The sequence below is a fragment of the Rhizobacter terrae genome, from assembly GCF_003852895.1.
GTDB lineage: Bacteria > Pseudomonadota > Gammaproteobacteria > Burkholderiales > Burkholderiaceae_C > Albitalea > Albitalea terrae.
In genome coordinates this window covers 1-56625 of sequence record NZ_QUSW01000001.1, presented here as the reverse complement: position 1 = coordinate 56625, position 56625 = coordinate 1, and the positions used below count along the sequence as shown (strand labels likewise).

Here is a 56625-nt window from a genome sequence, read left to right as displayed (position 1 = left end):
AGCCTCTTCGACGCCGAGCTGGCCCAGCTGGACTCGCGCCGCTTCGTCGGACTGGACAACTACATCGGCCCCGACGGGCTGCTGTGGTCCGGCGACTGGTGGCATTCGGTGGGCAACACCGTGGTGTTCGCGCTGCTGTCGGTGGTGCTGGAAACGCTGCTGGGCCTGGGCGTGGCGCTGCTGCTCAACCAGCCCTCGCGCATCCGCACGCTGCTGCGCGCTGCGATGCTGGTGCCCTGGGCGATTCCCACCGTGGTGTCGGCCAAGATGTGGAGCTGGATGCTGCACGACCAGTTCGGCATCGTGAACCACTACCTGCTGGCGCTTGGCGTGCTGAGCACGCCGCTGGCGTGGACGGCCGATCCCTCGCTGTCGCTCTTCACCATCGTGCTGGTGGACGTGTGGAAGGCCACGCCCTACATGGCGCTGCTCATCCTCGCGGCTTTGCAGATGGTGCCGGTGGATTGCTACGAAGCCGCGAAGGTGGACGGCGTGCCGGCGTGGACGGTGTTCAGCCGGGTCACGCTGCCGCTGATCATGCCCGGCGTGCTGGTGGCCATGGTGTTCCGCATGCTCGACGCGCTGCGCGTGTTCGACGTGATCTACGTGATGACCTCCAACAGCCGTGCCACCAAGAGCATGTCGGTCTTCGTGCGCGAGCAGCTCATCGATTTCGGCATGGTGGGGTATGGATCAGCGGCGGCCACCATGCTCTTCTTCTTGATCGCGCTCATCACCATCATGTGCATGGGACTGATGCGTCGCAGCAGCGACAAGGTGGCGGCATGAAGCGCATCGGCTACTACTTCGCCTCGCTGCTGTTCATCGCGGTGTCGGTGTTCCCGCTGCTGTATGCGGTGTCCAGCTCGTTCAAGCAGCGCACGGGGCTGTTCTCTCCGGAGATGCTGCCGCGCCACCCGACGATCTCCAACTACGTGGGCGTGTTCTCCGAGCAGCCCTTCGCCACCAACCTGATGAACTCGGTCATCGTGGCAGGCACGGTCGTCGCGCTGTCTCTGGCCCTGAGCCTGATGGCGGCGTGGGCCCTGGGCCGGGTGGAGTTCCGCGGGCGCGGGCTGTTGCTGCTGGTCATCCTCTCGGCCTCGATGTTCCCGCAGGTGGCGGTGCTGTCGGGCATGTTCGAGCTGGTGCGCTTCTTCGGCCTGTACGACAGCCTGGGCGCGCTGATGATCGCCGACCTGATGCTCACGCTCCCCTTCACCGTGTGGGTGCTGGTGACCTTCATGAAGCAGTTGCCCAAGGAGCTGGAAGAGGCCGCGGCCATGGATGGCGTGGGCGTGTTCACGCTGATCTTCCGCATCCTCATGCCGCTGCTGTGGCCGGCGGTGGTGGCCACGGGCTTGCTGGCGTTCATCGCGGCGTGGAATGAATTCCTCTTCGCGCTGACCTTCACCTTGTCGACGGAAGAACGCACCGTGCCGGTGGCCATTGCGCTCATCAGCACGCCCAGCGGCTTCGAGCTGCCCTGGGGAAAGATCATGGCGGCGTCGGTCATCGTCACGCTGCCGCTGGTGGCGCTGGTGGTGTACTTCCAGCGTCTCATCGTGTCGGGGTTGTCGGCGGGGGCCGTCAAGGGTTAGAGAAACCACATGCAAACCGAAAGCACAAAGAACAACGATTGGTGGGTCGGGGCTTCCATCTATCAGATCTACCCCAGGAGTTTCCAGGACAGCAACGGCGATGGCGTGGGTGACCTGCGCGGCATCACCATGCGGCTGCCCTACATCGCCGAACTGGGCGTGGACGCCATCTGGATCTCGCCCTTCTTCAAGTCGCCCATGCACGACTTCGGGTACGACATCAGCGACTACTGCGACGTCGACCCGCGCTTCGGCACGCTGGACGACTTCGATGCGCTCGTGGCCGAGGCGCACCGCCTGAAGCTGAAGGTGCTCATCGACCTCGTGCTCAGCCACACGGCGTCGGAACACCCGTGGTTCGTCGAAAGCCGCCAGGACAAGACCAACCCCAAGGCCGACTGGTACGTGTGGGCCGATGCGAAGAAGGACGGCTCGCCGCCCAACAACTGGTTGTCGCTCTTCGGCGGCAGCGCCTGGCAGTGGGACACGCGGCGCGGCCAGTACTACCTGCGCAACTTCCTCAGCAGCCAGCCCGACCTGAACTACCACTGCCCGCAGGTGCAGGACGCCGTGCTCGACGTGGTGCGCTTCTGGCTGGACCGCGGCTGCGATGGTTTCCGATTCGACGTGGTGAACTTCTACTTCCACGACAAGGAACTGCGCTCCAACCCGCCGCAGCCTGAAGGCCGCTTCGCTGCCGCCGTGCCGCGCAGCAACCCCTACGCCTTCCAGCGCCACCTCTACGACAAGACACAGCCGGAGAACCTCGTGTTCCTGCAGAGGCTGCGCGCCTTGCTGGACAGCCGCCCGGGCATCACCAGCATCGGCGAGATCGGCGACGACGAACAGTACGCGACGCTGAACCACTACACCACCGACGGCCGGCTGCACATGGCCTACACCTTCAACCTGATGGAGCGCGACTGCTCGGCCCGCTTCATCCACGGGGTGCTGGAGGAATTCCTGCGCGAAGCCGGCAGCGCCTGGGTGTGCTGGGCCTTGAACAACCACGACGTGACGCGCGTGGTGACCCGCTGGCAGTCGCTGATGGGCGAGGGCCCGCGCGTGGCGCCGCTGCTGCTGGCGCTCTTGGGCTCGCTGCGTGGCTCCATCTGCCTGTACCAGGGCGAGGAGCTGGGACTCACGGAAGCGGTCGTGCCCTACGAACTGCTGCAGGACCCGTACGGCAAGAGCATGTGGCCGGCTTTCGCCGGTCGCGACGGCTGCCGCACGCCCATGCCCTGGGAGGCGGCCCGCTCGCACGGCGGCTTCAGCGAGGTGCAGCCCTGGCTGCCGGTGCCGTCGGAGCATCTGCAGTCCGCGGTGGACATCCAGCTCGGCATGCCCGACAGCGTGTTGCGCCGCTACCAGTCCTTCCTGCGCTGGCGCAACGGCATCGCGGCCCTGAAGTCGGGCTCGATGACGCTGCTGCCGGCCCACGAGCAGGTGGTGGCCTTCGAGCGCCAGCTGGGCGACGAGCGCGTGCTGTGCGTGTTCAACCTCTCGAACACCGAGGCCCGCTACGAGGCGGAGTTCGACGTGGATGTGCGCCCCATCGACGGCCATGGCTTCACCGGCACGTGGGACCAGGCCGAAGTCGTCCTGCAACCGCACCAGGCCTTCTTCGGCCGGCTGGTGCCCCTGACGCTGAGCAAACCCTGAGGAGACCGCGATGAGCCGCATCGACCTGCGCAACGTCAACAAGCAATTCGGCAACGCCACCATTCTTCGCGACATCTCGCTCACCATCGACCCGGGCGAGTTCTGCGTGTTCATCGGGCCCTCGGGCTGCGGCAAGTCGACCTTGCTGCGGCTCATCGCCGGCCTGGACGATGCAAGCTCGGGTGACATCGAGATCGAAGGCAAGCGTGTCAACGACCTGCCGCCCGCGCAGCGCAACGTGGCCATGGTGTTCCAGAGCTACGCGTTGTACCCGCACATGACGGTCAAGGAGAACATGGCCTTCGGCCTGCGCCACCAGAAGCTGCCGGCCGCCGAGATCGAACAGCGCGTGGCGGAGGCTTCGCGCATCCTGCGGCTGGACGGCTTGCTGGACCGGCGCCCGCGTGAACTCTCGGGCGGCCAGCGCCAGCGCGTGGCCATCGGCCGCGCCATCGTTCGCAAGCCGCGGGTGTTCCTGTTCGACGAGCCCTTGTCCAATCTCGATGCGGCCCTGCGTGTGCAGACCCGCGTGGAGATCGCCAAGCTGCACCGCGGCCTGGGTTCGGCCAGCATGATCTACGTGACGCACGACCAGGTGGAGGCCATGACGCTGGCCGACAAGATCGTTCTGCTGCAGCCGCTGGCCGGCCGCGATGACATGCTCAGCGTGGCGCAGGTGGGGCATCCGCTGGAGCTGTACCACCACCCGGCCAACCGCTTCGTGGCGGGCTTCATCGGGTCACCGGCAATGAACTTCATCGACGCGCGGGTCACCGGCACTGCCGAAGGGCGCGTGTCGGCGAAGGTGAACCAGCTGGCCTGCGATGCGCGCCTGTCCGCATCGGGGCTGGTGGAGGGCGAACCCGTCACCCTGGGCATCCGGCCCGAGCACGTGGTGGTGGGGCAGGGCCCGCAGCATGCACGCGTGAGCCATGTGGAGCACCTGGGCGAGCAGAGCTACGTCTACCTCGACGTGCAGGGGGTGGCCATGCCCTTGCTGGCCAAGACGCACCGCGACGACATCGCGATCGATGACGACCTGCCGTTCATGCTGCCGCCCGAAGCCATGCATGTGTTCCGCGCCGACGGCATGGCGCAGGCGCGGCCCCGCTGAGTAGCTGCCGCCGGCGCTTCGCCTGGCCGGCCATGCCTTCGTTTTGACATCCGCATCTGGGTTGGGCCGGTCCTAGATTGGTACTCCGAAAGACAAGGAGACCAGGATGTCTGACATGAAGATCGCAGCAGGCTTTCTGCAACCGAGCCAGATGGCCGCCGAACTCAACGTGTTGAAGAACGCGTTGGATTTCGTGGCGAAGCTGCTGCAGGGCGACCTCCAAGGCGCCCTCAAGGATTTCGCCAAGACGTGTGACGCGCTGCAGCAAGCCGCCCAGGGCGGCCAGCAACCCGCGCCGGGCCAGGGGATGGACCTGTACGCCTTGCTGCGCGAGATCCTCGAACAGGGCAAGAAGGCCTCGCAGGGCGGACCGTCCGGCCAGGGCAGCGATGCCACCCAGGGTGCGCAGGATTGCCAGCAGACGCCTGCGGCCGGCAACGTCGTCGGGCCGGTGCTGGAGAAGCTGCAGATCGACGATCCGCAGCAGCAGCAACCGCAGAAGCAGGCCGACGCGCCCGAGCAGCGCAACAGCCCGGTGCAAGGCAAGTCATCGTCTGCCGACGCCGGCAATGCGCCCGCCGGTGTGCCGAAAGACATGTGGAACGACGACGTGGAGGTCGGCAAGAAGACCGGCGTCGACCCCTACGTGCTGGCCGCGCAGGAGGAAAAGGAAAGCCAGTTTGGCAAGGCCCTGGCCGGCAGCCCCAGCGGAGGCGACGGCATCCTGCAGGTCGAGCCCAGCACGCGCCAGGCCTATGCGGCGAAGTTCGAGGCCAAGATGGGCCACGCCTACGACCACAGCAGCCAGAAGGACCAGATCGCCATGGCCGCGGTCATCGAGGCGGACAAGGGCGGCAGCACCACCAACATGCTGGAGAAGTACAACGGCGGCGACAACTGGGCGCCGGGGGCCACCGACTCGTATGGGCGGCAGATCAAGGCCGATGAGTACGCCGCGTCGGTGACGGCGCGGGCGGAGCAGATGAGGAACGGCGGCTGACGCCCTGACCGACCGGTCAGCGCGCAGGTCCTGCGTCGCGTAGGTTTGTTGCATCCGGCACTTGCTTGCCGGATGCTTGCTTTTGTGGCGCGCTGAGCCATGAAAGCTTATTTCGCAATTCGTGTCATTGAGCTGAAAAGTCGAAAGGACATTTCGGCGCCCTCCCGATAGACTTTTTCACATTCGGGATGCAGTCCAAGAGAACTGCAGTCCCGATCGCCTCGCCTACGTCCATCGACGCCTGCTGCGATTGCGCGAACCCACGCGGTGCCTTCATCGACGGCATCGCGACGTCTTCCAATCAAATCCGAGGGTGTCTATGACCATGCTTCATCGCCTGGCGATGTGTTTCGTCTCGTCCGTGCTTGCCTGCATTTCACTCGTCCATGGAGATGCGGCGCACGCCCGCCCGTTCGACGACATCAAGAAGGATGGCCGCATCATTGTTGCGACCGAAGGGCAGTTCGCGCCGTTCAACTACTTCCAGGGCTCCCGGCTCACGGGTTTCGAAGTCGACATCGCCGAGGCGATGGCGCAGCGCATGGGCGTGAAGATCGAGTGGAAGGCACTGAGCTTCGATGCCTTGCTGGCGGGCCTGCGCCAGGACCGCTGGGACATGGTGATCGCCTCCCACGGCATCACCGAGGAGCGCTCGCGCGCCGTCACCTTCAGCAATCCGCACTACTGCTCGGGCGGCATCATCGTCTCCAAGGGCGAGGGTGTGCGCACCGTGAAGGACTTGTCGGGCAAGGTCGTTGCCGTGCAGATCGGCAGCACCTACTTCGACAACGTCAAGAAGACCACCGAAGCCCGCGAGGTGAAGACCTTTCCGCAGGATTCCGATGCACGCGCTGCGCTCATCACCGGCCGAGTGGATGCCTGGGTGACCGATCGTTTCGTGGCCAAGGCCGCACTCGAAGCCAACCGTGCCAGCGGCATGCAGCTGGGCGACATGGTGTTCGTGGAGCGCATCGCATCGGCCGTGGCCAAGGGCAACGGCAGCGTGGCGAGCGAGATCAACAAGGCGCTGGCGGCCATCCAGGCGGACGGCACCTACGACGCCATCTCCAGGAAGTGGTTCGGCGAAGACATCCGCTGCAAGTGACGCCCAAGGAAGCACACCATGAATACCTTGTCGCTTTGGCCGGCCTTCTGGACCCGGCAGCAGCGCAGCACCGCCACCATCGTGATCGTCGTTGCCCTCATGCTGGCGCTGCTGTGGACCATGGCCGGGCCGTTGTCCATCGCGCCTGAACCCATCGGCAACAACGCGCAGTCATTTGCCGAAGGCACGCGCATCACCTTGCAGCTCACCGTCGCCGCGGGCGCGGCAGGGCTGCTGCTGGGCATCATTGCCGCGCTGGGCCGGGTGTCGGCGTTTGCGCCGGCGCGCTGGCTGGCGGGCCTCTACATCTGGATCATGCGCGGCACGCCCTTGCTGCTGCAGGTGCTCTTCGCATTCTTCGCGCTGCCGGAACTGCTGCCGGTGCTGAAGCTGGATGAATTCTCCGCGGCCTGCCTGGCGCTGGCCTTCAACGTTGGCGCCTACAACGCGGAGGCCATCCGGGCGGGGCTGCTGGCCGTGCCCCGGGGGCAGATCGAGGCCGCTCGCTCGCTGGGCATGTCGCGCTGGTTCACCTTCATCGATGTGACCTTCCCGCAGGCCTTCAAGATCGCCTTGCCGCCGCTCGTGAACAACCTGGTGGCCTTGCTCAAGGACTCGTCCCTGGCGTACGTCATCGGTGTGGTGGAGGTGTCGCTGGTGAGCACGCGCATCCAGGCGGCCACCTTTCAGCCGGTGCCGTGCTACGTCACCACGGCCTGCATCTACCTGGCTTTCACCACGCTGATGACGCAGGTGTCCGATGCGATCGAACGCCGCTTCGATGTCGAAGGGAAGCTCTCATGATGAAGCTCGTGTCCGTGGCGCGGTCGCGCCAGCGCGCAGGCCTGCCGCTCATCACCGTCGACAAGGTCAACAAGGCGTTTGGATCGGCACACATCCTCAAGGACGTCTCGACCTGCTTCCACGAAGGCCAGGTCACCGTCATCCTCGGCCCGTCCGGCTCGGGCAAGAGCACGCTGCTGCGCATGCTCAACCGCCTGGAGACGCACGACAGCGGGCGCATCGTGGTGGATGGCATCGAGGTCTGCGACAAGCTCAAGGAGCTCGATGCCCTGCGCAGCGAAGTGGGCATGGTGTTCCAGCAGTTCAACCTGTTTCCGCACCTCACGGTGCTGCAGAACGTGTGCCTGGCCCCGATGCGCGTGCGCAAGACCAGCCGGGCCGAGGCCCAGGCCGGGGCGATGGACCTGCTGGATCGCGTGGGCCTCAGGGACCACGCGCACAAGTACCCATTCGCGCTCTCCGGCGGCCAGCAGCAGCGCGTTGCCATCGCCCGGGCCTTGGCCATGACGCCGCGGGTGATGCTCTTTGACGAACCCACTTCGGCGCTCGACCCGGAGATGGTCAAGGAGGTGCTGGACGTGATGAAGAAACTCGCGGCCAGCGGCATGACCATGATCGTCGTCACCCACGAGATGGACTTTGCGCGTGAGGTGGGAGACCGCATCCTGTTTCTCGACAAGGGCAGCGTCGCCCAGGACGCCACGCCCCAGCAGTTCTTCGGATCGCAGCAAAGCGATCGCATCCGGGCCTTTCTAGGACAAGTCGCCAGGTAGGCCCCACCACTCTTTCCCAACCCCAGGAGGGATTCATGTCATTCAAGCACAGCGCACTGGCGTGCGCGGTGGGCGCGTTCGCGTCTGCATTTTGCGCATCGGCGGCCCAGGCACAGTCGGCGGCCGATTTTGAACAGCTTCGGCAGGAGTTGAAGCGATTGAAGGAAGAGATGCAAAACTTAAAGGTGCAGAAGGCACCTGCTCCTGCGGTCGACGCGGCAGCGATCAACGATCGGGTCGAGCAGTTGGAGATCAAGTCCAAGGACGCCGTGGTGGCGGGGGACATCGGCGGGGGATTGCGCATCCCCGGCTCGGAGACCTCGGTGCATCTGTACGGCTATGCGGAAGCCCACCTCGTCCATGACCTGAAGGCGCCCGGCCCGAGCGACCTCTTCACCGACTTGAGTTTCCAGCCGCTGGACAGCGCGGACGTTCCGCATGGCCGGACCCGGTTGACGGCGTCGACGTCGCGCCTGGGCCTGGAGACATCGACACCCACCAGCACCGGCACGTTCAACACCCGGCTGGAGATGGACTTCTACAGCTACGGCGACGGCAACCGGAACCGCCTGCGGCTGCGCCATGCTTATGGCGAATACCACGGCTTCCTGGTGGGCCAGACCTGGTCCACCTTCATGGACCTGGACGACCTGCCCGAAACGGTGGACTTCAACGGGCCCATCGGTGCGCCGTTCTCACGCCGCACCATGATCCGCTACACCTACGGTGACCCCAGGGCCGGCTACAAGCTGACGGTGGCGCTGGAAGACCCGCAGGACCAGTTTGGCGGCGGCAGCCAGGCCGAGCGCCTGCCGCAGTTCGTGGCCAGGTTCGACAAGAGCTTCGATTGGGGCGCCATCAACATGCGGGGGCTGGTGCATGAGAAGCGTTCGGCCACCGAGACCCGGCGCGGGTACGGCGTGGGCATCGGCGGCAGCTACAAGCTGAGCGACAAGGACCTGCTGATGGCGCAGTACACCCGTGTGGATGGCGACATCGACCAGCTCTACGGTTCCAACGGCTATGCCATCGACGGCACGACAGGCACCATCAGCTTCGACCGCAACCGCGGCTTCGTGGCCGGCTACAACCGCAACTTCAGCGACAGCCTGCGCGGCACCGTCGCCTTCGGGATGAACAAGGGGAAGACGGCGGCGGCAATCGACAACCGCAGCCTGAGGCAGCTGTTCGTCAACCTGATCTACTCGCCGATCAAGAACGTGGAACTGGGTGGCGAGTATGTCCACGGACGGCGCGAAACCTTCACGGGGGAGGTGGGCACGATGTCGCGGATCGACTTGATGGGGCGGTACAGCTTCTGATTCGGCACTTCGAAAGACAAGGGCGGCAGCACCGCCAACAAGCTGGAGAAATACAACGGCGGCGTCGGTGATGGCTCGGGCGGAGCAGATGAAGGCAGGCGCCTGATTTCAGATGGCTTGCTTTCGGTCCATTCGGGCCGGTCGCCTGGTCACACTCTCATACAATCTTCCGCCATAGGGAGGGTGAGGCGTGTGACTACAACAAGATTGCCAGGGCGCAACAAGCGGCGCCCTGAAGCAGGACCGTGGCAATGCATCCGCTGGTTTTTCCATGCTGCCTTGGCCGCCTGGGTGTTGGCAATGTCGGGTTGCGGCGGTGGCGGGGATTCGCAGGCGACGGCTACGGTGTCCATCGCGAATGTCCTGACCGAGCCGATCGGAGGTTCGTACCTCAGCGACGACGATGCATCAGCGCAAACGTTTTTCCAGTACGACGTCGTTGGCGACAAGGGCCTGCTCAAGGCAAACGGAGTCTTCGTGCGCGTCGACGATCCCGCAGGGCTCTTCAATGCTCATTGGGCGACCTTTGACTGGCAGGCCGGCCGAGGCTTGTTCTACATCTCCGCCTATGTTCCGTTTTTGCCCGTAGGCTCGAGTCAGGGTGCGGTCAAAGTTTGGTTGTGCGCGGATGAGCAGTGCAAGATGCCCCTGGCAGGTTCGCCGGTCACCGTGCCCTATTCGATCCACGTATCTCCTGGATTGGCGTTCAACCAGCTTAGTCCGCCATACGACGAGATCACGATCGAGTCGTCCTTTGGCGAGGTGACGGATCTGGCTGCCATCCCACTCACCGTGCCGGACGGCACAACGAGCATCAGTGTTTCGCCCGAGCTCGGGGGCCGGCGGGGTCAGTCCGTCTTTGTCGAGTACCCGTTTCTCGAGGACAAGACCGCGGTGGCTGCTCGCGCAGAACTCCTGCCGACGCCCAAGTTGATTCTCACCGGGCAGCTTCGGCCTGTCGGCACGTACTACACGATAGTCACGGTCACAGCGAACTACGCGTACAGCACTGGCGAGCAGGCCCAGACCACCAAAAAACTCGTCGTCACCTACAAGGTCAACGATGCTGGGGGGACCAAGTATCTGCTAGACCCAGCGCGTCTATCATTCGAAGTCAGCCCACAAATCGATTCAACTTCAAGCCCCATCAAGATATTGGGCTCCGGCGGAGGCATCGCGTCTTATTCGGTCGAATACCTGCCACCTGATGGCTCCGGCAACCTGGATGCGGGGCCGCAAGCGTGGCTTGAACTGAATGACCAAAGCGTCATGCAGACGTTGCCATGGCATTGGACCAACGCCATCGCTATTCGTTGCAACGTTTTTGTCGGCGAGAAGGTGGAGTGCCTTGCGCCAGGCCGCTACGAAGCGATCTTGCACCTGAAGGTTTGGCAGGCCGACGGCAGCACCTTGGATGTTCCGATGCCGATGTCCCTGTCCGTCAAACCCTGACCAAGAAAGACGGATACCGAAACAGCAATGACGAGGGTAGGCGCGAACCGCTCAGACCATCAAATCCCAAGGCTTCGACAACCTTACCGCCCCGTTGATGATCCCCACCATCGAATAGGTCTGCGGGAAGTTCCCCCACAGCTCCCCCGTCTCCGGCTTCAAATCCTCCGACAGCAGCCCCACATGGTTGCGGTTGGCCAGCAGCGACTCGAAGATCTCGCGCGCCTGCTGCGTGCGCCCGATGCGCGCCAGCGCATCGATGCGCCAGAACGAGCACACGTTGAACGCCGTCTCCGGCTTGCCGAAGTCGTCGGGTGCTTCGTAGCGCCGCATGAAGGGGCCATCGCACAAGGTGGCCTCCAGCGCCTCCACCGTGCTCACGAAGCGCGGGTCTTTCGGGTCGATGAAGCCCACCTCGGCCATCAGCAGGATGCTCGCGTCCAGGTCCTTGCCGCCGAAGCTCTCGGCGAAGGCCTTGCGCTTGTCGTTCCACGACTGCGTGAGGATCTTCTCGCGGATGATGTTGGCCCGCTCGCGCCAGTACACATGCCGCTGCACCAGGCCGCGCACGCTCGCGATCTTGGCCAGCCGGTCGCATGCGGCCCAGCACATCAGCGACGATGAGGTGTGCACCCGGGCGCGCGTGCGTAGCTCCCACATGCCGGCGTCGGGCTGGTCGTGGAAGCGCCAGGCCTGCTCGCCCATGCCTTCCAGCGCCACGAAATCCGCATCGTCGGGCCGCTTGAACAGGCGGTGGTCGTGGAAGCTCTGGGCCGCGCCCAGCACGATGTTGCCGTACACGTCGTACTGGAAGTGCTCGTAGGCCTGGTTGCCCACGCGCACCGGGCCCATGCCGCGGTAGCCTGAGATGTCGGGCACGAAGCCCTCGGTGAGCTGCTTCTCCAGGCCGATGCCGTACAGCGGCTGCACGTGGCCGCCGGCCGCGCCGCGCACCACGTCATTGAGCCAGCGAAGGTAGTCCTCCATCGTGCCGACTTCCGACAGGCTGTTCAGCGCGCGCACCACGAAGAAGGCATCGCGCAGCCAGCAGAAGCGGTAGTCCCAGTTGCGTTGCGTGTTCGGCGCTTCGGGCACGCTCGTGGTCATCGCTGCGACGATGGCGCCCGTCTCTTCGAACTGGCACAGCTTGAGCGTGATGGCCGATCGGATGACGGCGTCCTGCCATTCCAGCGGCAGGGCCAGGCGGCGCGTCCAGTGGTGCCAGTACCAGGCGGTCTGTTCCTCGAATTCGCGTGCGGTGTCCTCGATGCCCGCGGGCAGCGTCTCGTCGGGCCCCAGCAGGAAGCTCACCGGCGTGCGTAGCGAGAAGGGCGTCTCGTCAAGCACGTAGGTCAGCGGCGCATTGGTGTACAGGCGCAAGGTGGTGCCCGGCATCACGAAGCGCAGGTGGTTGCTGCCGCGCGTGATGGACGGCTTGATCGAGCCCCAGTCGCCGCGCGGCCGGATGATGAAGCGCACGCGAGGGTGTCCGTTCAGCGGCTTCACGCGGCGGATGATCTGAGCTGGCCGGAAGGGACGGTCGCGCGTGAAGAAGCGCGGCGCGAAGTCCACGATCTCGATGCCTTCGCCCTGCGAGTTCCAAAGCCGCGTGCGCAGGATGGCGGTGCCGGGGTCGTAGGCCTGCTCGGACTTGGCGAAGCCTTCGAGCTCGATGCCGAAGCTGCCGTCGTCGGGCAGGCCGTCCTTGCTGTCGAGCAATGCGTGGAACACCGGGTCGCCGTCGAAACGCGGCATGCAGCACCACACCACGGTGCCCCGGCTGTTGATCAGCGCACTGATGGCGCAGTTGCCGATCATTGCAACATCGAGTCCGGCGGGTTGCGCGGCGCGGACGGTGGTGGTCGGACCGGTCATGCGGAAGACTCCTTCTTTGCTGACGAATATACAAACCTGGCAGCAAGAAACCCGCCCGATACCAATGAAGCGGTGCAGGCGCGCCGATTGCCCTTCACGATACGGCCGTCCAGGGCCTGAACGATTTCAATTGTCACAGCCGTCCCGTGAAAACACTTCGCTTACAACTTCGCTTCCTCATTCCGCTGCTGCTCACGCTCGTCGCGGCGGCCTATCTTGCGCTGCCGCTGATGGACCAGCTCACGCTGCGCTGGTTCGCGCGTGACCTGAACGCACGCGGCGAGCTGGTGGCCAACACGCTGTCCGATCCGGTCGGCGAGTCGCTGTTGCAGGACAACAAGCGGCGGCTGCAATCGCTCATCGACCGCGCCATCCAGGATGAACGCATGGTGGCCATCGGCTTGTGCACGCCAGACGGCACGATGCTCGTGCGCACCGCGCAATTCCCGAAGAGCCTGAGCTGCGCCAATGCCAGCGTGATCTCGCAGCAGCCCGAGCCGCGCCTGCGCATCGACGGCGGTCCGGTGCACGTGGGCGTGCATCCGGTGAACAACGAGACCGGTCGCGTGGCCGACCTCGTGCTGCTGCACGACCTGAGCTTCGTCGATCGGCGCAGCCTGGACACGCGGCGCTACCTCATCGTGCTCATCTCCTGCCTGGGCCTGGTGATGGCGCTCATCACCATGGTGGTGGCACAGCTGAGCTGGCGCGGCTGGGTGTCGGGCGTGCGGGCCATCATGCGCGGCGAAGGTCTGCTCAGCCCGATGCTGGCTCCGTCGGGCGGCAACAGCGCACCGCCGCCCGAGCTGGAACCCTTCGCTGCCGACTTGCGCGCACGGCTGCGCGACCTCGAAGACGAGTACCGCCGCGCGCAAGGCCCCGAGGCCGAGTGGAACCCCGAGCGATTGCGACAGCTGCTGCACACGCGCATGCGCGGCGACCAGGTCATCGTGGTGTCCAACCGCGAGCCCTACATCCACGAGAAGGAAGGCGAGCACGTGGTCGTCAAGCGCCCGGCCAGCGGCCTGGTGACGGCCGTGGAGCCGGTGATGCGCGCCTGCTCGGGCACCTGGATCGCGCACGGCAGCGGCAGCGGCGACAAGCTGGTGGTGGACTCGCGCGACCGCGTGCGCGTGCCCCCGGGCAAGGAGGAATACACCTTGCGCCGCCTGTGGCTCACGCCCGAGGAAGAGCAGGGCTACTACTACGGCTTCGCCAACGAAGGCCTGTGGCCGCTGTGCCACGTGGCCCACGTGCGGCCGGTGTTCCGAGAGAGCGACTGGGAGGCCTACAAGCACGTGAACCAGCGCTTCGCCGATGCCGTGGTGGCCGAGGCCCGCAGCGAAGACCCGATCGTGCTGGTGCAGGACTACCACTTCGCCCTGCTGCCCGCGATGATCCGCAAGCGGCTGCCGCGCGCCACCATCCTCACCTTCTGGCACATCCCCTGGCCCAACCCGGAGAGCTTCGGCATCTGCCCGTGGCGGCGCGAGATCCTGCAAGGCATGCTGGGCAGCACCATCCTCGGCTTCCACACGCGCTACCACTGCAAGAACTTCCTGGAGACGGTGGACCGCTACCTGGAGGCGCGCATCGAGCACGAGCATTCCACCATCTCGTTCCAGCAGGACACGACGCTCATCGAGGCCTACCCCATCTCCATCGAGTGGCCCACCGACACGATGGTGTCGCGCTGGCCCAGCGTGTCAGCCTGCCGAGCCAAGCTGATGGAGCGGCTGGACCTGCCGCACGATCACAAGGTGGCCGTGGGCGTGGACCGCTTCGACTACACCAAGGGCATCCTCGAACGGCTGCATGCGGTGGAGCGCATGCTGGAGAAGTACCCTGAGTGGATCGGCCGCTTCAGTTTCGTGCAGGTGGCCGCGCCGTCACGCAGTTCGCTGGAGGAATACAAGTCCTTCCAGGATCGCATCCATCGCGTCACTGCGCGCATCAACGAGCGCTTCGGCCACGCGGGCTATGCGCCGGTGCACCTGCTGGCCCAGCACTTCGGCCATGAGGCGGTGAACGAGCTGTACCGGGCTGCTGACGTATGCTTGGTGACCAGCCTGCATGACGGCATGAACCTCGTGTGCAAGGAGTTCGTGGCAGCGCGCGACGACGAACAGGGCGTGCTCATCCTCAGCCGCTTCGCAGGCGCCGCGCGCGAGATGCCCGAGGCGCTGATCGTCAATCCGTACCACGTGGAGGAGCTGGCCGATGCGCTGCTGCGCTCCATCACCATGCCGCCGGCCGAGCAGCGCGAGCGCATGGCCAGCCTGCGCATGACGGTGCGCGAGTTCAATGTCTACCGATGGGCGGGCCGCATGCTGGCCGATGCCGGTCGCACGCGGCTGCGCGAGCGCATCGAGGCCCGTGTTCAACGCCACCAGGACCACCACGCTGATGCGGCACCTCTTCTGCACTGAAGGCGAGGACGCGCTGCAGGCCGTGATGCGGCTCAAGCCGCTGCTGGCTTTCGACTTCGACGGGACGCTCGCGCCCATCGTCGAGCGGCCGGACGATGCACACGTGCCGGAAGCGGTGTCGTCGTCGCTCATGCGCCTGAGCGAGCTGCTGCCGGTGGCGGTCATCACCGGGCGCAGCGTGGCCGACGTGAAGCCGCGGCTGGGTTTTCATCCGCGCTACATCGTGGGCAACCATGGCGCGGAAGATCCGACGCTCGGTCCGCCATCGTCGGCCTCGCAGGCGCTGGATGCGATCCGCCAGCGCATCGAGCTGCGTGCGGATGGCCTCGGCCGTTGCGGCATCGAGGTGGAGGACAAGCAGTTCTCGATCGCGCTGCACTACCGCCGCGCACCCGACGCGGGCGCGGCGCTCGTGTGCATCGAAGACCTGCTGCAGGGCACGGAGCCCGTCAAGCGCTTCGGCGGCAAGTTCGTGGTCAACGTGATGGCGGTGGGCCTGCCCGACAAGGGGGATGCCCTCGCCACGCTGGTGCGGCGCGAGGGGGCGGGCGGCGCGGTCTTCGTGGGCGACGACGTCAACGACGAGGCGGTGTTCATGCGCGCCACGCCGCACTGGCTCACTGTGCGGGTGGGGCGCGACGACCCCTTGTCGCGGGCCATGTTCTTCCTGGACAGCGACAAGGAGCTGGTGCAGGTGCTGGAGCGGATGCTGAGCCTGGCCGTTGCCTCGTAGGCAGTGGCGTGCGCCAGGCGGCTACAGTGGCCGCCTGGCGACACAGGGAGGTGCCCGCATGAAGAACAAGGACGGCGTCGGCGCGGCGCTGGCGGCGGCAGCGGTGGTGTTGATGCTTGGGGGCTGGCTCCTGGCGCGTCCGGAAAAGAAGGCGCCGCCGGGAGCCGTTGCGCCGGCCGATCCTGCCAGCGCGGCGGTGCTGGCCAACCGCGTCGCCATGCACAGCTCCACCACCGCAGGCAAGGGGACACCGGCGGAGCTGGCGCTGTCGCTCGGCAATGCCTGCATGGAACGCGGCGACCCGGTGGCCGCGGAAGAGTTGTACCGGGCCGCGTTGGTCCAGGACCCCGGCCTGTCCATTCTGCATTCCGCGTTGGGTGCCAGCCTGCACCTGCAGAAGAAGTTCAGCGAGGCGGGCGCCAGCTACCGTCGAGCCCTCGAGCTCGATGCCACCAATCTCTCGGCACAGGTCGGCGTGGCAGGCATCGCCTCAGAGACCGGCCACCACGATGAAGCCGTGACCTTGTTCCAGAAGGCGCTGCAGCAGGCCCCGGACGAGCCGGTGGCGCTGTGGGGCCTGGCCGTGAACTACCAGTTGCTGCACGACCCCAGGGCGGCCGAGACTTTTCGGCGGTACCTGGTGGTGGCGCCGCCGTCCGACAAGACGGAGTACGCCAAGCGGCAGCTGGCGGTGCGGTAGCCCTGCCTCAGCCGCCCGTGGCCTCGGCGATGCCCTCGCACAGCGTGTTGAGCAGCGCTGCCTCGTCGTCGGCCAGCTGGCCCGCGCACAGCAGCGCCGCGCGCTGGATGGACCGCAGGCGGAACAGCAGTTCGTCCTCGATGGCCTGGACCTCGGCGGCATCCTGCGACGACACCGCCTCGGGGCTCCACAGACCGCTGGCGTTCCAGCCCAGGCGCAGCCGAGCGAGCAGGTGCTGCGCCAGCATCACCGCGGACTTGAACTTCTCTGACCGCGCCATCGGGATCAGGGCATTCGCGTTGCTTTGCGCGGACCGCAGCGCCTCGCCGATGGTCTCCAGCCGATTGCTCACCTCTTCGACGCTCATGGACGCCTGCAGCACCGGTTGAACGCGCGCCGCATGGGCGATGGGGCCGATCCACGCGAGGTCGTATTCGCCCGGCACGGCGCGCAGCGCCACGCTGGCATGCGACAGGTGGGCCTGCGGCTTGCGCAATGCCGCCAGCGTGCCTTCGGTGGCTGCCAGCATGCGGCCCAGCGGCGACACCTGGTCGCCCGCCAGGCAGTGCGGGTAGCCGGTGCCATCCAGCTTCTCATGGTGCTCGGCGATGGCGCGCGCCACGTCCGGCGGGTAGTTGGTGAGCTGCTCGATCAGCAGCTTGCCCACGTGCGGATGCACCACCAGCTGCTGGTAGCTGCGGACGTCCAGCGTGCGGTCGGCATCGGCCTCGCCGAAGTGCGGGTCGATGTACATCTCGCCCAGGTCGTGCAGCAGGCCGCACAGCATGGCCACGCGCAGGTCGCGCGTGCCGCCGCCATGGGCCAGCGTCAACGCGCCGCACAGCGCCATGGCCTGGATGGCGTGGTCGAAGGAGTCGGGCCGTGAGGCCTGGCCGGCCGTCAGCAGCAGTTGTGCGACGGGGTGCAGCGGCAGGTGCACCGCAGCATGCACGATGTCATCGGCATGCGGGGCGAGCAGCGGCTTGAGCGGCGTGTCCTGCTCCAGCAGCTGTTCCACGGCCACGAGCAGCTGGCGGGAGTTCACGCCATCTTCGGCGATCAGGCAGGCTTCCAGCGGCTGGCGCAGCTGCCGGTCCAGCAGCTTGCGCTGCAGCGCCTGCGACACCGGCTGGTCGCGCGCCCACAGCTTGATGCCGGAGACGTCGAAGATGTCGCGCGAGGCGATGATGGACTTGGTCTGGCTCGCGTCGAGGATGGTGGCCAACGCATGCGGGTTGGCGGTGAGGAAGCCGGCGCGTGGAGCGGGGGAGTTCATGGCAGTCTCCTGGGGGGCCAGGGCCCAACGACAGACCCTTGTTCTCGGGTTTTCGACGGGCCGCCAGGAGACTCAAGCGCGGAAGTGTGTCCAGGTGTGAGTGGGGAATCAATCGAAGCTGTCGCTACCCCCGCCGCCGGTGTCCGAACTGCCGCTGTCCCACCCACCGCCATCGCCCGACCCGCCGACGTCGATGCTGGGCGAGGAATCGCCGCGGTCGAAGTCCTCGATGGGCGTGTAGCCGCCGCTGCCACCACCGCCGCCACCGCTGTCACGGCGCTCATGCGCCTGCGCGCCGCCGCTCATCATGCTGCCCAGCACCACGCCGGCCGCCAGGCCGCCGAGTGCCGCGCCGGCGCCGCCGAATCCGCTGCCGCCCTGGTTGGGCACGCCCATGCCCATGTTCTGGTTGGCCATCTGCGCACTGCGCATGCGCTGCAGCTCCATCTCGCGCTCGGCCTCGATCTCGCTCGGCCGGCGTTCGCCGCGGGTCTCGGCGGCGATGTCGCGCACGCGGCGCCACAGGTCGATCGAGGGCTGCAGGTCATCGCGGGTGGCGAGCGTGGCCAGGTGGGCCTGCACGTCGCCCTGCGCGCGCATCACGCGGTCGGACATGGCGAGCTTTTGCTCCATCGTCAAGTCGCTGCGGGTGTCGATGAACTTGCCGGCGTCGCGCAGGTCGTTGAGCGCTTCCTCCAGCTTGCCCTTGATGGCCGCCTTGTCGCCGCTCATGCCTCGCGACTTGGCCGAGCGCACGGCCCAGAAGATGAACACGACCAGCACGATCAGGCCGATCCACAGCCAGCCGCTGCCGCCGGAGGACTTGGGTTCCTTGTACGGCGTGACCGGCGAGCGTTCCACCGTCGCGGGCATTGTCTGCTTGGGCGTCGGGTTGTCGATGCGGGGCGTGGGGGCTGGCGCCGGCTTGTCGAGTGCCGCTTCGAGCTTGGACAGCGAGGCCTTGTCGGAGGCGAACTTGAACTGCGGGTCCAGCTCCTTGGCGGCCGAGAGGTGCTTGCGCGCCTCGTCGAGCTGGTTCTCGCGGAACTTGACCTGCGCCTGCCAGTAGTGCGCGAGCGCGTTGTCGGGGTGCTTGGCCAGCACGTCGGTCAGGCGAGTGTCAGCCTGCGACCAGCGGCCGGCCTTCATGTCGGCCTGGATGTCTTCCTTGCTGCCTGCAAAAGCCGACATGGCCGCCACTGCGATGACCACGCTGACGATGATTCGGGACACGGACGATGTTTTCATGGCGCCTCCTATCTGGCGGTGACCTGTTCGATTGCAAGCGTACCCCAAGCCCGTGAAGGCAGAATCCGCGCCGAGGAGATGGAAGACCGATGGTCGTGAAACGGCGATTGCGCAATGCGCCTGCCTGGCATGTGGAACCGGAGGCGCCGGGCACCTGCCCCTTGTGCGGGCGTGAGCTGGTGCTGGGCGAGAGCGTGGACGAGCACCACCTGGTGCCCAAGAGCCAGGGCGGCACGGTGAAGGAGCAGATGCATCGCATCTGCCACCGGAAGATCCACGCCACCTTCACCGAGAAGGAACTGGCACGCAGCTACCACACCTGGCAGTCGCTGCGCGAGCATCCGGTGATGGTGGATTTCATCGAGTGGGTGAAGGACAAGCCGCCGGAGTTCTACCGGCGCAACGCGAGGTCGTCGGCGAAGCGGTAGGAACGCCGTCATGCATCCCGCGCGGCGGACGCCAGGCATTCCAGCACGCGGTTGGCGGTGAGGCCGATGGCATCGGGTCGAATCAGCGCGCCCACGGGGGGCATCGGCGCACGCAAGGGCAGCTTCAGTTCGACGAAGTGCTGCGCGCGGATGCCGTCCAGCACCGCGCTGCGCGGTGCCGGAAGCACGACATCGCCGGCTTCCAGCAGCGCCACGACCAGGGTGTTCACCACGGTCTGGATCTCGTGCTCGCGAGGCACCATGCGCGCGCGGCGGAAGGCGTCGTCGATGAGCGTGCGCACCGCGAAGCCGCGCGGCGGAAGAATCCATCGACTGTCCGCCAACTGCTTCAGGCTGACGCGGGGCAGGCCGGCCGCCGGATGCCGACGACCGGCCACCACCACCGCCTGGTCCTTCAGCAGGGGCACGAAGCGGTGGCCGAGAGGCACGCCCGCGGGCTTGCGCAGCAAGGCGATGTCCAGCGCGCCGTTGGCCAGGAGCTCCATCTGCCGCTCGATGGACTCATCCACGATCTCCACGCGAAGCCCTTGCTGCCGCAACGCAGGCAGGGCGAGCGACACGATGCCCGGCACCGCCGCGGCGATGACGCCGATGCGCACCGGCCGCTCGCCCGCCGCCGCGTTGGCCGCCAGCCCATCGGCTGCGACGCGCATCGATTCCATCACCGACCACGCATGCCCGATGAGCAAACCGCCGGCCGGCGTGGGCCGCATGCCTCGGGCGTGGCGCTCGAACAGGCGCGCATCGAGCAGGGATTCGATCTCGCGCAGCATCTGCGTGGCCGCCGGCTGACTGATGTGCACCTCCTCGGCTGCCAGGCGCAAGGTGGTGTGCACCGACAGCGACACCAGCAAGCGCAGGTGCTTCAATCGCAGGCGCGACAGCATGCGCTCGTGGATGACCGTCGAGCTCAGGGCAGTGGAAGCCATGGCATAAGCCCAGCTTATTGCCAGGCGCAAATTCGATTGGATTCGGATCATGCACCTTTCTAAGCTGTGCCGGGTTGCCACTTATTAATCCTTCCCATGCGAGTTGCCTTCCGTTGCCTCCCGACCCTGGCCGCCTTGGCTGCCGCGGCTTGTCCGGTCCTGGCGCAGACCGCAGCGCCCTCGGGTGCCGAATCCCTCTACCCGCTCATCGAGCAGCGCAGCAAGGCCATCGAGCCCCGGCTGATCGCCTGGCGGCGCGACATCCACCAGCACCCGGAGCTTGGCAACCAGGAGAAGCGCACTTCCGCGCTGGTGGCCAGGCATCTGCGATCGCTGGGCTACGAGGTGAAGGAAAACGTCGCGGTGACTGGCCTGGTGGCCGTGCTGCACGGCGGCAGGCCCGGCCCGGTCGTGGCGCTGCGTGCCGACATGGACGCGCTGCCGGTCAAGGAGCAGGTTGACGTGCCCTTCGCCTCCAGGTCCCGTGCGGTGTGGGACGGCAAGGAGGTGGACGTGATGCACGCCTGCGGCCACGATGGCCACGTCGCCATCCTCATGGCCGCGGCCGAACTCTTCGCGCAGATGAAGCCACAGTTGCAAGGCACCGTGAAGCTGCTGTTCCAGCCGGCCGAAGAGAAGCTGCCCAAGGCTGAAATCGGCGGCGCGCGGCGCATGCTGGCTGAAGGTGCCTTCGACGGTGACAAGCCCGACGTGGTGTTCGGGCTTCACCTCAGTTCGGGCCTGAACACCGGCGTCATCGGCTACAAGGCCGGGCCCATCACCGCCAGCTCGGACAACTTCCAGGTGAGCGTGAAGGGCCGGCAGACGCACGGCTCCATGCCCTGGGCCGGCGTCGATCCCATCGTGATCGGTTCGGAGATCGTGATGGGTTTCCAGACCATTGCGAGCCGCCAGGTGAATGTGACCAAGGAGCCGTCGGTGCTGACCGTGGGCACCTTCAACGCCGGCAGCCGCAGCAACATCATTCCCGACGGCGCCGAGATGAGCGGCACGCTGCGCACCTATGACGACCAGATGCGCACCTTCATCATGAAGCGCATGGACGAGACGGCTCAGCACATCGCACTGAGCGGTGGCGGCCAGGCGCATGTGCACTTCGATGAAGACGGTTATGCCGCCACGGTGAACGACCCTGCGCTGACGGCGCGCATGGCGCCCAGCTTGCAGCGCGTGCCCGGCGCGAAGGCGGTGGTGGTGCCCAAGGCCACGGCAGGCGAGGACTTCTCCTTCTTTGCGCAAAAGGTGCCAGGCCTGTTCGTGTTCATCGGCGCCACGCCGCCGGGGCAGGACGCAGACAAGGCCGAGCCCAACCACTCGCCGCGCTTCAACCCCGACGAGGCCAGCCTGCTGGTGGGCGTGAGGACGCTGGCGCACCTCACGGTGGACTACATGGCCAGCGCCCAGGCAAGGTAGGCGCATTCCTTCTCCCTAGATCGACGCCTGCTCCTTCCTTGCATGCGCACTGCACGGCGCCTAAGGTTGCTGGGACGCCGCTGCTTGCCTGCGTCGGCTGTCACCGTGCAATGTCATCAACAGGGAGAGAAGCCATGGCTGACGCATCTTCGGAACTGGAACGCATGCTGGAGTTGTGGAAGGCGATTCACGGCGGTTGCTGGCCCGGACCGCCGCCGGACAGGAAGCTGAACGCACTCGTCAATGAAGTGGTGAGCGGGTTCGCGCTGTTGAACATGGCCCATGCCTTCAACGATGCCGCGGTCGCCAAGCAGGTCCAGTCCATCGCAGTGGAGAGCCTGAACAAGTCCTTGCCCGCGGTGCAGCACGCGATTGCCCGCTAGCCTTCGCTTCTTGCTGCGCTTGGGTGGGCCTACTCGTCCAGGTAAGTCCAGGTGTCCGCGCCGTCGAATCGGCGGATGCGGACATCGCCGATGTCCTTCGGATCGAAGTTGCGGATGTTCACCGCCATGCGCGGATGCTCATTCGGGTCCAGCGGCTCCCAGTGCGTGACGCAACCGCAGGTCTTGCAGCGGCAGGTGCGCAGCGTCTTGTCGCCCCAGACGTAGCCCTCGGTGTTCTCCGGGTGGCCGCCGATGCGCACGGTGCCGTACGCGTAGTAACCCCACAACCCGCCCACGCGGCGGCACAGAGAGCAGTTGCAGTTGGTGACGGCCTTGGGGGCTTCGGGAATCTCGATGGTGACGGCGCCGCAGTGGCAGGTGGTGGTGAGCATGTGCGTGTCGTGGTCAGTGTGAAAGATGAGCCTTGGCACGCGCTTCGTACCAGGGCAGGCATTGCGGGTTCGCCATGGCGTCGCGGTTCACGACCTTGTCCATGGGCTGGCCGAGGAAGGCCTTCTTGATCGGCACCTCCTGCTTCTTGCCTGACAGCGTGCGTGGAATCTCCGGCGCCTGCACGATCTCGTCGGGCACGAATCGCGGTGACACCGCGGTGCGGATCGCATCGCGGATGCGGCCGAGCAGCGCGTCGTCCAGCGACAGGCCTTCGCGCAGTGCGACGAAGAGCGACATCCAGCTGTCGCGGCCGAGGTATTCGAGGTCGATGACCAGCGAATCGAGCACCTCGGGCAGCGCCTCCACGGCAGAGTAGATCTCGCTCGTGCCCAGCCGCAGTCCGTGGCGGTTGATGGTCGCGTCGCTGCGGCCGTAGATGGTGCAGCCGCCGTCCTCGTCGATCTTCAGCCAGTCGCCGTGGCGCCACACACCGGGGTACACATCGAAGTAGCTCGACAGGTAGCGGGCATGGCCTTCGTCGCCCCAGAAGTACAGCGGCATGGACGGCAGGGGCTGGGTGCAGACCAGTTCGCCCACTTCGCCAATGACGGGCTGGCCCTGTTCGTTCCAGGCTTCCACGGCGCAGCCGAGTTCGCGGCACTGCATGCGCCCGACGGTGTGCGGCAGTTCGCGGTGGCCGCCGATGAACGCGCCGCAGAAATCGGTGCCGCCGGAGATGTTGTTCCACCAGATGTCCGGTGTGCCGATGCGCTCGAACTGCGCCGTGCCCCAGCGCTGCACCTCCTCCGACAGCGGCGAGCCGGTGGAGCCCAGTGCGCGGATGCGCGAGAGGTCGCCGCAGGACGCGAGGTCCACGCCGGCCTTCATGCAGTTGGCATAGAAGGCCGCGCCGCTGCCCAGCACGGTGACGCGGTGCCGCGCGGCGAAGCGCCACAGCACGGTCCAGTCGGGCTGGTCTTTCGAGCCGCCGGGGCTGCCGTCGAAGATGCAGATGGTGCTGCCCGAGGCCAGCCCGCCCACCTGCGCGTTCCACATCACCCAGCCGGTGGAGCTGTACCAGTGGTAGCGCTCGCCGAAATTGTTGGCGCTGTAGCTCGCGCCCAGGTCGTTGTGCTTGCCCAGCGCCGCCATGGCCATGAGGATGCCGCCGTGCCCGTGCACGAGGGCCTTGGGCAGCCCGGTGGTGCCGCTGGAATAGACGATCCACAACGGGTGGTCGAAGGGCAGCCATTCGGGCTCGAAGGCATCGGTGGCTGCGTCATGGCGGGCCATCGCATCGGCCAGGCTGAGCGCCCCGTCGATGCTGCGGCTGACATGGGGCGACTCCATCACCAGCAGGTGCCTGACGCTGGGCAGGGCATCGCGCAGCGCTTCGACTGCGGCGGTGCGGTCGATCGTCCGGCCCGCGTAGAACACGCCGTCGGCCGCGATCAGCACGCGCGGCTCGATCTGCCGGAAGCGGTCCACCACCGCCGCCGCGCCCATGTCCGGTGCGGTCACGCTCCAGACGGCGCCGATGGACGCGCAGGCGAGGAAGGCGACGATGGTCTCGGGCACGTTGGGCATGCATGCGGCCACGCGGTCGCCGCGCTGCACGCCCAGCGCCTTCAACTCCAAGGCCAGCGAGGCGACCTGCCGCTTCAGCTCGGGCCAGCTCGTTTCACGCACGCGGCCGAGCTCGTTGTCACTGACGATGGCGGGCATGCCCGCCGCATGCGCCGGTGCCACATGCCGCAACACCCGCTGCGCGAAGTTCACCTGGGCCCCGGGGAACCACACCGCGCCCGGCATGTGGCGCTCGGCGAGCACGGCGGTGTACGGCGTGGGCGATTGCATCTGCTCCGAATCCCAGATGCTCTGCCAGAAGGCGTCCAGCTCGGTCACCGACCATCGCCACAGCGCGTCGTAGCTGTCGAACTGCAGGCCGCGCTGCTCGCGCAGCCAGTCCTGGTACAGGCGGATCTGGGGAACGAAAGGTGCCTTCATGGACCGCAAGCTTCGGCGCAGACGCCCGTGCGGTCAATGCCTTGCGGGACACCGAGTCTTCCCAATCGGCCCCCAATCGGCGACCATGGCCCTTTCGATACGGGCGAGACCGATGGGACGACTGGATTCATGACCCGCGCCGCTGACGCGTTCAAGGATCGCACGGCGATCGTGACCGGCGCGGCGTCGGGCATCGGCCTGGCGCTGACCCGGGCCTTGCTGAAGGCCGGCGCCCGGGTGCTGATGGCCGACATCAATGCGCCTGCCCTGACCCGCGCGGTCGAGAGCCTGTCGGTGCATGCGCCGCAGCTGCAGCATGCGGCGGTGGACGTGACCGATGCCGAGGCGGTGCAACTGCTCATCGACTTCGGCGTCGCCCGCATGGGCCGCATCGACTACATGTTCAACAACGCCGGCATCAGCGGCATGCCGCCGGTGGCGCAGGCGACGCTGGGCGACTGGCAGCGCATCGTGGACGTGAACCTGGGCGGCGTCATCAACGGCGTGCACGCGGTGCTGCCGGTGATGCGAAGGCAGCGCGGCGGGCACATCGTGAACACCGCCTCCATCGCCGGCATCATGCCGGTGCCGGGCATGGTGCTGTACGCCACCACCAAGCACGCGGTGGTCGGGCTGTCCGAAAGCCTCAGGCTGGAGATGCTGCCCGAGAACATCTTCGTGAGCGTGGCCTGCCCGGGCGCGGTGGCCACCGGCATCTGGGGCAAGCAGGATGTGCCCAGGAGTGCCTTGCCTGCCGACGTGGCTGCCGATGAAATCCTGCGCGGCGTCGTGAAGCGCGACGGCATCATCGTCTTTCCCGGGCGGCTGCGGCGCGGCTGGAAGTTGTACCGCTGGTTCCCGAGGAAGATGGACAAGGTGCTGATGAAGATGGCGCGGTGAAGCGGTGAAGCGGTGAATGCATGTTGACGCAATTCCGGAATGCCCGCGCGGTCCTGGCCGGCCTCGCGCTTGTGGGGGCGCTGGCGCTGCCGGCCCAGGCCGTTCCGCGCAACCAGCACCGGATCGTCGCTGGTTCCATCGTGAACCTGCGATCGTCGGCCGATGACAAGTCCGAGGTGCTGGCCCGCGTGCCCATCGCCACCCGGGTCGAGCTGCTCTCCACCGAGGGCACCTGGTGCCGTGTCCGGGTGCCGCGAAGCGCACTGACCACCGGCGAGGCCACCGGCTTCATGGCCTGCGACCTGCTGCGGATCCATGGCTATTCGGCCGACGAGATTCTCGGGATGACGGCCTCAACGTCGGGCCGGGTGCACCGCGACCGCAGCTGGGGACCGGTCACCAGTGAAGACTACGCGGCCTGGGCGATGGCCAACGAGCGCGCCTTCTGGTTCTCGCCGTCGCTGCGCTGGCTGTTCAACGTCGATGCTGCCTACCGTTCCCGGGCGCAATTGGCCGGGCAGGACATGCGGGAGGCGTCGCACTGGGCGACCCTGCCGATGCGGCGATTGTTCGAACGCGGCTTCTCGACCTCCGGTTTCACGCCCACGCGCTTGACCGTCATGTCCGAGCCCGAGCCCTGGGGCTTGGGGTCCGACGGCGCGGCGCTGGTGCGAGCGCTGATCGCGGAAGTGGTTCGCGACCATCCGCGGACGGCGACCGAATCCTCGTTCTTCCACGAGAGAAACGAACTCGCGGCCGTCGTGGGGGGCGTCTTCATGGCGCGAAGCGAGGATGATCGCCAACTCCTGGCTCGCAGCCAGGCAGCGGATGACCTCGCGGATTGGGCGCTCACCAATCTGTCGGTCACCGTGCGTGGAAGCTTCGCTGCGCCCATCGGCCTGCGGCCTGGCGCGCAAGCCGCGGCCGACACCTTCGGCCGGATCGAGCTCGACTTCCAGGACCTGCAGGCCAATGCCATCACTGAATCCGGAACAGTGCAAATGCGGGTCGACAAGATGTCCTTCGGGTCAGTGGATGCCTGCGCCTCACCGGGCTTCAACGTGGTCCTGTCGGGCAAGCGCACGGGGGCGATGCCGCAGATGCTGGTGCTGACGCGCGAGCCGGTATCGCCTGGTGTGCGTGCCGTGCGCAGAAGCTCCGCCGTTTCCAGGATTGGGAGCCTCACGCTGACGGAGGTCTGGACGGCGGACCTCGACGCGGACGGCATTCCGGACCTGATGACGGTCGTTGCGACTTTGCCGGTGGGCGAGTTGCCCACGGCCGGTCCCGGGCCGCGCATGCACAAGCGCGGGTACCGTGCCTGGATGCTGGCCAACATTGACCACCAGTGGGTGAAGGTCGCCGAGTCCGTCCAGTGGCAGTGCGATGGCGAAACCCAGGTTCTCAGCGGATGACGGACAAGCCAGCAAAGCCGACGCTGGTGTTGTTGCCCGGAATGGACGGTACCGGTGAACTGTTCCAGCCGTTGCTGGCGGCGATCAAGGACGACTGGCCCGTTTGTGTCGTCCGCTATCCGTGCGAAGAACCGAAGACCTTCGACGAACTCGTCGAATACACACGATCGTTGCTGCCCGATGGGCCACTGGTCCTTCTCGGGGAGTCGTTCTCGGGGCCGGTCGCCGCATCCCTTGCCGCCGGATTGGGCCGTCGCTTGAAGGCGCTCATCTTCGTTGCAAGCTTCATCCGATGTCCACGGCCGAAGCTGTCTTCATTGGCCTTTCTGGTGAGCCTCGTGAATGTGAAGCTGGCTGCCCGGATGGCGCCGCTGCTTCTGCTCGGCCGGAATACCGCGCCCGAACTGCGCCAGGCGGTCCGCATGGCCGTGGGGCGGATCACCTCTCGGGTCTTGCAGTCGCGGCTGAGGCAGGTGGCGATCGTCGACGCCACACCGAGTTGCACAAGCATCGAGTGTCCGACGCTGTACCTGCAGGCAGCAAATGACAGGCTGGTGCCGGCTTCCGCAGGCCTTGCCGTCCAAATGGTCATTCCAGGTGCTCGGATTGTCCGGTTGAAAGCACCGCACGGGCTGCTCCAGACCCGACCGGAAGAGGCTTGGCGCGAGATGCATGGGTTCATCGCTTCACCTTGCGCCTAGCAGGGTCTCACGATCCCGTCATCACCGCCCGGCATCGTGCACGTGACCCAGCGAGCCATTTCATTGGCTTTGCGCGCCATCACGCCATGCGGCGAGGGATTCCCCCCAATGCACGCGTGAGGTGCGCCTCTAGCCTTCACCGGCTCTGCCCCCGCACTCCGGCAACACCGTGCGGCCTGGCGTTTCTGTTTTCCCACCGCAAACCACAAGGCCAAGGAGACACAGATGAGGAGTTGGATTCCCGCATTCGCGCACAAGGCGCATCACATCACGGGAGGCACCAGCTCCCGATTCCGCACGGCGCTGCGCACCCTGCTGCCCACGCTGGCTCTGGCGGCTCTCGGCTCGCAGGCCGTGGCCAACACGCTGACCCAGAACGTGTCGTGGACCATCGACCGCGCAGGCACGTCGACGAAGTACCGCATCGTGGCCTACGGCGACTCGATCTACGCCGGCTACAACGGCTCCATCCTCAACGCGGCGAAGTACTCCGCGCCCACGGTGGATGGCGAATACCTCTCGGCGCTCTGGAATGCCGACATCGAGAGCGTGCGCCGCGCCAAGTCCGGCGCGGTGGCTTCGGATGTCTACAACAACAAGATCGTGGCCGAGAAGTCGTACATGCAGGCGAGCTCCACCCGCGTGGTGACCTTCGAGATGTGCGGCAACGACGGCCTGCAGGCACGTTCGGCCTTCAAGAGCCAGACCGGCACCTGCGACTACTCCGGCATGAACACGGCCGTGAGCAACTGCAAGACCTACGTCGCCGCGGCGATGGACTTCATCAACGCCAATGCCTACGCCGGCACCAAGGTGAAGATCATCTCGAACCTGCACTACCCCGGCTACGCGGCCGACAACGTGCAGAGCTCGTGCAAGGACGCGTCCACCGGCGCCACCGTGAACCTGCAGGAGAAATTCCTGCCCAAGCTCGCCACCATCAACTACTGGATGTGCGAGTACGCGCGGCAGAAAGGCTTCCAGTGCACCGACAACTTCGCGCAGTACATGGGCGCGGACTACGACAGCAACGGTGACGGGCAGGTCGACTCGGAGGCTTTGCGCTACGTCGCCGGTGAAAGCGAGTCGAGCTACGTGACGCGCATCACCTCGACGCTGCGCTCGACCATCCGTGACGCCAACACGCACTTCGTGTCGGCGGGCACCAGCTACGACTACATCCAGTCGGACGACACGCACCCGACCTACACGGGCGGCACCGTCACCGCGGGATTGTTCGGCGGCACCACCGGCTCGGGCGCACCGCGCTACACCTCGTTCACCGGCGGCAAGAGTCCGATCTGGAACCAGTACGGGCACGAACGCATGGGCTGGGCGGTGTCCACGTCCAACCCGCCGTCGCCCTGAGTGGCTCAGCGCTGTACCGTGGACGGACCGCGCCGTTCCAGTCCTGCGCCGGCTGATGAAGCGGGCGCAGGACGGCCATGGGCGCCGTCTTTCGGGTACCTGGCCATCGCGGCGGTGATCGTCGCGAGCGGCCTGGTGTGGTGGGCGATGTCGTCCACCTCGTCGCCTGCAGCGGCTGCAGACGATGCTTCCGCGCAGCTTCCGTCGCCCGCGGCATCCGGCAGCACGGCCCCCACTGCACCGGTGCTGGCGTTCGCTGCATCGAGCGTGGTGCAGCCTGCCCCCATGCGTCCCACGCCCGCGGCCAGCGAGAGCGAGCCCCGCACGGTGCAGCAGGTGACGCCCCAGCGCGACCCCTACGGCGACCAGACGCCGGACATCTCCGACTACATCAACAAGGGCGAGAAACCGACCATGGGCGAGGTGATCGACCGGCTGCACCGCGCAGGTGTCTACACCGGGCTCGGCGCGTTCTCTCCACCGGGCACGCGACCGCCGCTGATGGGCATCGCGGTGCCCGAAGGCTTCGTGCTTCCCGAAGGCTACGTGCGCCACTACCAGGCGACCGACGACGGGCAACGCATTGAACCCATCCTCATGTTCGCGCCCGGCTTCCAGCTCCATGACGCAGCGAACCGGCCCATTGCGATGCCCAAGGACCGCGTGGTGCCGCCGGAGCTGGCGCCGCCGGGCATGCCCATTCGGCGCATCGCGATTCCAGCGCCGATCGAATCCGGAGGGCCTGGGCGTTGAATGCTTCCACCTTCTTCGCCAAGCCTGGCGTTCGGATGATGTCGGGCGTGCTCGCCAGTGCATTGGTGGCGAGCCTGTATGCACGTGGTGGAGTCGCCTGGGTGCTCGGTTTCGTGGCGCTCGTGCCCTGGCTTCGAACGCTGGACGCGACGCGGACGATGGCCGGCGCATTGCTCAGCGGCTATGCGATGTCGGTGGCTTTCACGCTGGCCGTGTTCGGCTGGTTCGGCAGCGCGATCGGGAACTACACGCAGCTCGGATCGGCCACGGGCCTGGTGGTGCTGCTCGTCGCCGCGCCGCTGTTCCAACCCCAGTTCATCGTCTTCGCGTTCGTGCGGCAGTGGGCTGCGCGCTGGCATGGTGCTGCGGTTTGCGCCTTGGCCGGCGCGGCGGCGTGGGTCGCGGCCGAGTGGTGCATGCCGAAGATGCTCGGCGACACCCTGGCCTACGGGCTGTATCCATCGAAGCTGCTGCGCCAGGCGGCGGACGTGGGCGGCGCGGCAGGGCTCACGTTCGCGATGTTGCTGGCCAATGAAAGTGTGCGTGCTGCGTTGGCTCACCGAGGCGATGGCCTGCGAGCCATGGCTCGGCCGCTCGCATTGGCAGCGCTGGTGCCCGCGTTGCTGGCGGGCTATGGCTTGGCGACGCTGTCGTCTGCCCCCGCCGCATCGGGCAAGCCGCTGCGCATGGGGCTCGTGCAATCGAACATCGTCGACTACGAACGCCTGCGCCGCGAGAAGGGCGCGGGTGCCGTGGTGCGCGAGGTGCTGGACACGCACTACGCCATGAGCCACGACGCCGTCGAGCGCCAGCACGCGGATGCGGTGCTGTGGTCCGAGACGGTGTACCCGACGACCTTCGGCCATCCCAAGAGCGAGGCGGGTGCTGAGCTGGACCGCGAGATCCTGGGCATCGTCAATGCGGCCAATGTGCCGTTCGTGTTCGGCACCTACGACCGCGACGATGCGGGCGAGTACAACGCCGCCGCCTTCGTCGTGCCGGGCTCCGGCCTGCTGGGTTTCTATCGCAAGACGCGCCTGTTCCCGCTCACCGAATACGTGCCTGCGTGGCTCGACGGGCCGGTCTTCCGGCGCTGGTTCCCCTGGACCGGTTCGTGGCAGCCCGGCACGGGCGCGCGCGTGTTCCCGCTGCGCCTGCGCGACGGGCGCGAGATCCCGGTGCTGCCGCTGATCTGCCTGGATGACATGGATGCCGCCCTCGCCATCGATGGTGCACGGCTGGGCGGGCAGGCCATCCTCACGCTGTCGAACGATTCGTGGTTCAGCGACGATCCGCTGGGCGCCGAGCTGCACCAGGCGGCTGCAGCGTTCCGCAGCATCGAGACGCGATTGCCGCAGTTCCGCGTCACGTCGAACGGCTACAGCGGCGTGATCGACGCGACGGGCACCGTGATCGCCGCGACGCGCATGGGCGAGCGCACGCTGGTGATCGGCGACGTGCCGGTGCGCGAAGCGCCCCGCACCTTGATGCTGATGTGGGGCGATTGGGTTGGAAAGGCCAGCGCAGTCTTCCTTCTGCTGCTGGCCCTGACGACGCTCCTGCGGTGCTGGCACGAGCGCGTCGCGCAGGAAGCGCCTGGGCTGGCCGCGCAGGCGCTTCCTGCCAGCGTGGCCATTTTGCCGGCTGCGGCCCGCATCACCACGGCTGTGCTGCGTGTCTTCTCCCGAGGCAGCTTGCTGTGGATGGTCGCGGCGGTGCTCCTCGGCGATGGCGTGCTGCAGGCGAACCCGCTGGCGCAGATCCGCATGTTTGCGGCCTTGTTCCTCGCCCCCGAAGCCGCCGCATGGTTCGTGCTGCTGGCGTTCTCCGCGCGAGCGTCCATCGATGGCGGCGCACTGGTGTTGGCGCGCGGCTCGCGCAGGCTGGAACTGCCCATTGGCGACATCGCCTCCGCCGACGCGTGGCGCCTGCCCATTCCGGGGCCGGGTGTTTCGCTGAGATTGAACGACGGTCGGCGCTGGCGTTACGGGCTGGCACACCATGACCCGCTGGCGCTGGCACAAGCCTTGGCTGACGCCGTTGGTGCCCCATCGCCTCAGGCCAGGCCGTCCCGCGCGAGCGCCTACGCGCAGGCACGCGAGGCCGTCCACCGGGGCTTGCTCGACCGGCCGTTGGCGAAGTTCATCGTGCTGCCGCTGATGCTCACCATCCCGGCCTTTCGCCTGCACCAGCACATCGCCTACGGCGGCAGCTTCGGCGAATACCAGGCCTTCGGGCTGAGTGCCTACCTGACCACTTTCGCGCTGTGGTGGGCCGGCTGGGTGATCGGCGTGGTGCTGTGCGCCGCAGCACTGCGCGCGGCCATCGAAGCGGGGACGATGGCGGCCGTGATGTTGCGGCCAGCCCAGGTCATCGGCATGCGGCGGTGGCTGGAACGGCTCGGTACCGTGGCGCTCTACCTGGGCCTGCCGTCGTGGCTGCTGATGCGCATCGTGGCGAGCTGAAGCCCGCCGACCTCATTCCTTGGACAGTTGCGGGGCCGGCGGGTTCTGGTCCGCGGACTTCGGGTGCACCCACACCAGCCGCACTTTCGTGCGAGGGTCCGCCGGATTCGGGCACTTCATGTCGCCCCCACCATGGAAGCCGCCGGTCGGGGCGCAGATCCGCTGGCCCTTTGCATCGAACAACGGGTTGTACTGGTCGCAGCACGGGGCGATCTCGAGGTAGGCGGGCTGCCCCTCGCGGGTGATCTGCCAGATGCCCAGCGGCGCCTGTTCTTCGGGCAGGCCGTCATAGCGCTTCATCTTCGAGACCAGCCAGGACGGCAGGCCGTCGCGGGGCACGCGGTCTTGAGCGAAGGCACTGGCGGACATCAGCAGTGCCAGGGCGACGATCTGGGATCGGATCGGCAGGTTCATGGTGGACGGTGAGCAGTCGTGGTGACGGTACCCAGTCTTACGTCGATGCGGCCGTTTCGGGGTGAGTCTTGAAGCGCTGCGCATACAACTGGCTCAGCCAATCGACGAAGACCCGCACGCGCGGCGAAAGCTGCCTGCGATAGGGATACAGCGCCGACAAGGGCATGTCGGGGCTGGGCCATGGCGCCATCACTTCCACGAGCCGCCCGGCGGCCAGATCGTCTTCGACGTGGAAGCGCGGCAACTGGATCAGCCCGCAGCCGCGCAGCGCGCACAGCACGTAGTTCTCGGCATCGTTGACGCTGATCCATCCGCCCGGAGAGAAGTCCTTCGAGACGCCATCGACGACGAGGGTGAGTGGGTAGTCGATGCCGCCGCTGCTGGAGAAGAACTTGACCATCTGGTGATTGGCAAGGTCATCAGGGTGGCTCGGCGTGCCGACGCGGGTGAGGTAGTCGGGGCTGGCGCACAGCACTTGCGGCATCACCGCGAGGCGGCGCGCCACCAGGGCCGAGTCCCGCAGCGCTCCGGCACGGATCACGCAGTCCACGCCCTCGCGCACGAGGTCGACCAGGCGGTCGCCGCTGCTGATGACGAGGTCGATGTTCGGGTAGCGCTGGTGGAAGCCGGCGATGCTGGGCAGCACGATCTTGGTGGCATGGGTGCCGTGCATGTCCACCCGCAGCGTGCCGCGCGGGTTGGCCGCAACGTGCCGCAGTGAAGACTCCGCATCGTCGAGTTCGCTGAGCACGTGCACGCAGCGCTCGTAGTAGGCCATGCCGTCGTGCGTGGGCCGAACCTGCCGCGTCGTGCGCTCCAGCAGGCGCACGCCCAGGCGGGCTTCGAGCTCCTTGATTGCATTCGTGGCCGTCGGCCGCGGAATGTCCAGCATCTCGGCCGCCCGGCTGAAGCTGCCGGTCTCCACGATGCGGGTGAAGAGGCTGATGGTTTGGAGGCGATCCATGGATGAATTGTTAATTCAAACGGAATTCTAATGAAAGGATGGTGGCATTTATCCTGAATTGGATAACAAAAAGAATCTACCTCATGGACATCGACATCAACACACAGGAGCGAACCATGAGCCAGCAAATCCAGAAGGCAGCCATCGTCACGGGGGCATCCCGCGGCATCGGACAGGCCATCGCCCAGCGCCTCGCGGCAGACGGCTACGCGGTCGTCGTGAACTACAGCGGCAACGAAGCCGCAGCCCACGGCGTCGTCGCTGCGATTCGTGCGGCTGGTGGCCAAGCGGTGGCCATCCAGGGCGACGTCAGCGACCCCGGGTCGGTGCAGGCCTTGTTCGCCAAGACCAAGGAGGCATTCGGCCGCGTCGATGCGGTGGTGACCAACGCTGGCGTGATGAAGAACGGCCTGATCTCCTCGATGTCGCTGGCCGACTTCGACCAGATGCTCGCCATCAACCTGCGCGGCACCTTCCTCATGATGGCCGAGGCTGCTCGGCAGTTGGAGAGCGGCGGCCGCTTCATCGCGCTGTCGTCCAGCGTCATCGCCAAGAGCCTGCCCACCTACGGGCCGTACATCGCGTCCAAGGCCGGCGTCGAAGGCCTGGTGAAGGTGTTCGCCAATGAATTGCGGGGCCGGAACATCACGGTCAATGCCGTGGCGCCAGGGCCCGTGGCCACCGAGCTTTTCCTGCAGGGCAAGAGCGAGGAACTGGTGGGGCAGATCGTCAAGCAGTCTCCGCTGGAGCGCATCGGGCAGCCGCAGGACATTGCCGACGTCATCTCCTTCCTGGCCGGACCGCAGGGTGGCTGGATCAACGGCCAGGTCGTTCGTTCCAACGGCGGCTTCGCCTGAGTCAACCCAGAGGAGAACACCATGAGCCAGGTCATTCTCGTCACCGGCGCTTCGAGCGGATTCGGAGCGATGACGGCCCGGGCGCTGGCCCGAGCCGGCCATGTGGTCTATGCCAGCATGAGGCAGACCACCGGGCGCAACGCAGCGCAGGTGGCCGCGGTCCAGGCCTTCGCGCAGGAGCACGGTGTGCGGCTCCTGCCCCTGGAGCTTGACGTGCAGTCGCAGGCCTCGTGTGATGCCGCCGTGGCGCAGGTCATTGCCGAGCAGGGGCGGCTGGATGTCGTCGTGCACAACGCGGGCCACATGGCCTTCGGGCCGGCCGAGGCCTTCCTGCCCGAGCAACTGGCCGAGCTGTACGACGTGAACGTGCTGGGCACGCAGCGGGTCAACCGTGCGGCGCTGCCCTCGCTGCGCCAGCAGGGAAAGGGGCTGTTGCTCTGGGTGGGCAGCAGCAGCCATCGCGGCGGTACGCCCCCGTACCTCGCACCGTATTTCGCAGCGAAGGCGGCGATGGATGCGATGGCCGTGAGCTACGCCGGTGAACTGGCGCGATGGGGCATCGAGACCAGCATCGTCGTGCCCGGGGCCTTCACCAAGGGCACCAACCACTTCCAGCATTCGGGCTCGCCCAAGGATGCCGCACGGCTCGACGAGTACGAGCGTGGGCCGACGCATGGGCTGGGCGAGCTGATCATCAAGAACCTTGCAGCTTGCGAGCCACCGGACGCGGACCCGTCCAGCGTGGCGCAGGCGATGGTCGCCATCGTCGACACGCCGCATGGCCACCGGCCCTTCCGCGTGCACGTCGATCCGTCGGATGACGGCTGCGAGGTCGTCAATGCGGTGGCCGATCGCATCCGTTGCGAATTCATGCGTCGCGTGGGACTTGGCGAATTGCTGTCGCCTCGGGCCGCGCACTGAGCCAAACCTTCTTCACCACGGCAACACAGGAGATTCCCATGCCATTTGCAAACTTCAAGTTCCCCGAGGGCGTCGTCGACGCGGCCCGCAAGGAAGAGATCATTCACCGCACCACGGCGATGTTCGTCGAGTACTTCGGCGAAGCTGCGAGGCCGTATTCGATGGTGCTCGTCGAGGAAGTCATCGACGGTGGCTGGGGTCGTGCGGATGAGACGCTGACGCTGGCGAAGATGGGGTTGCCGGCGAAGTCGGCATAGCGAAGACGTCGGCGGATGGCTTGCCAGTTCACAGGCGAGTCATCGCGCGACGTCGCGGCGTTCGGTCGCCTGCGACCACACGGCTTGCCACCGCCCCTCCCGCCGTTCGTACAGGTCCGTGTGCCAGCAATGCAATTCACGGCCGGACGGAAACCGCAGCGTCGCCTGGTATCGAAGGATGGCGGTGTTGGCGGCGAGGCGGCACTTCATCTCGCCGATGTCCCAGGCCGTGTAGAAGGGCGCCTGTTCGATCGCGGCCAGGTAGTCCGCGCGAGTCATGACGCGGCCGGCCGGTGTCACGAGCTCGTAGTCCGGCGCATGCAGTGCCTCGATGACGTCCATCTGCTGCTCGACGAGGGCCCGCGTGCGGCGCTCCTCCAGCGAGCGGAAGAAGGCGGCGTCCTGTTCATTCATCGGGTCACCATCGTCTCGTCAGGCGTCCGTGGACAAGCGCAGCATCAAGGCCCGCGGACACAGCCACCCCAGCACGGCAGCCGCGATGAACAGCGCGGGCACGTCCCCGTACAGATGCCCGATGTGATGGGTGTTTCCCAGCGACTGCGCCGCCATGACGCCGCCGTGGACGATGCTCGACCAGATGGTGAAAGAGATCAGCCCGAGGTGCTGGTCGGGCTGGCGGGATGCCAGCAGAAGGAACACACCCAAGGTGGCATAGATGGCGATGATCATCTGCAGATATTCAGACGATGACCCCGTGTGCCATGCCCACCCCGAGGGCCAGAGCACGGTCAACGGGTACACGCCGAGGATGAAGAGCAATCCGAAGGCTCGAAGTGCCCAGGTGAGGGACCGCTGACGGTTTGCAGAATCCATGTGGAGGTCTCCAGGCGTGGCAGGAGTGGATGCGAGGCATGACGGCCGCACATCATCAAGCCCGATCGTGGCCGGTGCACCAGCTTGTCCTCAGTGGTTACCCGGACATTCCTGTTGCGAAAGCACCTGACTCAGCGCATTGCAGGTGCAGTCCTCCTGCAATTGCGCATCAGCCTTCGCTCTTGTTTCAGGTTGATGTCTTGTTTTCCCGCCAGCCTTCTGGCTAGACTGGCGTCCCGCCCATACTGCCCAGCCGCTCATGGACATCCATCACAAGGTCGTTGCCGTGCTGCACGTGGTCTTCGCGGCCATCACCTTGCTGGTCATCGCGGCGCTGACGCTGTTCTTCGGCGTGCTGACCGCGCTCTTCCCGAGCACTGAATTCCCGCTCGCCATCTTCGCGGCCTTTGGTGCCGCGCTCGCGGTACCGTTCGTGCTGGTCGCCGTTGCGGAACTGGTTGCTGGCGCCGCGTTCCTGGCCGGCCGGCAGGGCGCACGCCCCTGGCTCATCGGCATGGGGGCACTGCAATTGCTGAACCTGCCTTTCGGCACGGCCCTGGGCATCTACACCCTGTGGGCCCTGATGCGCACGGAACAGCCGGTGGTGCAGATCGTCTGCACGCCCACCTCGCTGTCCCGTTCCTGAGTCTTTCCTGAGCGCGGGCGTCAAGCCCGCGCGGCGTCCTTCACCAGGGCATCGATCGCTGCCAGTTCCTGTGCGTTGAAGTCCAGCCGCGCCAGTGCACCCACTGCGTCGCGCACCTGCGACTCGCGGCTGGCGCCGATGAGCACGGAGGTCATCTCCGCATGGCGCAGCACCCAGGCCAGTGCCACCTGCACCAGCTTCTGCCCGCGCGCCTTGGCGATCTCGTTGAGCGCATTGGCCAGCTTCACGCGCTCGGGCGTGATGTGGCTGGCCGTGAGGAAACCGGTGCTGCCCGCGGCACGCGAGCCGGCCGGCACATCGCCCGACAGGTAACGGTCCGTCAGCAGGCCTTGCGCCAGCGGCGAGAAGGCAATGCAGCCCACGCCGTCGTCGCGCAGGGTGCGCAGCAGGTCGGACTCCACCCAGCGGTCGAGCATGTTGTAGCGCGGTTGGTGGATGACGCAGGGCGTGCCCAGCTCGCGCAGCATGGTGGCCGCGCGATGTGCCAGTTCTGCGGGGTAGTTGGAGATGCCCGCATACAGCGCCTTGCCGCTGCGCACGATGTGGTCGAGCGCCCCCATGGTCTCTTCCAGCGGGGTGTCGGGGTCGGGGCGGTGGTGGTAGAAGATGTCCACGTAGTCCAGGCCCATGCGCTTGAGGCTCTGGTCCAGGCTGGCCACGAGGTACTTGCGCGAACCGAAGTCGCCGTAGGGTCCGGGCCACATGGTGTAGCCGGCTTTGGACGAGATGATCAGCTCATCGCGATAAGGCTTGAGGTCGGTGCGCAGCAGCACGCCGAAGTTCTCTTCGGCCGACCCGGGCGGCGGGCCGTAGTTGTTGGCGAGGTCGAAGTGGGTGATGCCGAGGTCGAAGGCCGTGCGCACGATGTTGCGCTGGTTCTCGAAGGTGTCGACACCGCCGAAGTTGTGCCACAGGCCCAGCGATACCGCGGGAAGCTTCAGCCCGCTGCGGCCGCAGCGGCGGTACTGCATGGTGTCGTATCGGTTCGGACTCGCCAGGTAGCTTTCCATCTTGCTCAGGTGCTCACTCGAGGGTGCCGGCTCCCACACTGGCCCGGCAGACGTACACATCGGCGCTGTCGCCGGTGGGGCTGCGGTAGTGGGCAGCAACGGCTTCACGCACGGACTCGACCTTGGACTCGGGCACCAGCGCGACCGCGCAGCCACCAAAGCCTCCGCCGGTCATGCGGCAACCGCCCTCGTCGCCGATCTCGGCATGCATTATCTCGACCAATTGATCGATCGCCGGCACGGTGATCTCGAAATCGTCGCGCATCGACGCGTGCGACTGCGCCATGAGCTGGCCGACACGGCGCAGGTCACCGGCCTTGAGCGCCTCGGCGGCATCCAGCGTGCGCTGGTTCTCGGTGATGATGTGGCGCGCGCGGCGACGCACGACCTCGTCGGGCCAGCCGGTGCGGGCCTCGAAAGCTTCCAGCGAGACATCGCGCAGGGCCGGCACGCCCAGGTGGCGCGCTGCAGCCTCGCACTGCTGGCGGCGCAGGTTGTACTCGCTGTCCACCAGGCCACGCTGCACGCGGGAGTTGACGATCATCACCGCCAGGCCCGCGGGCAATTTCACCGGCGTGGTGGAGAGCGAGCGGCAGTCGATCAGCAGCGCATGCTCTTCCACGCCGCGGGCGGAAATGAGCTGGTCCATGATGCCGCAGGCGCAACCGACGAACTTGTTCTCCGCCGTCTGCGCGATCTTCGCCATGGCGGTCGGCTGCAGCGCGTCGAGCCGGTACAGCGTCTTGAAGGCCTGGATCACCGCCACTTCCAGCGAGGCGGACGATGACAGTCCGGCGCCTTGCGGCACGTCGCCCGCCAGCGCCAGGTCCGCGCCGCGGATGTCCACGCCGTGCGCCAGCAGGTGCATCACGGTGCCCCGCACATAGTTCGGCCATTGCGTGTCAGTGCGCGCCATGATGGGTGCGTCCAGCCGGAATTCGTCGATGGTGTGGCTGTAGTCGGCTGCCACTACACGCACTGTCATGTCGGGCCGGCTGCGCGCAGCGATCACCGTGCCGTGGTTGATGGCGCAAGGCAGCACGAAGCCGTCGTTGTAGTCGGTGTGCTCGCCGATGAGGTTGACGCGCCCGGGGGCCTGCACGAGCCGTGCGGCGGCATGGCCGAAGGCCTGGTCGAAGGCGGCGAGGGCGGTGTGGCTGACGTGGGGCGAGATCATGGCGCGAGGCTGTAGTGCACGGGGCTCACGCCACGGAGTTGCGCGGCCGCCTGCTCGGGCGTGAGGTCGCGCTGCGCCTCGGCCAGCATCTCGAAGCCGACCATGAACTTGCGCACCGTGGCCGAACGCAGCAGCGGGGGGTAGAAATGGGCGTGGAGCTGCCAGGGCCGCGCATCGCTGCCGTTGAATGGCGCGCCGTGCCAGCCCATGGAGTAGGGGAAGGAGCAGCGGAACAGGTTGTCGTACCGGCTGGTGAGTTCCTTCAATGCCGATGCGAGGTCGCGGCGCTGCTCGCGGTCGAGCTGGGGCATGCATTGCAGCGCGGTGCGCGGCATCAGCAGCGTCTCGAAGGGCCAGGTGGCCCAGTAGGGCACCACCGCCAGCCAGTGGTCGGTGCTCACGACCACCCGTTCTTTTGAATCCGCTTCACGCTGCGCGTAGTCCAGCAGCAGCGGGCGGGCATGCGTGGCGAAGTAGTCGCGTTGATGCGCGTCTTCCGCCGAGGCTTCGTTGGGCAGGTGCTCGCAGGTCCAGACCTGCCCATGAGGATGCGGGTTCGAGCAGCCCATCACCGCGCCCTTGTTCTCGAACACCTGCACCCAGGCGTAGCGCGCGCCCAGCGTTTCGGTCTCTTCGCACCAGGTGTCGACGACGCGCTCTATGGCCTCGACCGGCAGCTCCGGCAGGGTCTTCGCGTGATCGGGCGAGAAGCAGATGACGCGGCTGGTGCCGCGCGCGGGCATGGCTTCGAACAGCGGGTCGTCCGAGGGCGGTGCGTCAGGCACCTCCTTCATCAACGCCGCGAAGTCGTTGGTGAAGACGAAGGTGCCGTCGTACTGTGGATTGCGTTCGCCGGTCACGCGGGCATTGCCGGCGCACAGGTAGCAGGCGGGGTCGTACGAAGGCGCCGAGTCAAGCGCCGCGGCCTCCTGCTGCCCTTGCCAGGGCCGCTTCGCGCGGTGCGGCGAGACCAGCACCCATTGGCCCGTCAGCGGGTTTCGCCGCCGGTGCGAGTGTTCTGCAGGATCGAACATTCAAAGCGGGCGCACGGCCGGTGTCTGGGTGGCCTGCACGGCCAGGGTGTTCACGAGCGCGGGGCCGAACAGCGGGGACTCGATCTCCCACCGGTCACCCGCCTGCACGCGGATGCCGTCGGCAAAGCTGAGCGTGGCCGCGCCGAAGAAATGCAGGTGCACGTCGCCGGCCCGACGGAACAGGCCGTACTTGAAGTGGTGGTGCTCCAGGTTGGCGATGGTGTGCGACATGTTGGCCTCGCCGCTCACGAAAGGCTTCTCCCAGCGCACCGAGCCTTGTTTGTCGAACAGACGCGTGTGCCCTTCGACGTGCTCGGGCAGCGGGCCCACGCGAAGCGCCGGCCCCACAGCGCACACACGCAACTTCGAATGCGCGAGGTACAGGTAGTTCTGCTGCTCGATGACGTGGTCGGAGAACTCGTTGCCCAGCGCGAAGCCCACGCGATGCGGCGTGCCGTCGGGGCCATTCACGTACAGGCCAACCAACTCGCTCTCGTCGCCGCCGTCCAGCGCGAAGTCGGGCATCTCGATGGCTTGCCCGCTGGCGCGCACGATGCTGCCGTCGCCCTTGTAGAACCACTCGGGCGCGGCACCCACCTGGCCGGACGCAGGCTTGCCGCCTTCCAGGCCGATGCGGAACATCTTCATGCTGTCGGTCAGCGACTGCTCGGCCTGGGCGAGCTTCTTGTGCATGGCATCGCGCGATGCGGCACTGCCCAGGTGGGTGAGGCCGGTGCCGGTGACGAAGCAATGCGCATCGTCGGGATGCGTGAGCGGCGGCAGCAGGCGACCATCGCTGGCCAGCTCGCCGTAGTCCCAGGTTTCGTCGGAGACCATCCGGCCGGCCAATGCTTGCAGGCCCTCGCCGTTGGCGATGGCGGTCTGCGCCAGCGAGTAGGTGGAGGTCACGCCGGCGAGCACCTGCACCTGGCCTTTTTCCGGCTGCAGAACGCCCACGCGGGTCGCGCCTTGCGCGGTCTTGAATTGAATCAGCAACATCTTGGGGACCTGTGGTCGATCAGTGCGAGTGGCGCGGCACGGCCGAGCCGCGGCAGCCCACGAGGAAGTCGAGGTCGCAGCCTTCGTCGGCCTGCAGCACGTGGTTCACGTACAGCTTCTGGTAGCCGCCGTCGGAGCGCGCCGGCTGTGGCGTCAGCGTGGCCATGCGATCGGCCAGTTCCGAATCGGTGATGTCCAGGTGCAGGCGGCCGGCCTCGCAGTCGAGCTCGATCCAGTCACCGTCGCGCACGGCCGCAAGCGGCCCGCCGGCTGCGGCTTCAGGCGCGACGTGCAGCACCACCGTGCCGTAGGCGGTGCCGCTCATGCGGGCGTCCGAGATGCGCACCATGTCCTTGACCCCTTGCCGCAGCAGCTTGGGCGGCAGGCCCATGTTGCCCACTTCGGCCATGCCCGGGTAGCCCTTGGGTCCGCAATTTTTCATGACGAGGATGCACGTGGCGTCCACGTCCAGGTTCTCGTCGACGATGCGGGCCTTGTAGTCCTCGAGGTTCTCGAACACCACCGCACGGCCGCGATGCTTGAGCAGCTCAGGTGTTGCGGCCGAGGGCTTGAGCACCGCGCCGCGCGGCGAGAGGTTGCCGCGCAGCACGCGGATGGAGCCATCGGCGATGAGCGGCTTGTCCAGCGGCCGGATGACCTCGGCGTTGTAGTTCGGCGCCTCGCGCACGTTGTCCCAGAGCGTCTGGCCGTTGACGGTGATCGCATCCGGATGCGGCAGCAGCCCGTGCTCGCCCATGCGGCGCAGCACCGCGGGCAGGCCGCCGGCGTAGTAGAACTCTTCCATCAGGTAGCGGCCCGAGGGCTGCAGGTCGACGAGGGTGGGCGTGCCCCGGCCGATGCGCGTCCAGTCCTCCAGCTCCAGCGGCACGCCGATGCGGCCGGCGATCGCCTTGAGGTGGATGACCGCATTGGTCGAGCCGCCGATGGCCGCGTTGGTGCGGATGGCGTTCTCGAAGGCCTGCCGCGTGAGGATCTTCGACAGCGTGAGGTCCTGCAGCGCCATCTCCACGATGCGGATGCCCGACATGTGCGCGAGTACGTAGCGGCGCGAGTCCACCGCGGGAATGGCGGCGTTGTGCGGCAGCGTGGTGCCCAGCGCCTCGGCCATGCAGGCCATGGTCGACGCCGTGCCCATGGTGTTGCAGGTGCCCACCGAGCGCGACATGCCTGATTCGGCGGAGAGGAACTGGTGCAGGTTGATCTCGCCCGCCTTGAGCGATTCGTGCAGCTGCCACACGGCGGTGCCCGAGCCGATGTCGCGGCCTTCGAGCTTGCCGTTGAGCATGGGCCCGCCGCTGACCACGATGGCCGGCACGTCGCAGCTGGCCGCGCCCATCAGCAGCGCGGGCGTGGTCTTGTCGCAGCCCGCCAGCAGCACCACCGCGTCGATGGGGTTGCCGCGGATGGCTTCCTCCACGTCCATGGCCGCGAGGTTGCGTGTGAGCATGGCGGTGGGCCGCAGGTTGGACTCGCCGTTGGAGAACACCGGGAACTCCACCGGGAAGCCGCCGGCCTCGTAGATGCCGCGCTTGACGTGCTCGGCGATCTTGCGGAAGTGCGAATTGCAGGGGGTGAGTTCGGACCAGGTGTTGCAGATGCCGATGACGGGCTTGCCCTGGAATTCATGGTCCGGGATGCCCTGGTTCTTCATCCAGCTCCGGTACATGAAGCCGTTCTTGTCGGCAGTGCCGAACCATTCGGCCGAGCGCAGTTTCTTGCGGTCGGGCATGTCGTTTGTCTCCTCAGCGTAAGCAGCCGAGAGACTACGAGGATCAGCGATATCTAACCAATGAGTTCTTGGATGGTTGGGATATCGATATCGGCATGGTCAGCCCGCAAAACGGTGGGCAGGGATGCCGACGGCATCCGTCTTCACCATGAACAGCGAGCCCTTGAGCGGCTGGGCCGAGGCTTGCTCGTCGCTCAGCTCGGCCGAGGCACTGGTGATGAAGAGTGTCGTCATGTCCGCGCCGCCGAAGGCGACGTTGGTGATGTTGGAGGTGGGCAGTTCGATGCGAGCGAGCTCGCGGCCATCGTCGGGTGCGTGGCAGGTGACGCAGGCGCCGCTCCAGTGCGCGACCCACAGTCGGCCGGCGGCGTCGGTGGTCATGCCATCGGGATAACCCTGGCCCTTGGGCAGGCGCATGAAGACGCGCATGTTGGTGATGCTGCCGGTGGCGGGGTCGAAGTCGCCGGTGTGCATGAAGTTGCGCGCGGTGTCGTTGACCCAGATGCGCCGTCCGTCGATCGACCAGGTGGGGCCATTGACGACCGGGAAGTGCGCGGCCCAGGCGCAGTCGATGTGCGTGGTGCTGCCATCGGCCGTGACTCGGTACACCGAGCCGGTCTCGGCCGTGCAGGCCATGTCCATGGTGCCCGACCAGTAGCGGCCTTGCGCGTCGCACTTGCCGTCGTTGAAGCGGTTGCCGGGCAACTGCGGCTCGGGCGCATGCAGCATGTCGAGCCGGGCGGTGGAGGGGTCGAAGAAGGCGATGCCGCGCTGCATCGACACGATGAGCCCGCGCCCGTTCGCGCGTTCAGCCACCGCACTGACCATGTCATCGAACATCCACTCGCGGCGTTCCCCGCTGTGCAGCGCCAGATTCATCAACTTCTTGCCGAAGATGTCCACCCACCAGATCGACCGCGTGGAGGGCGACCAGCACAGGCCTTCGCCCAGCAGCGCCTGTGCGGGCCAGAGGACTTCAGGCGTGCCGGTGACGGGCGATGCGAACGTGGTCGGTGTGCTGTGGCTGGAGTTCATTCGACGATGTGCTGCGCTTGACGCGCGGCATCGTAGCAAGGCACATTGATAGTGGAAACGTATATCAAGATATACGTGCATATCTGATTTGCAATCTCGGAGACAGAAGTGACCAGCGGCCCCATCACGCGTCCGATCGACGCCTCGACCCTTGCGAAGTACCCCAGCCTGAAAGGGAAGAGCGTGTTCGTCACCGGCGGTGGCAGCGGCATCGGGGCGTCCATCGTCAAGGCGTTTGCATTGCAAGGCGCGAAGGTCGCATTCATCGACATCGCGGAAGCACCCAGCCGCGCCCTGGCGAAAGAGATCGCGGACCTGGACATCACGCCGCCCTGGTGGGAGGTGTGCGATGTGCGTGACATCTCTGCGTTGCAGTCGGCCATCGCACGTGCGGCCTTGTCGCTGGGCGACTTCTCCGCGCTGGTGAACAACGTGGCGAGCGACGACCGCCACAGCATCGAATCGGTGACGGTGGACTACTGGGACCAGCGCATGGCCATCAACCAGCGGCCGGCGTTCTTCGCCATCCAGGCGGTGGTGCCGGGCATGCGAAAGCTCGGCGGCGGCGCGGTGATCAACCTCGGCTCGACCGGCTGGCAGATCAAGAGCGATGGCTACCCCTGCTATGCGGTGGCGAAGTCGTCGGTGAACGGCTTGACCCGCGGCCTGGCGGCGACGCTCGGGCCCGATCGCATCCGCGTGAACACGGTGTCCCCGGGCTGGGTGATGACCGAGCGGCAGATCAAGAACAACCTCGACCCGAAGAGCGAGGCGGCCCTGCGCGAAGCGCAGTGTCTGCCCGACCTGCTGCAGGGCGAGGACATCGCGCGCATGGTGCTGTTCCTCGCATCGGACGACGGCGCGATGTGCACCGCGCAGGAGTTCAAGGTCGACGCGGGCTGGACCTGATCGTCACGCGCCAGCCTCCAGCGTCACGCCATACACCTCCGCTGCTGCCGCCTTCACTGCGGCCAGCATCACCTTGCCTGCCGGCGACATCGGCCGGTCGCTTCGCGTGATCAACCCGAACGCATCCATGCGGCACGGCAGATTCACCGGCAGGATGTCCACCACCCCGTGCTGCCGGTAGTAGCGGGCCACGTCCTCGGCGACGAGGCAGATCATGTCGCCCTCGTTGATCATCTTGGTGACGAACAGCAGGTTCGTGGACTCGATGAGGTTGGACGGCGCGTCCAGCCCTTCTTCGTGGAACATCAGGTCGAAGCGGTGCCGCAGCACGCTGCCTTCGGCCGGCACGATCCAGCAGCTGTTGACCAGGTCGCGCAAGCTGAGGTTGTCCACATGCAGCAGCGGATGGCCGGGCCGCACCATCGCCACCACCGGCTCCTCGGCCAGCGCTTCATAGCGCAGCGAGGTCTTGTCGTGCTGCGCGAACAGGCGGCCGACGAGCATGTCCATCTTGCCCTGCGCCATGCGCTCCAGAAGGATGTCGCTGGTCTCGATGGCCAGCGAGATGCGCAGCGTCGGATGCGCGGCCTTCACCGCCGAGATGGCCTGCGGCAGCAACATGATGCCGGGCGTGGTGATGGCGCCCACGCTCACCTGCCCGAAGCGGCCAGACTTCAGTGCCTGAACTTCATCGTGCGCCTGGTTGAGCGCGGCGAGCGCCACGCGGGCATGGCGGATCATCGCCTCGCCATACCAGGTGGGGCGCATGCCGCGCGGCAGGCGATCGAACAGCGAGACGCCCAGCACGTCCTCCAGGTCCTTCAGCAGCTTGGACGCGGCCGGCTGGGTCATGTTGAGCACCTGCGCGGCGCGGTGGATGTTGCCTTCTTCCGCCAGGGCAACGAGCAGCAACAGCTGCCTCGTCTTCAAGCGCGCGCGGATGAACCAGTGGGTGTAATTGGTCATGCGAGTGGTGGCATGGCCACCGAGGGACTAGGGGTTTCCATGAATCCGAAATCCTATATCTCTGCGCGCCAAATAACTATTAGGCGTATATCCCATGGCTGCCTACCATTCGGCACCTCTCGCAAAGAGCGAGCTCTTGCCAAATGCACCACAGCTTCAAGAACTACATCAATGGGCGCTGGGAAACCGGCGTGACGACAGGCACGTCGGACAACCCGTCGGACCTGGATTCGCCCGTCGGTGAAGTCGCCCGCGCCGATGCGCGGCAGGCCGAAGATGCCATCCGCGGCGCGGCCGATGCCGCCTCGGCCTGGGGCTTGAGCACGCCGCAGCGCCGCGCCGATGCGCTGGACCAGATCGGCAGCGAGATCCTTGCGCGCCGCGACGAACTGGGTGAGCTGCTGGCACGCGAAGAGGGCAAGACGCTGCCCGAGGCCATCGGCGAAGCCGCTCGGGCGGGCAACATCTTCAAGTTCTTCGCGGGCGAAGCGCTGCGCATTCAGGGCGACAAGATGGCATCGGTCAGGCCGGGCATCGACGTCGAGGTGACGCGTGAACCCGTGGGCGTGGTGGGCATCATCGCGCCGTGGAACTTTCCGCTGGCCATTCCCGCGTGGAAGATCGCGCCGGCGCTGGCCTACGGCAACTCGGTGGTGTTCAAGCCGGCCGAGATCGTGCCGGGCTGTGCCTGGGCATTGGCCGAGATCATCAGCCGCGCGGGCCTTCCCGCAGGCGCCTTCAACCTCGTGAACGGCAGCGGCCGGCAGGTCGGCCAGGCGCTGGTGGACAGCAAGCTGGTCAATGCCATCAGCTTCACCGGCTCGGAAGCCACGGGTGCACAGATCCTCGAAGGCACCGCCCGCCGCGGTGCCAAGGTGCAGCTGGAGATGGGCGGCAAGAACCCGCTGGTGGTGCTGGGCGATGCCGACCTGGACCTCGCGGTGGAATGCGCCGCGCAGGGCGCGTTCTTCTCCACCGGCCAGCGCTGCACGGCATCGAGCCGGCTCATCGTGGAAGCCTCGGTGCACGATGCCTTCGTTGCCAGGCTGCGCGAGCGCACCCGCCACCTCAAGGTGGGCCATGCGCTGGAGCGCGGCATCGACATCGGCCCGGTGGCCAGCCGCGCGCAACTGGAACAGAACCTCAGCTACATGGAGATCGGCCGCGCCGAAGGCGCGGAGCGCGTCGTGGGCGGCGAGCTGCTGGAGCGGGCCACGCGCGGCCACTTCATGAGCCCGGCGCTGTTTCTCGCGCAGCCGGAGCACCGCATCGCGCGTGAGGAGATCTTCGGTCCCATCGCTGTCGTGCTCAAGGCCGACAACTACGAACACGCGCTGGCCTTGTCCAACGACACACCCTACGGCCTGGCGGCGGGCATCTGCACCACCTCGCTCAAGCACGCCACGCATTTCAAGCGCCACGCACAGGCGGGCATGGTCATGGTGAACCTGGCCACCGCCGGCGTGGACTACCACGTGCCTTTCGGAGGCCGCAAGGCCTCCAGCCACGGCGCACGCGAGCAAGGGCGCTACGCGGCCGAGTTCTACACGACCGTGAAGACGGCCTACACCTTTGCCTGACCGGAGAAGTACGACGCAGTACCGGACGAGCGTTTTCAACCCAGGGGCCCTCGAGGCCTCATGTAAAGCAAACAGGAGACAGTCATGAAATTCCAACGTCGCACACTGCTCGCGTCCGCCGCGGCGCTGGCATTTGCCGCCGCCCTGCCGATGAGCGCCATGGCCCAGAAGAAGATCGTCCTGGGCTTCAGCCAGATCGGCGCCGAAAGCGAATGGCGCACGGCCAATACCGAGTCGATCAAGTCGGCCTCGAAGGAAGCGGGCATCGAACTCAAGTTCGCCGACGCGCAGCAGAAGCAGGAAAACCAGATCAAGGCCATCCGCTCCTTCATCGCCCAGAAGGTGGACGTGATCGCCTTCTCGCCGGTGGTGGAGACCGGCTTCGAGCAGGTGCTGCGCGAAGCCAAGGCCGCGAAGATCCCGGTGATCCTCACCGACCGCGCAGTCAACGTGAAGGATGACTCGCTGTATGTGACCTTCATGGGCTCGGACTTCATCGAGGAAGGCAAGCGCGCGGGCAACTGGCTGGTCGAGAAGATGAAAGGCACCCCGGGCGACGTGAACATCGTCGAGCTGCAGGGCACCGTCGGCTCCGCGCCGGCCATCGACCGCAAGAAGGGCTTCGAGGAAGTCATCAAGGCAGATCCGCGCTTCAAGATCATCCGCTCGCAGACCGGTGACTTCACCCGGGCCAAGGGCAAGGAGGTGATGGAAGCCTTCCTGAAGGCCGAAGGCAAGAAGATCAATGTGCTGTACGCACACAACGACGACATGGCCATCGGCGCCATCCAGGCGATCGAGGAAGCCGGCATGAAGCCGGGCAAGGACATCATCATCGTGTCCATCGACGCGGTGAAGGGGGCCTTCGAGGCCATGATGGCCGGCAAGCTGAACGTGACGGTCGAGTGCAGCCCGCTGCTCGGACCCCAGCTGATGCAAGCCGTGAAGGACCTGAAGGCCGGCAAGGCGCTGCCCAAGCGCATCGTGACGCAGGAATCCATCTTCCCGATGGAAGTGGCTGCGGCCGAGTTCCCGAAACGGAAGTATTGATCCCCCCCGGAGCGCCTTCGGCGCACCCCCCCAGGGGGGCGCTGCTGGCGGACCGGCGGAGCCGGATCCGCGGGCAGCTGCTTGAGGAGTCGCGCTTGGCGCTCCATTTCATATCGAGGAGAGTCACTTTGAAACTGATTAAATTCTTTGCGGCGGCTGTGGCCGTCTGTTCGATGTCCCTGGCGCAACAGGCGCTGGCGCAAGGCAAGGGCCTGATCGCGATTTCCATGCCGACGAAGTCGTCGGCGCGCTGGATCGCTGACGGCTCGAACATGGTGAAGGTGTTCAAGGAGAAGGGCTACGGCACCGATCTCCAGTACGCCGAGGACGACATTCCCAACCAGCTCGCGCAGATCGAGAACATGATCACCAAGGGGCCGAAGGTCCTCGTGATCGCCGCCATCGACGGCACGACCTTGTCCGACGCGCTGCAGAAGGCCGCCGACAAGGGCATCAAGGTCATCGCCTACGACCGCCTCATCAAGAACTCCAAGAACGTGGACTACTACGCCACGTTCGACAACTTCCAGGTCGGCGTGCTGCAAGCCGGCTACATCGAGAAGGCGCTGAACCTGAAGGCCGGCAAGGGTCCGTTCAACATCGAACTCTTCGGCGGCTCGCCTGACGACAACAACGCCTTCTTCTTCTACAACGGCGCCATGTCGGTGCTGGACCCGTACATCAAGAGCGGCAAGCTCGTGGTGCGCAGCAAGCAGCTGGGCATGGACAAGGTGTCCACCCTGCGCTGGGACGGCGCCGTCGCCCAGGCCCGCATGGACAACCTGCTGTCGGCCTACTACTCGCAGGCGCACGTCGACGCGGTGCTGTCGCCGTACGACGGCCTGTCGATCGGCATCATCTCCTCGCTCAAGGGCGTGGGCTACGGCACACCCAAGCTGCCCATGCCGGTGGTGACGGGCCAGGATGCGGAGATTCCCTCGGTGAAGTCCATCCTCGCCAAGGAGCAGACCTCCACCGTGTTCAAGGACACGCGTGAACTCGCCAAGGTCACGGCCAACATGGTCGACGCGATGCTCTCGGGCAAGCAGGTGCCGATCAACGACACCAAGACCTACAACAACGGCGTCAAGATCGTCCCGTCGTACCTGCTCAAGCCGGTGAGCGTGGACGCCAGCAACTGGAAGGAAGCGCTGATCGCCACGGGGTACTACACCGAAGCGCAGGTGAAGTAACTAGGGCCCCCCAGTCGCTGCGCTCCTGCCCCCGAGGGGCGCCGCCTGGCGGACCGGCGGAGCCGGCTCCGCTGGCGTTGCTTGATGGGGGGCGCTTGCGGCGCCCCCCCTGCCGAATCATGAAGAACTACAGGAGACGACGGCTTTGAACGCCATTCTGGAGATGCGCGGGATCACGAAGACCTTCCCGGGCGTCAATGCACTGGACAACGTGAACCTCAAGGTTCGCGACGGGGAGATCCATGCCATCGTTGGCGAGAACGGCGCGGGCAAGTCCACCCTGATGAAGGTGTTGAGCGGCGTCTACCCCTGCGACTCCTACAGCGGCGAAATCCACTTCCAGGGCGAACTGCGCCGCTTCAGGACGATCGCCGACAGCGAGGAGCTGGGCATCATCATCATCCACCAGGAGCTGGCGCTGGTGCCCCTCCTGTCGATCGCGGAGAACATCTTCCTCGGCAACGAGCCGGCGAAGAACGGCATCATCGACTGGTTCGAGGCCTATGCCCGCACCCGCGACCTGCTGGCCAAGGTGGGCCTGAAAGAGCCGCCCACCGCGCTCATCACCAACCTGGGCGTGGGCAAGCAGCAGCTGGTGGAAATCGCCAAGGCGCTGTCCAAGCAAGTCAAGTTGCTGATCCTGGACGAACCCACGGCCAGCCTCAACGAAAGCGACAGCGACGCGCTGCTTTCATTGCTGCTGGAACTCAAGGCTCAGGGAATCTCTTCGATCCTCATCTCGCACAAGCTCAACGAAATCGCGAAGGTGGCCGACAGCATCACCGTGCTGCGCGACGGGTCCACGGTACAGACCATGGACTGCCACCAGGAAGCGATCAGCGAGGACCGGATCATCCGCAGCATGGTCGGCCGCGAGATGGCCGACCGCTATCCCAAGCGCGACCCGAAGATCGGCGACACCGTCTTCGAGGTGCGCGACTGGCGCGTGCACCATGCCCAGCATGCCGACCGCGAACTCATCAAGGGCGTGAACCTGCATGTGAGGAAGGGCGAGATCGTGGGCATCGCCGGCCTCATGGGCGCGGGCCGCACCGAATTCGCCATGAGCGTGTTCGGGCGCAGCTATGGCCAGCGCATCAGCGGCCAGGTGTTCATGCACGGCAAGCCGGTGGACACGCACACGGTGGAGCGTGCCATCGCCCACGGCATTGCCTACGTGACGGAAGACCGCAAGGGTTGCGGGCTCGTGCTCAACGACGAGATCAAGCGCAACGTGACGCTGGCCAACCTCGACGCGGTGGCCAGGCGCGGCGTGATCTCCGACGGCGAGGAATACAAGGTGGCCGCCGACTACCGGCGGCAGCTCAACATCCGTTCGTCCGGCGTGCACCAGCAAGTGGTGAACCTGTCGGGCGGCAACCAGCAGAAGGTGGTGCTGGCCAAGTGGCTGTTCTCGCAGCCCGAGCTGCTCATCCTCGACGAGCCCACGCGTGGCATCGACGTGGGCGCGAAGTTCGAGATCTACACCATCATCGACCAGCTGGCGAACCAGGGAAAAGGCATTTTGATGATCTCTTCGGAGATGCCCGAGCTGTTGGGCATGTGCGACCGAATCTACGTGATGAACGAAGGCCGCTTCGTCGCGGAATTCCCGGTCCAGGAAGCCTCGCAGGAGCGCATCATGCGGGCCATCGTGAATTCCGGCGGCTCGGCCATGGAGGCGCATGATGGCCGCTGATTTCGCATCCGCCGCATCCACACCGAAGGCCAACATGGGCAAGCCATCGCATTCCGGCTTCATCAAGAACAATCTGCGCGAGTACGGCATGCTGATGTCGCTCGTGGCCATCATGGGGCTGTTCCAGGTGCTCACCGACGGCACGCTGCTGCGGCCGCTGAACCTCACGAACCTCGTGCTCCAGAACAGCTACATCGTCATCATGGCGCTTGGCATGCTGCTGGTGATCGTGTCCGGGCACATCGACCTGTCGGTGGGATCGGTGTGCGGCTTCATCGGCGCGCTGGCAGCGGTGCTGATGGTGAGCTACGGCTGGCACTTCGTGCCGACCACCATCGTTTGCCTGCTGGCGGGCGCGATCATCGGTGGGGCGCAGGGATGGTTCGTGGCGTACACGAAGATCCCGTCTTTCATCGTGACGCTGGCGGGCATGCTGGTGTTCAAGGGGCTGAGCCTGGCGCTGCTGCAGGGGCAGTCCATCGGCCCGTTCCCGATCGAGTTCCAGCGGTTGAGCTCGGGCTTCATTCCTGACCCGCTGTCGGGCGAGACCTTGCGCACCACCTCGCTCGTGGTGGGCGTGCTGGCTGCCGCGGCACTGGCGTACTTCAGCCTGCGCGGGCGTGCCCAGCAGGCCAGGCACGGCATGGAGACCGAGCCCTACGCCTTCTTCATCGCCAAGACGCTGGTCTTCGTGGCCGTGATCGTGTACTTCAGCTGGCTGCTGTCGTCCTACAAGGGCCTGCCCAACGTGCTGATCGTGATGTCGGTGCTGATCGTGGCCTACGACTTCGTCACGCGCCGCACGACCGTGGGCCGGCGCATCTACGCGCTGGGCGGCAACGAGAAGGCGGCGCGGCTGTCGGGCATCAAGACCGAGCGGCTGGCGTTCATGGCCTTCGTCAACATGGGCGTGCTGTCGGCGCTGGCGGGCCTGGTGTTCGCCGCGCGGCTGAACACCGCCACGCCCAAGGCCGGCCTGGGCTTCGAGCTGGACGTGATCGCGGCCTGCTTCATCGGCGGCGCCTCGGCGTCGGGCGGCGTGGGCAAGGTGGTGGGTGCGGTCATCGGTGCCTTCGTGATGGGCGTGATGAACAACGGCATGTCCATCATGGGCATCGGCATCGACTACCAGCAGGTCATCAAGGGCCTGGTGCTGCTGGCGGCCGTGTTCATCGACGTCTACAACAAGAACAAGTGAGCATCGTGAGCGAACCGGTCCTCGAACTGTCCGACGTCCGCAAGAGCTTCTTCGGCGTGCCGGTGCTCAAGGGCGTGGGGCTGCGGCTGTTCGCCGGCGAGGTGCATGCGCTGATGGGACAGAACGGCGCAGGCAAGTCCACGCTGATCAAGGTGCTGACCGGTGTGCATCCTGCCGACGGCGGCCGCATGGCGCTGCGCGGCGAGGCCATCGCGCCGAAGTCTCCGCTGGCCTCGCAGAAGCTGGGCATCAGCACGGTGTACCAGGAGGTGAACCTCTGCCCGAACCTCACGGTGGCGGAGAACATCTTCGCGGGACGCTATCCGCGCAAGTGGGGCCGAATCGACTGGGCCGCGATGAACACGCAGGCTCGTGTGCTGCTCAAGCGGCTCAACCTGGACATCGACGTGGCACGGCTGCTGTCGAGCTATCCCGTGGCCATTCAACAGATGGTGGCGATTGCACGCGCATTGAGCGTGTCGGCGCAGGTGCTCATCCTGGATGAGCCCACGTCCAGCCTGGACGATGACGAGGTGCAGCGCCTGTTCACCGTCTTGCGGCAACTGCGCGACGAAGGCATGGCCATCCTCTTCGTCACGCACTTCCTCGAGCAGGTCTACGCGCTGTGCGACCGCATCACCGTGCTGCGCAATGGCGAGCTGGTGGGCGAGCACCTGGCGCGCGACTTGCCGGCGCCGGCCTTGATCGCCGCGATGATCGGACGCGAGTTCGCAGCACGCCAGGGCACGGCGACCCCGCTGGAGACCGATGACGACGAGACGCCGCTGATCGAGTTGCGCGGCGTGGCCCAGCGCGGCCGCGTGCAGGCCACCAACCTCAGCGTGCATGCCGGCGAGGTCGTGGGCCTGGGCGGATTGCTCGGCTCCGGCCGCACCGAACTTGCCCAGCTCATCTTCGGCCTGAACACCGCCGACGAAGGCGAGGTGAAGGTGGCGGGCCAGTCGCACCGCATCGACTGCCCATCCACCGCCGTGAAGCTCGGCATGGGCCTGTGCCCCGAAGACCGCAAGACCGACGGCATCGTCGCCGAACTCTCTGTGCGCGAGAACATCGTGCTGGCACTGCAGGCCCGCCGCGGCCTGTGGAACCTGCTTCCGCTGGACGAGCAGGTGGCCATGGCCGAGCGCTTCGTGAAGGCTCTGGGCATTAAGACGCAGGACATCGAGACGCCCATCGGGCTGCTCTCGGGCGGCAACCAGCAGAAGGCCTTGCTGGCGCGCTGGCTCGCCACGCAGCCCAAGCTGCTCATCCTCGACGAACCCACCCGCGGCATCGACGTGGCCGCCAAGCAGGAGATCATGGACGAGATCCTGCGCCTGGCGAAGGAGGGCATGGCGGTGCTGTTCATCTCCTCGGAGATCGACGAGGTGGTGCGCGTGTCCAACCGCATCGCCGTGCTGCGCGACCGCCGCAAGGTGGGTGAACTGCCGGGCGGCAGCGCCGAGCACGAGGTGTACCAACTGATCGCGGCGGAGACGGCCTGATGAACAAGCTGCTTCGTCACCCCCTGCTGTGGCCGTTGGTCACACTGGCCTTGCTGCTCATCATCAACGCGGCATTCAATGCCAGCTTCCTGCACTTGGAGTGGCGCGACGGCCACCTCTACGGCAGCCTGGTGGACATCCTCAAGAGCTCGGCGCCGCTGATGCTCGTCTCGCTGGGCATGACGCTCGTGATCGCCACGCGCGGCATCGACATCTCGGTGGGCGCGGTGGTGGCCATCTCCGCTGCCATCGCCGCCTGGATGATCGGCGGCTCGCTGGTCGTGCAGGACGGCGTGACCACCCACGTGAGCCGCTTCCCGATGTGGGCCGCCATCCTCGCGGCGGTGGGCATCGCGCTCATCTGCGGGTTGTGGAACGGCCTGCTGGTGTCGCTCGTGGGCATGCAGCCCATCATCGCCACGTTGATCCTCATGGTGGCTGGTCGTGGCATCGCCCAGCTCATCACGGGCGGGCAGATCATCACCATCTACTACGGCCCGTATTTCTTCATCGGCAACGGCTACCTGTTCGGCCTGCCGTTTGCACTGTTCATCGCGGCGGCGGTGTTCCTGGCGTTGCTCGCGCTCACCAAGCGCACGGCGCTGGGACTTTTTATTCAGGCCGTGGGCATCAACCCGTCGGCGGCGTACGTGGCGGGCCTGCCCGCGCGGCGCATCACCTTCTGGGTCTACGCCTTCTGCGGCGCCTGCGCCGGCGTGGCGGGGCTGGTCGTCAGCTCCAACGTCAAGAGCGCCGACGGCAACAACGCCGGCACGCTGATGGAGCTGGACGCCATCCTTGCAGTGACGCTGGGCGGCACGGCACTCACCGGCGGCAAGTTCAGCCTGGCCGGCAGCGTGATCGGCGCGCTCATCATCCAGACGCTCACCTACGCCATCTACTCGCTGGGCGTGCCGCCTGAAGTGAACCTCGTGGTCAAGGCAGTGGTGGTGTTCGTGGTGATGCTCTTGCAATCCGCCGAATTCCGCGGCACGGTGGCGAAGCTGGCACGGCGGGAGGCGGCAGCATGAGCGCCAACCTGCACATGGACATGCCTTTGGCCGGCACCGCACCAACAACCCGACGCATGCCCCGACTCGACGCCAAGTACCTGCCCCTGGCGGTGACGATCCTGCTGTTCGCCGCCATGGCGATCTTCGGCAGCGTCGCCTACACCGGCTTCTTCACGGGGCAGGTGTTCCTGAACCTGCTCATCGACAACGCCTTCCTGTGCATCGTCGCGGTGGGCATGACCTTCGTGATCCTCTCCGGCGGCATCGACCTGTCGGTGGGCTCCATGATCGCGCTGACCACCATGGTCATCGCCTCGCTGGTGGAGCGGCACCACTGGAGCGCGGGCGCCGTCATCCCACTGGTGCTGGCGATGGGCACGGCCTTCGGCGCGCTGATGGGCTTTCTCATCCAGCGCTTCCGCCTGCAGCCTTTCATCGTGACGCTGGCGGGCATGTTCCTCGCGCGAGGCCTGTGCTACGTCATCAGCATCGACTCCATCAGCATCACGGAGGACTTCTTCTCCAGCGTGTCGCAGATGCGCATCCCGATGTGGGGCGACGACGCCACCATCTCGGTGGGCGGCCTCATCGCGCTCGTGGTGGTGGCCGTGGCCATGTATGTCGCGCACTTCACGCAGTTCGGCCGCACGGTCTACGCCATCGGCGGCAACGAGCACTCGGCCGTGCTCATGGGCCTGCCGGTGCGTGCCACGCTGGTGGGCGTCTACACCCTGAGCGGCTTTTGTTCGGCGCTTGCCGGCGTGGTGTTCAGCTTCTACATGCTGTCGGGCTACGGCCTGCATGCGGTCGGCCTGGAGCTGGACGCGATTGCCGCGGTGGTCATCGGCGGCACGCTGTTGTCCGGCGGCGTGGGCTATGTGTTCGGCACGCTGTTCGGCGTCCTGATGCTGGGCATCATCCAGACGCTGATCATGTTCGACGGCACCCTGAGTTCGTGGTGGACGCGCATCGTCATCGGTGCGCTCCTGTTTGCCTTCTGCCTGTTGCAACGCGTCTTCGAGCGAAAGAGAAAACGCTGATGACGCCCCACCACGACAGCGGCTGACCCGGCTGCTGGTTTGCAAGACGCAGTCTTCCGATTGCGCGGCTGTCCCCCCCGCGCAGGGCCTCCTCTTGCCTTGCGTTTCCATCATCAACGATCAATAGACCAGGAGACTACCGATGAGTCGCACCTTCACCGCGAACCTGTCCATGGCTGCCATCGCAGCAGCCGTTGCCGCCCTCAGCACGCCCGCGCAAGCGGTGGACTGGGGCGGATACTTCCGCACGGGCCCCGGGGCC

General features: G+C 66.4%; 52 protein-coding genes (1 of these 52 only partly in view). 35 read left to right on the top strand and 17 right to left on the bottom strand.

Going from position 1 to position 56625, the window contains the following annotated elements; genetic code table 11:
- The 10 genes from DZC73_RS00260 to DZC73_RS00215 form a co-directional block, all read left to right on the top strand.
- Positions 1–789 carry the 3' portion of a carbohydrate ABC transporter permease gene (locus DZC73_RS00260; protein ID WP_235834935.1) on the top strand. 177 nt of this gene lie to the left of the window's left edge, so the window shows 789 of its 966 coding nt (coding positions 178–966); the start codon falls outside the window, past its left edge; its stop codon occupies positions 787–789.
- On the top strand, positions 786–1601 hold the full coding sequence (locus DZC73_RS00255; protein WP_124538204.1) for a carbohydrate ABC transporter permease: 816 nt from the start codon (positions 786–788) through the stop codon (positions 1599–1601). The genes DZC73_RS00260 and DZC73_RS00255 overlap by 4 nt, the downstream gene beginning before the upstream one ends.
- Before the next feature lie 9 nt (positions 1602–1610).
- Positions 1611–3263, top strand: a complete 1653-nt coding sequence (locus tag DZC73_RS00250; protein ID WP_124538203.1) for an alpha-glucosidase family protein — start codon at positions 1611–1613, stop codon at positions 3261–3263.
- 10 nt (positions 3264–3273) lie between these two features.
- Positions 3274–4377 (top strand): ABC transporter ATP-binding protein, encoded by a 1104-nt coding sequence (locus tag DZC73_RS00245; protein ID WP_124538202.1) that lies wholly within the window; start codon positions 3274–3276, stop codon positions 4375–4377.
- Between the two features lie 115 nt (positions 4378–4492).
- Positions 4493–5377, top strand: coding sequence for a lysozyme family protein (locus DZC73_RS00240; protein WP_124538201.1), 885 nt, complete (start codon positions 4493–4495; stop codon positions 5375–5377).
- A gap of 319 nt (positions 5378–5696) precedes the next feature.
- Positions 5697–6482, top strand: a complete 786-nt coding sequence (locus DZC73_RS00235) for an ABC transporter substrate-binding protein (protein WP_124538200.1) — start codon at positions 5697–5699, stop codon at positions 6480–6482.
- An 18-nt stretch (positions 6483–6500) separates the two neighbouring features.
- Positions 6501–7286, top strand: coding sequence for an amino acid ABC transporter permease (locus DZC73_RS00230; protein ID WP_124538199.1), 786 nt, complete (start codon positions 6501–6503; stop codon positions 7284–7286).
- Complete coding sequence (locus DZC73_RS00225; RefSeq protein ID WP_407924078.1) at positions 7283–8059, top strand: amino acid ABC transporter ATP-binding protein; 777 nt, start codon at positions 7283–7285, stop codon at positions 8057–8059. Before DZC73_RS00230 ends, DZC73_RS00225 begins: the two co-directional genes overlap by 4 nt.
- Before the next feature lie 35 nt (positions 8060–8094).
- Complete coding sequence (locus DZC73_RS00220) at positions 8095–9381, top strand: DcaP family trimeric outer membrane transporter (protein ID WP_124538198.1); 1287 nt, start codon at positions 8095–8097, stop codon at positions 9379–9381.
- A gap of 279 nt (positions 9382–9660) precedes the next feature.
- Entirely contained in the window at positions 9661–10833 is a 1173-nt protein-coding gene (locus DZC73_RS00215) for a hypothetical protein (protein WP_124538197.1), read from the top strand.
- 51 nt (positions 10834–10884) lie between these two features.
- On the opposite strand, the gene DZC73_RS00210 is transcribed toward DZC73_RS00215, so the two are convergent.
- On the bottom strand, positions 10885–12708 hold the full coding sequence (locus DZC73_RS00210; RefSeq protein ID WP_124538196.1) for a glycoside hydrolase family 15 protein: 1824 nt from the start codon (positions 12706–12708) through the stop codon (positions 10885–10887).
- A 146-nt stretch (positions 12709–12854) separates the two neighbouring features.
- On the opposite strand from DZC73_RS00210, the gene DZC73_RS00205 reads away from it, so the two are divergent.
- From DZC73_RS00205 to DZC73_RS00195, 3 genes are read left to right on the top strand one after another with little or no spacing between them, the layout of a single operon-like run.
- Complete coding sequence (locus tag DZC73_RS00205; protein ID WP_235834934.1) at positions 12855–15137, top strand: alpha,alpha-trehalose-phosphate synthase (UDP-forming); 2283 nt, start codon at positions 12855–12857, stop codon at positions 15135–15137.
- A complete protein-coding gene (otsB, locus tag DZC73_RS00200) occupies positions 15085–15870 on the top strand; it encodes a trehalose-phosphatase (RefSeq protein WP_235834933.1) in 786 nt (261 codons plus the stop codon). The genes DZC73_RS00205 and otsB overlap by 53 nt, the downstream gene beginning before the upstream one ends.
- Before the next feature lie 58 nt (positions 15871–15928).
- Positions 15929–16570, top strand: a complete 642-nt coding sequence (locus DZC73_RS00195; protein ID WP_124538195.1) for a tetratricopeptide repeat protein — start codon at positions 15929–15931, stop codon at positions 16568–16570.
- Between the two features lie 7 nt (positions 16571–16577).
- On the opposite strand, the gene DZC73_RS00190 is transcribed toward DZC73_RS00195, so the two are convergent.
- Entirely contained in the window at positions 16578–17846 is a 1269-nt protein-coding gene (locus tag DZC73_RS00190; protein WP_124538194.1) for an HD-GYP domain-containing protein, read from the bottom strand.
- 108 nt (positions 17847–17954) lie between these two features.
- Complete coding sequence (locus DZC73_RS00185; protein ID WP_124538193.1) at positions 17955–19094, bottom strand: tetratricopeptide repeat protein; 1140 nt, start codon at positions 19092–19094, stop codon at positions 17955–17957.
- Positions 19095–19183: 89 nt separating this feature from the next.
- Between DZC73_RS00185 and DZC73_RS00180 the strand changes: the two genes are divergently transcribed.
- On the top strand, positions 19184–19522 hold the full coding sequence (locus DZC73_RS00180; RefSeq protein WP_124538192.1) for an HNH endonuclease family protein: 339 nt from the start codon (positions 19184–19186) through the stop codon (positions 19520–19522).
- 8 nt (positions 19523–19530) lie between these two features.
- Here the strand turns inward: DZC73_RS00180 and DZC73_RS00175 are convergent, their stop codons facing one another.
- Positions 19531–20472: a LysR family transcriptional regulator gene (locus DZC73_RS00175; protein WP_161974399.1), complete on the bottom strand. Its 942-nt coding sequence runs from the start codon at positions 20470–20472 to the stop codon at positions 19531–19533.
- Between the two features lie 96 nt (positions 20473–20568).
- Here DZC73_RS00175 and DZC73_RS00170 point away from each other — a divergent pair, with 96 nt between their 5' ends.
- Positions 20569–21906, top strand: a complete 1338-nt coding sequence (locus DZC73_RS00170) for an amidohydrolase (protein WP_124538190.1) — start codon at positions 20569–20571, stop codon at positions 21904–21906.
- 134 nt (positions 21907–22040) lie between these two features.
- Complete coding sequence (locus DZC73_RS00165; protein ID WP_124538189.1) at positions 22041–22289, top strand: hypothetical protein; 249 nt, start codon at positions 22041–22043, stop codon at positions 22287–22289.
- A gap of 29 nt (positions 22290–22318) precedes the next feature.
- Here DZC73_RS00165 and DZC73_RS00160 read toward each other — a convergent pair whose 3' ends face one another.
- Together DZC73_RS00160 and DZC73_RS00155 are read right to left on the bottom strand one after the other, a co-directional pair.
- Positions 22319–22681 (bottom strand): GFA family protein, encoded by a 363-nt coding sequence (locus DZC73_RS00160; protein WP_124538188.1) that lies wholly within the window; start codon positions 22679–22681, stop codon positions 22319–22321.
- 13 nt (positions 22682–22694) lie between these two features.
- Positions 22695–24689 (bottom strand): acetoacetate--CoA ligase, encoded by a 1995-nt coding sequence (locus tag DZC73_RS00155; RefSeq protein ID WP_124538187.1) that lies wholly within the window; start codon positions 24687–24689, stop codon positions 22695–22697.
- 129 nt (positions 24690–24818) lie between these two features.
- On the opposite strand from DZC73_RS00155, the gene DZC73_RS00150 reads away from it, so the two are divergent.
- The 6 genes from DZC73_RS00150 (at position 24819) to lnt (ending at position 32291) form a co-directional block, all read left to right on the top strand.
- Positions 24819–25589, top strand: a complete 771-nt coding sequence (locus DZC73_RS00150; RefSeq protein WP_161974398.1) for an SDR family NAD(P)-dependent oxidoreductase — start codon at positions 24819–24821, stop codon at positions 25587–25589.
- A gap of 20 nt (positions 25590–25609) precedes the next feature.
- Entirely contained in the window at positions 25610–27004 is a 1395-nt protein-coding gene (locus DZC73_RS00145) for an SH3 domain-containing protein (RefSeq protein WP_124538185.1), read from the top strand.
- Positions 27001–27705, top strand: coding sequence for an alpha/beta fold hydrolase (locus tag DZC73_RS00140; RefSeq protein ID WP_124538184.1), 705 nt, complete (start codon positions 27001–27003; stop codon positions 27703–27705). The genes DZC73_RS00145 and DZC73_RS00140 overlap by 4 nt, the downstream gene beginning before the upstream one ends.
- Positions 27706–27930: 225 nt before the next feature.
- Positions 27931–29073, top strand: coding sequence for an SGNH/GDSL hydrolase family protein (locus DZC73_RS00135; RefSeq protein WP_124538183.1), 1143 nt, complete (start codon positions 27931–27933; stop codon positions 29071–29073).
- A 114-nt stretch (positions 29074–29187) separates the two neighbouring features.
- Positions 29188–29826, top strand: coding sequence for a hypothetical protein (locus tag DZC73_RS00130; RefSeq protein WP_235834932.1), 639 nt, complete (start codon positions 29188–29190; stop codon positions 29824–29826).
- Positions 29823–32291 carry an apolipoprotein N-acyltransferase gene (gene lnt, locus DZC73_RS00125; protein WP_235834931.1) on the top strand — a complete coding sequence of 823 codons (2469 nt, stop codon included), beginning with the start codon at positions 29823–29825 and terminating at the stop codon, positions 32289–32291. Before DZC73_RS00130 ends, lnt begins: the two co-directional genes overlap by 4 nt.
- Positions 32292–32303: 12 nt before the next feature.
- Here lnt and DZC73_RS00120 read toward each other — a convergent pair whose 3' ends face one another.
- Together DZC73_RS00120 and DZC73_RS00115 are read right to left on the bottom strand one after the other, a co-directional pair.
- A complete protein-coding gene (locus tag DZC73_RS00120; protein WP_124538181.1) occupies positions 32304–32705 on the bottom strand; it encodes a DUF6970 domain-containing protein in 402 nt (133 codons plus the stop codon).
- Positions 32706–32742: 37 nt separating this feature from the next.
- Positions 32743–33669 (bottom strand): LysR family transcriptional regulator, encoded by a 927-nt coding sequence (locus DZC73_RS00115; RefSeq protein WP_124538180.1) that lies wholly within the window; start codon positions 33667–33669, stop codon positions 32743–32745.
- Between the two features lie 116 nt (positions 33670–33785).
- Between DZC73_RS00115 and DZC73_RS00110 the strand changes: the two genes are divergently transcribed.
- From DZC73_RS00110 to DZC73_RS00100, 3 genes are read left to right on the top strand one after another with little or no spacing between them, the layout of a single operon-like run.
- On the top strand, positions 33786–34526 hold the full coding sequence (locus DZC73_RS00110; RefSeq protein ID WP_124538179.1) for an SDR family oxidoreductase: 741 nt from the start codon (positions 33786–33788) through the stop codon (positions 34524–34526).
- Between the two features lie 21 nt (positions 34527–34547).
- Positions 34548–35447, top strand: a complete 900-nt coding sequence (locus DZC73_RS00105; protein ID WP_124538178.1) for an SDR family oxidoreductase — start codon at positions 34548–34550, stop codon at positions 35445–35447.
- Between the two features lie 38 nt (positions 35448–35485).
- Positions 35486–35704 (top strand): tautomerase family protein, encoded by a 219-nt coding sequence (locus DZC73_RS00100; protein ID WP_124538177.1) that lies wholly within the window; start codon positions 35486–35488, stop codon positions 35702–35704.
- 39 nt (positions 35705–35743) lie between these two features.
- Here the strand turns inward: DZC73_RS00100 and DZC73_RS00095 are convergent, their stop codons facing one another.
- Both DZC73_RS00095 and DZC73_RS00090 read right to left on the bottom strand, forming a co-directional pair.
- Positions 35744–36118 carry a nuclear transport factor 2 family protein gene (locus DZC73_RS00095; RefSeq protein ID WP_124538176.1) on the bottom strand — a complete coding sequence of 125 codons (375 nt, stop codon included), beginning with the start codon at positions 36116–36118 and terminating at the stop codon, positions 35744–35746.
- Between the two features lie 18 nt (positions 36119–36136).
- Complete coding sequence (locus DZC73_RS00090; protein WP_124538175.1) at positions 36137–36538, bottom strand: DUF6632 domain-containing protein; 402 nt, start codon at positions 36536–36538, stop codon at positions 36137–36139.
- 259 nt (positions 36539–36797) lie between these two features.
- On the opposite strand from DZC73_RS00090, the gene DZC73_RS00085 reads away from it, so the two are divergent.
- A complete protein-coding gene (locus DZC73_RS00085; protein WP_124538174.1) occupies positions 36798–37184 on the top strand; it encodes a hypothetical protein in 387 nt (128 codons plus the stop codon).
- A gap of 20 nt (positions 37185–37204) precedes the next feature.
- Here the strand turns inward: DZC73_RS00085 and mgrA are convergent, their stop codons facing one another.
- The 6 genes from mgrA to DZC73_RS00055 form a co-directional block, all read right to left on the bottom strand.
- Entirely contained in the window at positions 37205–38215 is a 1011-nt protein-coding gene (gene mgrA / locus DZC73_RS00080; protein WP_124538173.1) for an L-glyceraldehyde 3-phosphate reductase, read from the bottom strand.
- Between the two features lie 13 nt (positions 38216–38228).
- Positions 38229–39392 carry a galactokinase gene (gene galK / locus DZC73_RS00075; RefSeq protein WP_124538172.1) on the bottom strand — a complete coding sequence of 388 codons (1164 nt, stop codon included), beginning with the start codon at positions 39390–39392 and terminating at the stop codon, positions 38229–38231.
- On the bottom strand, positions 39389–40426 hold the full coding sequence (locus DZC73_RS00070) for a UDP-glucose--hexose-1-phosphate uridylyltransferase (RefSeq protein WP_124538171.1): 1038 nt from the start codon (positions 40424–40426) through the stop codon (positions 39389–39391). Before DZC73_RS00070 ends, galK begins: the two co-directional genes overlap by 4 nt.
- Positions 40427–41425 carry an AraD1 family protein gene (gene araD1, locus DZC73_RS00065; RefSeq protein WP_124538170.1) on the bottom strand — a complete coding sequence of 333 codons (999 nt, stop codon included), beginning with the start codon at positions 41423–41425 and terminating at the stop codon, positions 40427–40429.
- Between the two features lie 19 nt (positions 41426–41444).
- A complete protein-coding gene (locus DZC73_RS00060) occupies positions 41445–43175 on the bottom strand; it encodes an IlvD/Edd family dehydratase (RefSeq protein ID WP_124538169.1) in 1731 nt (576 codons plus the stop codon).
- A gap of 99 nt (positions 43176–43274) precedes the next feature.
- Entirely contained in the window at positions 43275–44210 is a 936-nt protein-coding gene (locus tag DZC73_RS00055) for an SMP-30/gluconolactonase/LRE family protein (RefSeq protein WP_124538168.1), read from the bottom strand.
- 108 nt (positions 44211–44318) lie between these two features.
- Between DZC73_RS00055 and DZC73_RS00050 the strand changes: the two genes are divergently transcribed.
- Complete coding sequence (locus DZC73_RS00050; RefSeq protein ID WP_235834930.1) at positions 44319–45119, top strand: SDR family NAD(P)-dependent oxidoreductase; 801 nt, start codon at positions 44319–44321, stop codon at positions 45117–45119.
- A 3-nt stretch (positions 45120–45122) separates the two neighbouring features.
- On the opposite strand, the gene DZC73_RS00045 is transcribed toward DZC73_RS00050, so the two are convergent.
- On the bottom strand, positions 45123–46085 hold the full coding sequence (locus DZC73_RS00045; RefSeq protein WP_124538167.1) for a LysR family transcriptional regulator: 963 nt from the start codon (positions 46083–46085) through the stop codon (positions 45123–45125).
- Between the two features lie 143 nt (positions 46086–46228).
- On the opposite strand from DZC73_RS00045, the gene DZC73_RS00040 reads away from it, so the two are divergent.
- The 8 genes from DZC73_RS00040 to yjfF all read left to right on the top strand — a co-directional run bounded on the left by DZC73_RS00040 (position 46229) and on the right by yjfF (position 56363).
- Positions 46229–47665 (top strand): aldehyde dehydrogenase family protein, encoded by a 1437-nt coding sequence (locus DZC73_RS00040; RefSeq protein WP_124538166.1) that lies wholly within the window; start codon positions 46229–46231, stop codon positions 47663–47665.
- An 84-nt stretch (positions 47666–47749) separates the two neighbouring features.
- Positions 47750–48715, top strand: coding sequence for an ABC transporter substrate-binding protein (locus tag DZC73_RS00035; RefSeq protein WP_124538165.1), 966 nt, complete (start codon positions 47750–47752; stop codon positions 48713–48715).
- A gap of 173 nt (positions 48716–48888) precedes the next feature.
- Entirely contained in the window at positions 48889–49908 is a 1020-nt protein-coding gene (gene chvE, locus DZC73_RS00030; protein ID WP_124538164.1) for a multiple monosaccharide ABC transporter substrate-binding protein, read from the top strand.
- A gap of 145 nt (positions 49909–50053) precedes the next feature.
- A complete protein-coding gene (gene mmsA, locus DZC73_RS00025; RefSeq protein WP_124538163.1) occupies positions 50054–51607 on the top strand; it encodes a multiple monosaccharide ABC transporter ATP-binding protein in 1554 nt (517 codons plus the stop codon).
- Complete coding sequence (gene mmsB / locus DZC73_RS00020; RefSeq protein ID WP_124538162.1) at positions 51597–52805, top strand: multiple monosaccharide ABC transporter permease; 1209 nt, start codon at positions 51597–51599, stop codon at positions 52803–52805. The genes mmsA and mmsB overlap by 11 nt, the downstream gene beginning before the upstream one ends.
- Positions 52806–52810: 5 nt before the next feature.
- On the top strand, positions 52811–54310 hold the full coding sequence (locus tag DZC73_RS00015; protein WP_235834929.1) for a sugar ABC transporter ATP-binding protein: 1500 nt from the start codon (positions 52811–52813) through the stop codon (positions 54308–54310).
- Positions 54310–55341 (top strand): ABC transporter permease, encoded by a 1032-nt coding sequence (locus tag DZC73_RS00010; protein WP_124538160.1) that lies wholly within the window; start codon positions 54310–54312, stop codon positions 55339–55341. Before DZC73_RS00015 ends, DZC73_RS00010 begins: the two co-directional genes overlap by 1 nt.
- Positions 55342–55397: 56 nt before the next feature.
- On the top strand, positions 55398–56363 hold the full coding sequence (gene yjfF, locus DZC73_RS00005) for a galactofuranose ABC transporter, permease protein YjfF (protein WP_235834928.1): 966 nt from the start codon (positions 55398–55400) through the stop codon (positions 56361–56363).
- The last annotated feature ends 262 nt before the right edge of the window (positions 56364–56625 follow it).

Coding starts and splice junctions, on each gene's coding strand:
- DZC73_RS00255 (WP_124538204.1), top strand. CDS start 786: ATGAAGCGCATCGGCTACTACTTCGCCTCGCTGCTGTTCATCGCGGTG.
- DZC73_RS00250 (WP_124538203.1), top strand. CDS start 1,611: ATGCAAACCGAAAGCACAAAGAACAACGATTGGTGGGTCGGGGCTTCC.
- DZC73_RS00245 (WP_124538202.1), top strand. CDS start 3,274: ATGAGCCGCATCGACCTGCGCAACGTCAACAAGCAATTCGGCAACGCC.
- DZC73_RS00240 (WP_124538201.1), top strand. CDS start 4,493: ATGAAGATCGCAGCAGGCTTTCTGCAACCGAGCCAGATGGCCGCCGAA.
- DZC73_RS00235 (WP_124538200.1), top strand. CDS start 5,697: ATGACCATGCTTCATCGCCTGGCGATGTGTTTCGTCTCGTCCGTGCTT.
- DZC73_RS00230 (WP_124538199.1), top strand. CDS start 6,501: ATGAATACCTTGTCGCTTTGGCCGGCCTTCTGGACCCGGCAGCAGCGC.
- DZC73_RS00225 (WP_407924078.1), top strand. CDS start 7,283: ATGATGAAGCTCGTGTCCGTGGCGCGGTCGCGCCAGCGCGCAGGCCTG.
- DZC73_RS00220 (WP_124538198.1), top strand. CDS start 8,095: ATGTCATTCAAGCACAGCGCACTGGCGTGCGCGGTGGGCGCGTTCGCG.
- DZC73_RS00210 (WP_124538196.1), bottom strand. CDS start 12,708: ATGACCGGTCCGACCACCACCGTCCGCGCCGCGCAACCCGCCGGACTC.
- DZC73_RS00195 (WP_124538195.1), top strand. CDS start 15,929: ATGAAGAACAAGGACGGCGTCGGCGCGGCGCTGGCGGCGGCAGCGGTG.
- DZC73_RS00190 (WP_124538194.1), bottom strand. CDS start 17,846: ATGAACTCCCCCGCTCCACGCGCCGGCTTCCTCACCGCCAACCCGCAT.
- DZC73_RS00185 (WP_124538193.1), bottom strand. CDS start 19,094: ATGAAAACATCGTCCGTGTCCCGAATCATCGTCAGCGTGGTCATCGCA.
- DZC73_RS00180 (WP_124538192.1), top strand. CDS start 19,184: ATGGTCGTGAAACGGCGATTGCGCAATGCGCCTGCCTGGCATGTGGAA.
- DZC73_RS00175 (WP_161974399.1), bottom strand. CDS start 20,472: ATGGCTTCCACTGCCCTGAGCTCGACGGTCATCCACGAGCGCATGCTG.
- DZC73_RS00170 (WP_124538190.1), top strand. CDS start 20,569: ATGCGAGTTGCCTTCCGTTGCCTCCCGACCCTGGCCGCCTTGGCTGCC.
- DZC73_RS00165 (WP_124538189.1), top strand. CDS start 22,041: ATGGCTGACGCATCTTCGGAACTGGAACGCATGCTGGAGTTGTGGAAG.
- DZC73_RS00160 (WP_124538188.1), bottom strand. CDS start 22,681: ATGCTCACCACCACCTGCCACTGCGGCGCCGTCACCATCGAGATTCCC.
- DZC73_RS00155 (WP_124538187.1), bottom strand. CDS start 24,689: ATGAAGGCACCTTTCGTTCCCCAGATCCGCCTGTACCAGGACTGGCTG.
- DZC73_RS00150 (WP_161974398.1), top strand. CDS start 24,819: ATGACCCGCGCCGCTGACGCGTTCAAGGATCGCACGGCGATCGTGACC.
- DZC73_RS00145 (WP_124538185.1), top strand. CDS start 25,610: ATGTTGACGCAATTCCGGAATGCCCGCGCGGTCCTGGCCGGCCTCGCG.
- DZC73_RS00140 (WP_124538184.1), top strand. CDS start 27,001: ATGACGGACAAGCCAGCAAAGCCGACGCTGGTGTTGTTGCCCGGAATG.
- DZC73_RS00135 (WP_124538183.1), top strand. CDS start 27,931: ATGAGGAGTTGGATTCCCGCATTCGCGCACAAGGCGCATCACATCACG.
- DZC73_RS00120 (WP_124538181.1), bottom strand. CDS start 32,705: ATGAACCTGCCGATCCGATCCCAGATCGTCGCCCTGGCACTGCTGATG.
- DZC73_RS00115 (WP_124538180.1), bottom strand. CDS start 33,669: ATGGATCGCCTCCAAACCATCAGCCTCTTCACCCGCATCGTGGAGACC.
- DZC73_RS00110 (WP_124538179.1), top strand. CDS start 33,786: ATGAGCCAGCAAATCCAGAAGGCAGCCATCGTCACGGGGGCATCCCGC.
- DZC73_RS00105 (WP_124538178.1), top strand. CDS start 34,548: ATGAGCCAGGTCATTCTCGTCACCGGCGCTTCGAGCGGATTCGGAGCG.
- DZC73_RS00100 (WP_124538177.1), top strand. CDS start 35,486: ATGCCATTTGCAAACTTCAAGTTCCCCGAGGGCGTCGTCGACGCGGCC.
- DZC73_RS00095 (WP_124538176.1), bottom strand. CDS start 36,118: ATGAATGAACAGGACGCCGCCTTCTTCCGCTCGCTGGAGGAGCGCCGC.
- DZC73_RS00090 (WP_124538175.1), bottom strand. CDS start 36,538: ATGGATTCTGCAAACCGTCAGCGGTCCCTCACCTGGGCACTTCGAGCC.
- DZC73_RS00085 (WP_124538174.1), top strand. CDS start 36,798: ATGGACATCCATCACAAGGTCGTTGCCGTGCTGCACGTGGTCTTCGCG.
- mgrA (WP_124538173.1), bottom strand. CDS start 38,215: ATGGAAAGCTACCTGGCGAGTCCGAACCGATACGACACCATGCAGTAC.
- galK (WP_124538172.1), bottom strand. CDS start 39,392: ATGATCTCGCCCCACGTCAGCCACACCGCCCTCGCCGCCTTCGACCAG.
- DZC73_RS00070 (WP_124538171.1), bottom strand. CDS start 40,426: ATGTTCGATCCTGCAGAACACTCGCACCGGCGGCGAAACCCGCTGACG.
- araD1 (WP_124538170.1), bottom strand. CDS start 41,425: ATGTTGCTGATTCAATTCAAGACCGCGCAAGGCGCGACCCGCGTGGGC.
- DZC73_RS00060 (WP_124538169.1), bottom strand. CDS start 43,175: ATGCCCGACCGCAAGAAACTGCGCTCGGCCGAATGGTTCGGCACTGCC.
- DZC73_RS00055 (WP_124538168.1), bottom strand. CDS start 44,210: ATGAACTCCAGCCACAGCACACCGACCACGTTCGCATCGCCCGTCACC.
- DZC73_RS00045 (WP_124538167.1), bottom strand. CDS start 46,085: ATGACCAATTACACCCACTGGTTCATCCGCGCGCGCTTGAAGACGAGG.
- DZC73_RS00040 (WP_124538166.1), top strand. CDS start 46,229: ATGCACCACAGCTTCAAGAACTACATCAATGGGCGCTGGGAAACCGGC.
- DZC73_RS00035 (WP_124538165.1), top strand. CDS start 47,750: ATGAAATTCCAACGTCGCACACTGCTCGCGTCCGCCGCGGCGCTGGCA.
- chvE (WP_124538164.1), top strand. CDS start 48,889: ATGTCCCTGGCGCAACAGGCGCTGGCGCAAGGCAAGGGCCTGATCGCG.
- mmsB (WP_124538162.1), top strand. CDS start 51,597: ATGGCCGCTGATTTCGCATCCGCCGCATCCACACCGAAGGCCAACATG.
- DZC73_RS00010 (WP_124538160.1), top strand. CDS start 54,310: ATGAACAAGCTGCTTCGTCACCCCCTGCTGTGGCCGTTGGTCACACTG.
- yjfF (WP_235834928.1), top strand. CDS start 55,398: ATGCCCCGACTCGACGCCAAGTACCTGCCCCTGGCGGTGACGATCCTG.